Raw genomic sequence first — 56422 nt, 5'->3', positions numbered from 1 at the left:
ATGCTACGCCGTATGCTTTTGTCATGTCCTTTAGGCGGCATCGATGGGCTCTTCGGCGTTAGTCGGTAATTCAGTAGCACGTTAGAGTCGCTGTCACGTACTGGCAACCCCCGGATGAGCAAACCATGACCCGCCCCAGATTCCTGCCCGATAACTTCACCCTGACCCTGATCGGTGTGGTGCTGCTGGCCAGCTTCCTGCCGGCCAGCGGCCAGGTCGCGGTCGGCTTCGGCTGGCTGACCAACATCGCCATCGCGCTATTGTTTTTCCTGCACGGCGCCAAGCTGTCGCGCGAATCGATCATCGCCGGCGCCGGTCACTGGCGTCTGCATTTGCTGGTGTTCAGCCTGACCTTCGTCCTGTTTCCATTGCTGGGGCTGGCGCTCAAACCACTGCTCGCGCCGATGGTCGGCGACAACCTGTATTTGGGCATGCTTTATCTGTGCGCGCTGCCGGCCACGGTGCAATCGGCTATCGCGTTCACTTCGCTGGCGCGCGGCAATATTCCGGCGGCGATTTGCAGTGCGGCGGCATCGAGTCTGTTCGGGATCTTCCTCACGCCGCTGCTGGTGACCTTGCTGCTGGACGTACACGGTGACGGCGGTTCGACCCTCGATGCGATCCTGAAAATCAGCGTGCAATTACTGCTGCCATTCATTGCCGGCCAGATCGCCCGGCGCTGGATCGGCGCGTGGGTCGGTCGCAACAAGAACTGGCTGAAATTCATTGATCAGGGTTCGATTCTGCTGGTGGTGTACGGCGCGTTCAGCGAAGCAGTGAACGAGGGTATCTGGCATCAGATCCCTGTCTTGGAACTACTCGGGCTGGTGGTCGCGTGCTGCATTTTGCTGGCACTGGTGTTGCTGGCGGCGACTGTGCTGGGCAAGGCATTCGGGTTCAGTCTGGAAGACCGCATCACGATTCTGTTCTGTGGCTCGAAAAAGAGCCTGGCGACCGGTGTACCGATGGCTCAGGTATTGTTCGGCGGCGCGACCATTGGCGTGCTGATTCTGCCGCTGATGCTGTTCCATCAGATTCAATTGATGGTCTGTGCAGTGTTGGCGCAGCGTTATGCGCAACGGCACGAGTCGGTGCCCGAGTTGATGGCGCAGATCGATCCTTGATGTAGCCCCGGCTAAGCGTTGTAGCCTGGCCAGCGTGTTTGCAAACGCTCAATCAAGTAATCGATGAACGCCCGAGCCTTGGGCGTCATCGCCTCGCGATCCTGCACGCAGGCATAGATATCCAGCGGCTCGACATGGGCATAGGTTGACGCGTCGCGCTGCTCGAACAGTGCGACGAGTTGGCCGCTTTCGATATAGGGCGCCGCCACGAATTCAGCCAGCCGTGTGATGCCTGCGCCATGAATCGCCATCTGCGCGAGTGCATCGATGTCGTCACTGATTGCAGTCGCATTGATCGGAGCATCGAAGCGTTGCCCGTCGCGGACGAAACCCCAGCGTAGAAAACGCCCATCCAATGGGTAGCGGAATGCCAGGCACGCGTGCCTTTGCAAGTCTTCAGGTATCTGCGGCCGGCCTGCGCGTTGCAGGTAGGCAGGCGCCGCACAGACGATGAACGGCACCGAGGCGACCTGGCGCGCGACGATGGCGTCCTCGAGTTGCGGCTTGATCCGCAGGCTCAAATCAATGCCGTCCTGAATGTGGTTGATTTTGCGGTCGGTGGTTGAAAGCTCCAGCATCAGTTGCGGATGCTGCGCAGCGAACCCCGCAATCACCGACGCCAATACATGCCGACCGAATGCCGAAGTCGAGGCGATGCACAGGCGTCCCTGAAGTTGCGCTTGCGTGCTGCTGAGTGCGCTTTGCGCCGTTTCCAGATCGTGGGCAATGCGTCTGACTTTCTCGTAGTACAGCGTGCCGTTTTCGGTCAGCGCCATGCTGCGCGTAGTGCGTTGCAGCAACCGCGTATTGAGGTGGGTTTCGAGGCGGGTGATGGTCTGGCTGACGGCCGCAGCGCTGACGCCGAGCTGTTTCGCGGCGCCGACGATGGAGCCTGCTTCGACCACTTTGATGAAACTTTCGATTGCTCCAAGCAGATTCATTACGCTTCCGTCAGGCAGAGATTCGTAAGAGTCTGTTTATAAAGCACTCACGAACAAGCGTCTAGTTGTCGGTTTTCGAGATTGTTAAGGTGCCTGGCACTTATCAATACAAGACCATCAGGGCCTGACATGAATTCGACTGATACCTCGAAAACTGCATTCCTACTTCAACGCAAGCTTTCGTCCCGCGCGACGCCTTACGTGTTTGCGCTGTATATGGCGACGATCATGGCGTTCCTGATGTCGCTGGTGATTACCGCGGCCAACTCCGGAATCGAGGGCGATTACCTGGGTAATGCGCTGCACGCGTACAAGCTCGCCATGCCCGTGGCGTTTCTGTGCATTCTCGTGGTTCGGCCGATCGTGGTGAAGCTGGTTGCGCTGACTGTGCATCCTCATCGTTGAGGGCAGTTGCGATAGTCGGTTCACTTCCTTGGACGTCAGCGCTAGAAGGAAATCAGTCTAAAAACGCGCAGGCGAATCTCGGGGCTTTTACTAAGCTCAATGATGTAGGCGAAGACGCAGACTGATGCGCAAGCGGATAGCGAGGGCGCGTGGGGCGCGCTCCGAAGGGTACACGGTTAGAAAGATCTCCGCGCTGAGATCCAGCCCTTATGCCGTGTGAAGCAGCAGAGCCCGGATGTAAGCAAAATTGATTGATTGGTGCCTGTTGTGGGAGTCCCGATAAACCTCGTAAGCCAGAGACCAGCACTGGCCGCCTACTCAAACACCAAAGCCCGCATTTGCGGGCTTTGACGTTTTTGCAGGTTTAGATTGTCGCCAGTGCCTGGGCCAGATCGGCGCGCAGGTCTTCGACGTCTTCCACGCCCACCGACAGACGCACCAGACCATCACCGATGCCGAGCTTGGCACGGGTTTCAGGCGGAATGGTCGCGTGGGTCATGATCGCCGGATGCTCGATCAGGCTCTCCACGCCGCCGAGACTTTCGGCCAAGGCAAAGATCTGCACGTTCTCCAGGAAGCGTCGAGCACCGGCCAGATCGCTGTTCAGATCGAGGGAAATCATCCCGCCGAAACCACGCATCTGACGCTTGGCCAATGCATGCTGTGGATGCGATTCCAGCCCCGGATAGTAAACACGCTTGACCTGCGGTTGCTGCTCCAGCCAGCGCGCCAGATCCAGTGCGTTGCTGCAATGGCGCTCCATGCGCAGCGCCAGAGTTTTCACGCCGCGCAGAGTCAGGAATGCGTCGAACGGGCCGGCGATTGCACCAACGGCGTTCTGCAAGAAGCCCAGACGCTCGGCCAGTTCGGGATTGTCACCAACTACCGCGATGCCGCCGATCACGTCGGAGTGACCGTTCAAATATTTGGTGGTCGAGTGCAGCACGATGTCGAAGCCCAGTTCCAGCGGACGCTGAATCCATGGGCTGGCGAAGGTGTTGTCGGCCACGCAGATGATCCCGCGAGCACGGCAGATGCGGGCGATGGCGGCGAGGTCGGACAGGCTCAGCAAAGGGTTGGTCGGGGTTTCGACCATGACCATGCGTGTGTCGTCCTGCAGCGACGCTTCGAAAGCCGACAGGTCAGCCAGATCGACAAAGCTGAAGCGGTGCCCGGCGCTGCGCTGACGGACCTTGTCGAACAGACGGAAAGTGCCGCCATACAAGTCGTTGCCGGAAACGATGTGCGAACCGGCATCGAGCAGTTCCAGCACGGTGGAAATCGTCGCCAACCCGGAAGCGAACGCGAACGCCTGAGTGCCGCCCTCCAGATCCGCCACGCAACGCTCCAGCGCAAAACGCGTCGGGTTGTGCGAGCGGCCGTAGTCGAAACCTTTGTGCACGCCAGGGCTGTCTTGCAGATACGTCGAGTTGGCGTAGATCGGTGGCATCAGCGCGCCGGTGGTTGGGTCCGGGGTTTGTCCGGCGTGGATCACGCGGGTGGCGAAACCCTGCGCCGGGGCGTTCTTGTCGTGCTGACTCATGCGAGGGATCTCCGTAATTGGTTGAGCATGTCGACGTGGGTGATCAGGCCATGGAAGCCCGACTGGTCGGCAATGATTGCCACCAGACCGCGACTGAGCACAGCTTTGAGCTCGGCCAGCGAGGCGTCCGGGGCGAGGGTTTGCAATTTTTCGGTCATGGCGCTGGAGACGGTCTGGCTGAAACGCTCAGCGTCTTCGTGCACGCGCAGGAGGATGTCCGACTCGTCGATCACGCCGACCAATTGTTTGCCATCGACCAGCACTGGCAGTTGCGAGACATCGGCCAGGCGCATGCGCTGGAACGCGGTCAGCAGTGTGTCGTCGGGGCCGACGCTGACCACTTTGCCGTCTTCGAAACGGCGCGCGATCAGGTCGCGCAGGTCGCCGTAGCCCTTGCGTTGCAGCAGGCCTTGATCGGTCATCCACTGGTCGTTGTAGACCTTCGACAAATAACGCGTGCCGGTGTCGCAGACAAAACTCACCACGCGTTTCGGCACGGTCTGCTCGCGGCAATAACGTAGCGCAGCGGCGAACAGCGTGCCGGTCGAGGAACCACCGAGAATGCCTTCGGCGCGGAGCAATTGGCGGGCGTGATCGAAGCTCTCTTCGTCGCTAATCGAGTAGGCGTGGCGCACGCTGGACAGGTCGGCAATCGACGGAATGAAATCCTCGCCAATACCTTCTACCGCCCACGAACCGGCAGTGCCGATGTCGCCGCTGCGGCTGTATTCAGCCATCACCGAACCGACCGGGTCAGCCAGTACCATTTCCAGATCCGGCTGCACGCGCTGGAAGAAGCGGGTCAGCCCGGTCAGCGTGCCGGCAGAGCCGACGCCAACAACGATGGCGTCCAGATCGTGTTCAGTTTGCGCCCAGATTTCCGGCGCGGTGCTGCATTCGTGGGCCAGCGGGTTGGCCGGGTTGTTGAACTGATCGGCGAAAAACGCGCCGGGAATGTCCTTGGCCAAACGCGCGGCGACATCTTGGTAATACTCGGGATGACCCTTGCCGACGTCCGAGCGAGTGATGTGCACTTCGGCGCCCATCGCCTTGAGGTGCAACACCTTCTCGGTGGACATTTTGTCCGGCACAACAAGCACTACACGGTAGCCTTTGGCGCGACCGACCAAAGCCAGGCCCAGGCCGGTGTTGCCGGCGGTTGCCTCGACGATGGTGCCGCCGGGGGTCAGGCGACCATCGCGTTCAGCGGCGTCGATCATTGCCAGACCGATTCGGTCCTTGATCGAACCGCCGGGGTTTTGCGATTCGAGTTTGAGGAACAGCGTGCACAGGCCGGTATCAAACCGGGTCACGCCGACCAATGGAGTATTGCCTATCAGCCCGAGTACCGCAGGGCGTGAATCCTTCGACATCTTTTCACCTCATTGTGTGTGGTGATTTATCGCGTTCCGATCGCGGAAAAATCTCGCGAGCAACATAAGCCCGCCTGTCACCCGCCGCAACCGAAGTCGCGCCGTATATCCGGCTATTTCGTTCTAACCATAGAACTGAAAACGTCCGCGCGGCGGCGGATTTGCAATCTTTCGTCAACCTTGGCTAATATACGATACATATACATTTCATATCGAGTAACACTTGTGGGCATCGTAAAAATTTCCGAGGAGATGCACGAAAATCTGCGCATCTCCAGCAACGCGCTCAGCCGCTCGATCAACGCGCAGGCCGAGCACTGGATGCGCATCGGCATGCTCGCCGAGCTGCACCCGAATCTGGATCACCACGCGATCTGCCGTTTGCTGATTCGTGCGGAACAGGCCGGCGGGCTCGATCTGCAACAACTGTGTGCGCTGGCGGATGCTGCGCAGGAAATCTCGCTTCAGGAAGGCGCCAAGGCATGAAAAACCCGATCAAAATCAACACCCCGGCCGACATCGCGCAATCGCGCGCAGCCGGCAAACTGGCGGCCGAAGTGCTGGCGATGCTGGTGCCGCACGTCAAGGCTGGCGTGACGACCGATTATCTCGATCAACTGTGCAATGACTACATCGTCAATGTGCAGAAAGCGGTGCCGGCCAACGTCGGTTATCACGGCTTCCCGAAAACCGTCTGCGCCTCGGTCAATGAAGTGGTGTGCCACGGTATTCCCTCGGGCCGGGTGCTGAAGGACGGCGACATCGTCAACCTCGACATCGCGGTGATCAAGGACGGCTGGTTCGGCGATACCAGTCGCATGTACGTGGTCGGTCAGGCCACGCCTGAAGCGCAGCATCTGATCAAAACCACTTACGAAGCGATGTGCGCCGGCATCCGCGTGGTGCGACCGGGCGCGACCTTGGGGGACATCGGTCATGCGATCCAGAGCCTGGCCGAGAAGGAAGGTTTCAGTGTGGTGCGCGAGTATTGCGGGCACGGGATCGGCAAGGTCTATCACGACGAGCCGCAGGTGCTGCATTACGGTTTTCCGGATCAGGGTTTAAAGCTCAAAGCGGGGATGATTTTCACCATTGAGCCGATGCTCAATGCTGGCAAACGGCATGTGAAAAGTCTGGCCGATGGCTGGACGGTGGTGACCAAGGATATGTCGCTGTCGGCGCAGTGGGAGCACATGGTGGCGGTGACGGAGGATGGATTTGAAGTGTTGACGGTTTGGCCGGATGAGATTGAGGGGTATGTGGCGATCAGGTGATACCGAGTCGCCTGCTTCCCCTCACCCTAACCCTCTCCCGGGGGAGAGGGGACCGATTGGGGAATATTGGAGAGCTACGCCGACCTGAAAGCTTCGTAGTGAATCCATATTCGCCGCAGATCCTTCAGGTCGATGTCTGACGCAAGACACTTCGGTCGGCTCCCTCTACCTCCGGGAGAGGGCTGGGGTGAGGGGATCAGTGCGAGCCGGCCGCTTTGTTGAGGTCGCTTTCGGTCCATTCGGTGTACACGCACGCATCCGCCGTCGCCCACCGCACCTGCACCGGATCCCCTGCCTGCAACGGCATCCCCGCCGCAGAAAGCGCCTTGACCGTCATCGAAGTCCCCCCCGAAGTCACCACACTGCACGTCTGGCTCTCACCCAGAAACAACACCTCAACCACCTTCGCCGACACCTCATTCCAGCCCGCCGCCAACGGCTGATCGATCGCCTGCTGCACGCTCAACGCCAGCGCTTTTTCCGGCCGTACCATCAGCAACACATCCTGCTCGGTGCGCAAGCCAGCCGTGAGGCGGATCGACAACGGCTGCCCTTCAAAATCTGCCGCCGCATTGCCCTGCGCCTTGAGCTTGAGGAAGTTCGAGTTGCCCAGAAACGAGGCGACAAACGCATTCGGCGGATTCTGGTACAGGTCGTAACCGCTGCCTAGGCCAACAATCTTGCCGTGGCTGAAAATCGCGATGCGCTGGGACAGGCGCATGGCTTCTTCCTGGTCGTGGGTCACGTAAACGATGGTGATGCCCAGACGCCGATGCAGCTGGCGCAGTTCATCCTGCAAATCTTCGCGCAGCTTTTTGTCCAGCGCCCCGAGCGGTTCGTCCATCAGCAGAATGCGTGGTTCGTAGACCAACGCGCGGGCGATGGCCACCCGTTGCTGCTGGCCGCCCGACAGTTGCGAAGGGCGGCGATGGGCAAATTGCTCGAGCTGCACCAGTTTCAGCATGGCGTCGACACGCTTCTCGCGTTCAGCCGTGGCGAGTTTGCGGATCGCCAGCGGGAACGCGATGTTGTCGCGCACCGACAGATGCGGGAACAGCGAGTAACGCTGGAACACCATGCCGATGTCGCGCTTGTGCGGCGGCACATTGACCAGCGACTGGCCGTTGACCAGGATCTCGCCGCTGCTCGGCGTTTCGAAGCCGGCGAGCATCGACAGCGTGGTGCTTTTGCCTGAGCCGCTGGAGCCGAGGAAGGTCAGGAATTCGCCGTCCTTGATGTCCAGCGAGATGTCGTCCACGGCGGCAAAGTCGCCGTAGTGCTTGTTCAGATTGCGCAGGCTGACGAGGGGTTGGTCGTTCTGCTGGGATGGGTCTTTGATCACGGCACTCATGTCGTACTCCTCAGGCCTCAGGCGCTGATTTCATTGCGCCGGCGCAGGGCGGCGGCGATCACCATCACCAGCACTGACAGGGCGATCAGCAGCGTCGAAGCGACGGCGATCACGGGAGTCAAATCCTGGCGCAGGGTGGTCCACATTTTCACGGGAAGGGTTTGCAGGGTCGGGCTGGCCATCATCACGCTCAGCACCACTTCGTCCCACGAGATCAGGAAAGCGAAGAGGGCGCCGGCCACCATGCCCGGACGAATCGCCGGGAAGGTCACCTTGAACACCGCTTGCAGGCGTGACGCGCCGCAGATCACCGCTGCATCTTCGATCGACTGATCGAACAGCTTCAGCGAGTTGATGATCGAGATGATGGTGAACGGCAGCGCGACGATCACATGGCTGACGACGAAGGCGAACATGGTCCCGGTGTAGCCAAGCTTGAGGAACAGCGCGTAGACCGCCACGGCGATGATCACCAGCGGCACGATCATCGGCAGGGTGAACAGCGCGTAGAGCATTTCCCGACCGGGAAAACGTCCGCGCACCAGCGCAAACGCAGTCGGCAAACCGAGGGCCACCGCGAATATCGTGGTCAGGACTGCGACCTTGAGGCTAGCCAAAGCTGCGCTCATCCAGTCGGGATTGGAGAAGAACTGGCCGTACCATTTCAGCGTCCAGCCCGGCGGTGGAAACACCAGCCATTGCGACGAGCCGAACGAGAGCAGCACGATGAACACGATCGGCAACAGCAGGAACACGCCGATCAGGCCGGTGGTGGCGTAGAGGCCGAAGCGCATTCGGCGGCTCATGGCATTGGGAGTCAGGAGCATCTCGGCTTACCTCGCGTTGCTGGCGCCAACCGGGGATTCCGGTTGCAGCTTCAGGTAGAAGTAGAACAGCACCAAAGTGATCGCGATCAGCAACGCGGCGCCGGCACTCGCCAGGCCCCAGTTGAGGAACGATTGCACCTGCTGAATGATGAACTCCGGCAGCATCATGTTCTGCGCCCCGCCGAGCAGCGCCGGGGTGACGTAGTACCCGAGCGACATGACGAACACCATCAACCCGCCGGACGCCAGACCCGGCCGACACAACGGCAGGAACACCCGGAAGAAGTTGGTCCAGGGACTGGCGCCGCAGATCGAACCGGCCTGCAGAATCATCGGGTCGATGGCCTGCATGGTCGCCTGCAACGGCAGCACGATGAACGGAATCATGATGTAGCTCATGCCGATCACCACGCCGGTCAGGTTGTGCACCATTTCCAGCGGCTGATCGATGATGCCCATCGCCATCAAAGCCTTATTGATCACGCCCGACGCCTGCAGCAGCACCAGCCATGAATAGGTGCGGGCGAGCAGGCTGGTCCACATCGACAGCAGCACGATGTTGAGAATCCAGCGACCCCAACCGCGCGGCACCAGGGTAATTGCCCAGGCCAGCGGAAAGCCCAGCAGTAGGCTGAACAGCGTTACCAGACCCGCCACCGAAAAGGTGTTGAGCAGCACTCGCGCATACGCCGAGTTGGCGAACAGTTGTTCGTAGTTGCCAAGGCCAGGCACAGGTTCGAGCACGCCGCGCAACAGCAAGCCAATCAACGGCGCGAGAAAGAACAGGCCGAGAAACAGCAGCGCCGGCAGCAGATTACCGGCGCCGCGCCAGCGTTGTCTGAGGGACGGGGCTTGCGCCATTGCACTCGCCTTGCCTGAAGCCGGACCGGCAGCGCTCGCGGCGCTCCCGGTGGCAGTGGAGGGACGGGACGCCGTGGCCGCCATTTTCATTTGACCAGCCATTCGTTCCACCGTGTCGCGATGGCCGGACCGTTCTTGGCCCAGTACGCGAAATCAAGAGTGATCTGATCCTTAGCGTAGGCAGTCGGCAGGTTCGGGGCCAACGTCGAGTCCAGACGCGCCACGCTGTCGAGGTTGACCGGGGCGTAAGCGGTCAGGTTGGAGAAGTCGGCCTGGCCTTTGGCACTGCTGGCGTTGGCCAGAAACTTCATCGCCGCGTCCTTGTTTTTCGAACCCTTTGGAATCACCAGAATGTCGGCCATGACCAGGTTCTGTTTCCAGCTCACGCCGACCGGTGCGCCGTCTTCTTGCAATGCGTGGACGCGGCCGTTCCAGAACTGACCCATGCTCGCTTCACCGCTGGCCAGCAGTTGCTGCGACTGCGCGCCGCCACCCCACCAGACGATGTCTTTCTTGATGGTGTCGAGTTTCTTGAAGGCGCGATCCAGGTCCAGTGGGTAGAGCTTGTCAGCCGCTACACCGTCAGCGAGCAGGGCCAGTTCCAGCACGCCGGGGCTAGGCCATTTGTACAGCGCGCGTTTGCCGGGGAAGGTTTTGGTGTCGAACAGGGCGCTCCAGTCCTGCGGCTTGTTGGCGCCGAGTTTGCCCTCGTTGTAGCCGAGGACGAAGGAGAAGAAGAACGAGCCGACGCCGTGATCGCTGACGAAGCGCGGGTCGATCTTGTCGCGCTGGATGACGTTGAAATCGAGGGGTTCGAGCAGGCCTTCAGCGGCGGCACGCAGGGCGAAGTCGGCTTCGACATCGACCACGTCCCACTGCACGTTGCCGCTTTCGACCATGGCCTTGAGTTTGCCGTAGTCGGTCGGGCCGTCCTGCACGACGGTGATGCCGCTGGCTTTGCTGAACGGATCGGCCCAGGCCTGTTTCTGCGCATCCTGGGTGCTACCGCCCCAGCTGACAAAATTCACGCTCTCGGCGGCCATCGCGGCCTGGCCGGTCACGCTCAGCAGTCCCGCGAAAAAGATCGCGGTTGCAGCTTTGTTCAACACCATGTTCACGCCCTCATTGTTGTGTTTTTGAGCGGGCTTGCGTTGTTGCCCGCCTGTCGGGAGCAGTAGCCGAACGGTTTTTCAGGTCATCCGGTCTATGGAATATCATATTATGGTATTCCAAACTTTGTGCAAGGGTTTTGCCTTACCGGCTATCTGGGTTTTTCTTACAGGGGATCACCGATTTCTATGGTTTATTCGGTGAAGGGAATGCTCTCGACCACTTCCAGATCGTAGCCAGTCAATCCGGCATATTTGAGCGGCGGACCGAGGTGGCGCAGTTTGCCGACTCCCAGGTTCTGCAAGATCTGCGCACCCGTACCCACTTCAGAATAGATCCGCGATTGCGAGCGACTGAACTGCCGTGGCGGCTGCGTCAATTGCGGCACGCGCTCCAGCAACGCCTGGGAAGACTCATGATTGGCCAGCACCACAACCACGCCATGACCCTCGGCCGCGACTCGTTGCAGCGCTGCCCACAACGTCCAGTTGCTCGGCCCGCTGTAGTCAGCACCGACCAGATCTCGCAGCGGATCGATCACATGCACGCGCACCAGTGTCGGCTCCTCGCGGCGCAGTTCACCCATGACCATCGCCATGTGCACGCCGCCCTCGATGCGATCCTCGAAGGTGATCAGACGGAAAGTCCCGTGCACCGTCGGCAACTCGCGTTCGCCGATACGTTCGATGGTGTGCTCGGTGCTCAGGCGAAAGTGGATCAGGTCGGCAATGGTGCCGATCTTGATCCCGTGCTTGCGCGCGAATACTTCCAGATCCGGGCGGCGGGCCATGGTGCCGTCGTCGTTCATCACTTCGACGATCACCGAGGCCGGGGTGAAACCCGCCAGTCGCGCCAGATCGCAGCCAGCCTCGGTGTGCCCGGCGCGGGTGAGCACGCCGCCTTCCTTGGCGCGCAGCGGGAAGATGTGGCCGGGTTGCACCAGATCCTGCGCGCAGGCGTTCGGCGCGACAGCGGCAGCCACTGTGCAAGCACGATCGGCGGCAGAGATACCGGTGGTGACGCCGACGGCCGCTTCGATGGACACTGTGAACGCCGTGCTGAACACGCTGCCATTGCTCGGCACCATCTGTTCCAGACCCAGGCGTTGGCAATGATCGTCGGTCAGCGTCAGGCAGATCAGCCCGCGAGCTTCCCGGGCCATAAAGCTGATCGCCGCTGGTGTGCAACGGTCAGCGGCCAGCAACAGATCGCCCTCGTTTTCGCGGTCTTCGTCATCCACCAGCAGGACCATTTTGCCGAGGCGGTAATCTTCGATGATTTCTTCGATGCTGTTGAAGGCCATGCTCGACTCCGGTAACCATTAAATTCGTGGTATACCATAATACACATTAAGCCATGAGGTCACTATGAAGGCGTACTGGATTGCTCACGTAGATATCACCGATCCCGACCACTACAGCCAATACACCCAGCGCGCGCCCAAAGCGTTCGCTGAGTATGGCGGACGATTTCTGGCCCGAGGCGGGCGCAGCGAGGCGTTAGAGGGGAGGGCTACGCCGCAGCGCAGCGTGGTAATCGAATTCGATTCATACGAACAGGCAGTCGCGTGCTATCGCTCGGATCTGTATCAAGAAGCCAAGCGTTACCGCGAAGAGTGGGCGAGGGCAGAAATCATCATCGTCGAAGGCATGGCGCCATAAGCAAACACGGCAACGCGCTCAACGCATGAAATGAATCTTGCCGCTGTCGTCGTTGCCCATGTACATGCCATACACCCCGGCCTGGCGTTCCTCGATGTAGCGTTCGAGGATCTGCCGGATCGCCGGGTAGTAGATCTGCTCCCACGGAATGTCCTCGGGGGCGAAGAATTTGTAGTCGAGGGTTTCCGGGCCGAACTGGCCGGTGATCTCCAGCGCGAGCGCGCGGAAGATGATGTACACCTCGCTGATTTTCGGCACGCTGAAAATCGAGTACGGCGAGAGGATTTCCGCACGCACGCCGCTTTCTTCCCAGACTTCGCGCAACGCGGCTTGTTCGGTGGTCTCGCCGCTTTCCATGAAACCGGCCGGTAGCGTCCAGCTGCCCGGGCGCGGAGGGATCGCCCGTTGGCACAACAGGTATTTGCCGTCCTGCTCGATGATGCAGCCGGCGATGATCTTCGGGTTCACATAGTGGATGTAGCCGCAGCCACGGCACATCAAGCGCTCGTGCGTATCGCCCGGCGGTAACTGCTGACTTAAATCAGGGCCACCGCATTTCGGGCAAAAGCTCGGGCTGAACATGTCAGTGACCTATGCGTGGTTCTTTCAAAGGGATGGGCAGGGTGATCGGCGGCGTTTTTGCAGCAGTGCCGTCGGTTTCTTCCTGTTTGCGCTTGAGGTAGTCGAGCGCCACGGCAGCTGCCGCGCGTACGTGATCGACACAGGCCTGATGCGCCAGCAACGGATCGCCGCTCTTGATCGCTTCGACCATTTTTTCCATTTCCTGATTACTCGCGCCACGCCGGTTGGCCTGGGAAACCGAGGTCGCGCGCAGGTAGCTGATGCGCGCCTGCAACTGGCGCAACTGCGTGGCCGCAACGTGGTTGCCGGAGCCTTCAAGCAGTACGTCGTAGAAACCCTGCACCGAGTCGATCACCTGCTGCAACTCGCCATCTTTGAGCGCTTTGCGGTTTTCTTCGAGGGCTTTTTCCAGGGCTTTGATGTCCTTGGCTTTGGCGCGCAAGGTGAACAACTGCACGATCAAACCTTCGAGCACGCAGCGCAATTCGTAGATGTCGACGGCATCGGCGAGGGTGATGATCGCAACACGCGGGCCTTTGGCATCGGCGAACTCGACCAGACCTTCGGATTCGAGGTGACGCAAGGCTTCACGCACCGACGTCCGGCTCACGCCGAGGCGATCACACAGATCGCGTTCGACCAGACGATCGCCCGGCAGCAGCTGAAAATTCATGATGGCGCTGCGCAGTTTATCCAGCACGATTTCGCGCAGGGTAACGGGGTTGCGATTGACCTTGAAGCTGTCGTCGAGTGGCAGGCGTTTCATGGGGTCCGCTCTTTCTATGGCTGTCCATGCCAGACGGGCATCAAAACAGCCGAGGGTTTAACTGGAGGCCTCGGCGTCGGCTTCGGCGAAGGCTTCACGGGCCAGCCGGAAACTGTCCACGGCTGCCGGAACTCCGCAATAAATGCCGACTTGAAGCAGAATTTCGCGTATTTGCTCACGACTAAGCCCGTTACGCAAGGCGCCACGCACATGCAGCTTGAGTTCGTGCGGGCGGTTTAGCGCCGAGATCATCGCCAGGTTGATCATGCTGCGCTCCTTGAGGGACAAACCCTCACGTCCCCAGACATGGCCCCAACAGTATTCGGTGACCATTTCCTGCAACGGGCGGGTGAAGTCGTCGGCGTTGTCGATGGAGCGCTGCACGTAGGCTTCACCGAGCACCTGAGTGCGGATTTTCAGGCCTTTTACGAACTTTTCGTTACTCATATTTTTTGCCTCACTCAATCCCTGTGGGAGCTGGCTTGCCAGCGATAGCGGACTATCAGCCAACATCAATGTTGAATGTTAAGCCCTCATCGCTGGCAAGCTAGCTCCCACAGGGTTTTGCATTGTTGCGTCAGGCCAATGTTGGCAGCGGCCCGAGCTTGCCCTTGTGATAAATCATCGGCGTCACCGGTTCTGCCGGCAGGATCAGGTTCTTCACCGCGCCGACAATGATTGCGTGATCGCCACCGTCGTATTCACGCCACAACTCGCACTCGATGATCGCCGTGGCTTTGGCGAGGATCGGATTGCCCAGTTCGCTCAGGTGCCACTCGATGGCCTTGGCTTTGTCCTTGCCTTTACTGGCAAAGGCATAGGCTTCAGCCGTCTGATCGGCGGACAGCAGATGGATCGCGAAACGCTTGCTGTCGCGCAGCACCGGGTAGGTGTCGGAGGCGTAGTTGGGGCAGAACAGCACCAGCGCCGGGTCAATCGATAGCGCGCTGAAGGCGCTGGCGGTGATGCCGACGATGCCGCCATCCGGGTCGAGGGTGGTGACCACCGTGACCCCGGACGGAAACGAGCTCATGACGTCTTTGTAAATGCCGGGTTCGATCATTTTTCAGGACTCCTAGCGCATCACAAACGGATCAGGCATTGGCGCCTGGGAGAGGTTGATCCACACCGTTTTCAGTTCGGTGTAGGCCAGCACCGAGTCGATGCCGCTTTCGCGTCCATAGCCACTGTTCTTGAAGCCGCCAATCGGCGCCATCGCCGATACGGCACGATACGTGTTGACCCAAATGATCCCCGAACGCACGTCACGCGCCAGGCGATGAGCCCGCCCCAGATCGCGGGTCCAGATGCCGGCGGCGAGGCCGAACTGTGAGTCGTTGGCAATCGCCAGCGCTTCGGCTTCGTCCTTGAAGCGGATCACCGAAGCCACCGGGCCGAAGACTTCTTCCTGCATGATCTTCATCGAATTGTTGTCGCATTCGAACAGCGTCGGCTCGTAGAACCAGCCGTCGCCAAGCCCTGTCGGTCGCTTGCCACCGATGCGCAAACGCGCGCCTTCGGCAATTGCATCGGCGACCAGACCTTCGACTACCGCCAGTTGCTGAGCGGTAGCCATCGGACCCATTTCGCTGGCGTCATCCTGCGGGTTGCCGATACGAATGCGCTGGGCACGTTCGACCAGACGGCCGACGAATTCGTCATAGATTTCGTCCTGCACCAACAAGCGCGAACCGGATACACAGCTCTGACCGGACGCCGCGTAGATCCCGGCAATCGCGCCGTTGATTGCACTGTCGAGATCAGCGTCGGCAAAGATGATGTTCGGCGATTTGCCGCCGAGTTCCAGTGACAGCTTGGCGAAATTCTCGGCGCTGCTGCGCACCACATGCCGCGCCGTGGCCGCGCCGCCGGTGAAGGCGATCTTGCGTACCAGCGGATGGCGGGTGAGGGCGGCGCCGGTGCTCGGGCCGTAGCCGGTGACGACGTTGACCACGCCCGGCGGAATACCGGCTTCGAGGGCCAGCCGCGCCAGTTCCAGAATGGTCGCCGAAGCGTGCTCGGACGGCTTGATCACAATCGTGTTGCCAGCGGCGAGTGCCGGGGCGAGTTTGATTGCCGTCAGATACAGTGGGCTGTTCCACGGAATGATCGCCGCGACCACGCCCATGGCTTCGTGCACCGTGTAGGCAAACAGGTCCGGTTTATCCAGCGGCAACGTGCCGCCTTCGAGCTTGTCGGCCAGGCCCGCGGTGTAGTGGAAGAATTCCGGCAAATACCCGACCTGACCACGGGTTTCGCGAATCAGTTTGCCGTTGTCGCGGCTTTCCAGCTGCGCCAGTTGTTCCTTGTTCTCGCTGATCAGGTCACCGAGACGCCGCAGCAGTTTGCCGCGCGCGGTGGCGGTCAATCCACGCCACGCCGGGCTGTCGAATGCGGTCTGTGCCGCCTGCACGGCGTGTTCGACGTCGGCTTCATCGGCGTCGGGCAGTTCGGCCCAAGGCTCGGCGAGCGCCGGGTTGAGACTTTCGAAAGTCTTGCCGGAGAGGGCGTCGACCCATTCTCCGCCGATGCACATCTGGAAGCGTGCGAGCGTCATGCAACGATCCCCTTTATATGATTTTGTCGGGCGTATGCGCTGTCGAGAAATTCCATCAGCATCTGGTTGACCAGACGCGGCGACTCTACCGGCATCATATGCCGTTGCTCGGCCAGCACGGCAACCTTGGCGCCGGGAATGCGGGCGGCCAGTTGCTCGGCCATTTTCGGGGTGGATCCGGGGTCGAGCTCGCCGGTGGCGATCAGCGTCGGTGCCTGGATGCTGGCGAGGTCGTCGACGCGGTACATGTCCTGTGTGGCGAACAATTCGTAGGTGGTCAGATAGCCTTGCGGATCGTTGTTAGCCAGCGTCTGGCGCAGTGCGGCGATCTGTGCCGGATTAGCCGCTTGATACTCACGGCTGAACCAGCGCGACAGCGCCGCTTCGGCATTCGCGTCCGGCCCATGTTCAGCCGCCTGAGCAGTGCGCGCGATCACCCCGGCGCGTTGTTCTTCGCTGCGGTTGAACACGCTATTGAGCACCACCAGGCTTTTCAGCCGCTGCGGGAAATGCAGGGCAAATGCTCGCGCCACCAGACCGCCCATGGAAAAGCCGATCACCGAGGCTTCAGGCAATTGCAGGTGGTCGAGCAGCTCCAGCAACTGATCGGCATAGCCGAGCAGGGCAGTGCCGCTGGCCGGTCGCGGACTGGCGCCATGCCCGAGCATGTCGTAGGCGATCACCCGGTATTGCGTGGCCAGGCCAACGACCTGGCCGCCCCACATTTCTTTGTTCAGGCCCACGCCGTGGATCAACACCACGGGTTGGCCAACGCCTGTCGCCAGATAACTGGTGCCGGCCGGGGTGAGTTCAGCGTTGAGCCGAATCATGGAGCGCTCCTGCAATGCCTTCTTATTGTGATTACTGGGCTTTTTCGGCGGCCAGTTCTTCCAGATCGATGTAGCGATTGCCGATGCGCGGGTGCAGGCGACCACCGTCGGCGCAACCGAGCACCACGACGATTTCGTCGGCGCGCGGCGCGTCTTCGATCTGCATTTCCAACGTTATGTAGTGCGAGCGCAGGCCTTCGTCGTCCTTGTGCATCATCGGGATCTGAATCGAGGTGCCCGGGCCGCCGCGCTTGTTGGTGAAACTCAGGTAACTCTTGGCCTTTACCGCTTCGCGATAGTGGTTGCCGAAGCGCAAGGTGTGGATCACCGCCGAGGCGTGTTCGATCTCACCATCCGCGCCGACCACCGCGGCTTTGCCGTACGCCTCAATCTTGTCGGCGCCTCCAATGATGGCCACCAGGCGCTCGACCATCATTGCGCCGAGGTCGGAACAGTTGGCGCGGATCTGCGGTTTGAGGTCTTCGACAAAGCCGTTACCCACCCAGGGGTTTTTCATCACCACGGCCAAACCGACCATGGTCACCGGGGTGTCGGAAGCCTTGCCGCCTTCAATGAAGGTCTGGTCGACATAGCTGACGATCTTGCGAATTTCAAAACTCATGAGCTGCTCCGTTAGGGGATAAACAGTGTCTGTGCGTCTGATGGTATACCATAATACCTATCGTGCAAGTCCCCCAGCGCAAGAATCCCGCCATCAGTCGGACGAATGCCCGCGCATTCACCCGTAGCCATAAGCAGATTGGTTAACAAAAGATAACGTTGCGCCGATTGTCAGACGTTTCTAATGCCCGATAGGATGGGCCAGCTTCCGAAGGCGCTCTGGATTGCGGGTTTCAGGTCTATGCTTGAGACCAGTCAGTCACCAGGAGCAGCCTTGCGGCGCCCTTTAAGGCCCGATGGCCTAACAATAATAAATAGGGGAAGGTCTATGAGTCGTTGCCGCCCGCCGGCGTTACGCAACACCGCGTTGCTGGCCACAGCACTCACTCTGCTGGGTTTTGCCTCGCTGTCGGCACCGGTGCTGGCTGCCGAAGCGCCGGCCGACGTGGTCTATTCCACCGAATCGGTCAAAGCCGCAAAAAGCCTGATGCTCGATGTGGTTCACGCAGGCAAGCGCCTGGTGGCGGTCGGGGATCGCGGGCACATTCTCTATTCCGATGATCAGGGCAAGACCTGGACTCAGGCCAAAGTGCCGAGCCGCCAGCTGCTCACGGCAGTATTTTTTGTCGACGACAAGCACGGCTGGGCAGTCGGGCATGACGCGCAGATTCTCGCCAGCGAGGATGGCGGCCAGACCTGGAACAAACAATTCGAAGACCTCACACGCGAATCGCCGCTGCTCGACGTCTGGTTCAAGGACGTCAACAGCGGCTTTGCCGTGGGCGCCTACGGTGCGTTGATGGAAACCACCGACGGCGGCAAGAACTGGGAAGACGCCAGCGACCGCCTCGACAACGAAGACCAGTTCCACCTCAACGCCATCGCGGCGGTGAAGGATGCCGGGCTGTTCATCGTCGGCGAGTCAGGCAGCATGTTCCGCTCCGCCGACTGGGGTCAGACCTGGGAAAAACTCGAAGGCCCGTACGAGGGCTCGTTGTTTGGTGTGATCGGCACTGCGCAACCCTCGACGCTGCTGGCCTACGGTCTGCGCGGCAATCTCTATCGCTCCACCGATTTCGGCAGCAGCTGGGAGCAGGTCGAACTCAAGGCTGCGCGCGGCGCGCTGGAGTTCGGTTTGTCCGGCGCGACCTTGCTTGAAGACGGCTCGATTGTGATCGTCGGCAACGGCGGTTCAGTGATCAGCAGCAGCGACAACGGCGAGACCTTCAGCGTGTTCAACCGTCCGGACCGCATTTCGCTGTCCTCGGTCACCGCTGCCGGCAACGGCAACCTGATTCTGACCGGGCAGGGCGGCGTACGCATCACTTCGCCGAACGGCGCCGAGATTAATAATAAGAAGGCGGGGCTATGACTTCCTTGAGTAATCATAATCAGGACAAGGCGACGTTTCTCGAACGCCTGATTTTCAATAACCGCCCGGCAGTCATCGTGATCTGCCTGCTGGTGAGCATTTTCCTGTTCTGGCAGGCGACGCTGATCCGCCCGTCCACCAGTTTCGAAAAGATGATCCCGCTCAAGCATCCGTTCATTGAAAAGATGATGGAGCATCGCAACGATCTGGCGAACCTGGGCAACACCGTGCGTATTTCGGTGGAAGCCAAGGACGGGGACATCTTCTCCAAGGAATACATGGAGACGCTGCGGCAGATCAACGACGAGGTGTTCTACATCTCCGGCGTTGACCGTTCCGGCCTCAAGTCACTGTGGAGCCCGAGCGTACGCTGGACCGAAGTCACCGAGGAAGGCTTCGCCGGCGGCGAAGTGATCCCGCAGAGCTACAACGGCTCGCAGGACAGCCTCGATCTTCTGCGCAATAACGTGCTCAAGTCGGGTCAGGTCGGGCGACTGGTGGCCAACGACTTCAAGTCGAGCATCGTCGACATCCCGCTGCTGGAGTCCTACCCGGACCCGCAGGATCAGGGCAAGTTGCTGGCGCTGGACTACCGCAAGTTCTCGCATGAACTGGAAGACAAGATTCGCGACAAGTTCGAAGCGCAGAACCCCAACGTCAAGATCCACATCGTCGGTTTCGCCAAAAAAGTTGGCGATCTGATCGATGGTCTGGTGATGGTGGTGATGTTCTTCGGCATCGCCTTCGTCATCACCCTGATCCTGTTGCTGTGGTTCACCAACTGCTTGCGCAGTACGGTTGCGGTGCTGAGCACCACGCTGGTGGCGGTCGTCTGGCAACTCGGTCTGATGCACTTCTTCGGCTTCGGACTCGATCCGTACTCGATGCTGGTGCCGTTCCTGATCTTCGCCATCGGTATTTCCCACGGCGTGCAGAAGATCAACGGCATCGCGCTGCAATCCAGTGAGGCTGACAACGCGCTGACCGCTGCACGACGCACCTTCCGCCAGTTGTTCCTGCCGGGGATGATCGCGATTCTGGCGGACGCCGTCGGCTTCATTACGCTGCTGATCATCGACATCGGCGTAATTCGCGAATTGGCCATCGGCGCGTCCATCGGCGTGGCGGTGATCGTGTTCACCAACCTGATCCTGCTGCCGGTGGCGATTTCCTATGTCGGCATCAGTAAGCGCGCAATCGAAAAGAGCAAGAAGGACGCGCACCGCGAACATCCGTTCTGGCGCCTGCTGGCGAACTTCGCCAACCCGAAAGTCGCGAAGATTTCCGTGGTGCTGGCGCTGATCGCCTTCGGTGGCGGCCTCTGGTACAGCCAGAACCTGAAAATCGGCGACCTCGACCAGGGCGCGCCGGAACTGCGTCCGGACTCGCGCTACAACAAGGACAACAACTTCATCATCAGCAACTACTCGACCAGTTCCGACGTGCTGGTGGTGATGGTCAAGACCAAGTCCGAAGGCTGCTCGCGCTACGAAGCGATGGGGCCGATCGACGAACTGATGTGGAAGATGCAGAACACCGAGGGCGTGCAGTCGGCGATCTCGCTGGTGACCGTGTCCAAGCAGATGATCAAGGGTATGAACGAGGGCAACCTGAAATGGGAAACCCTGTCGCGCAACCCGGACGTGCTGAACAACTCCATCGCGCGGGCCGATGGCCTGTACAACAACAGTTGCTCGCTGGCGCCGGTGCTGGTGTTCCTCAACGATCACAAGGCCGAAACCCTTGATCGCGCGGTGCATGCGGTGCAGGAATTCGCCAAGGAGAACAACAAGGACGGCCTGGAATTCATCCTCGCCGCCGGTAACGCAGGCATCGAAGCCGCCACCAACGAAGTAATCAAGGAATCCGAACTGACCATTCTGATCCTGGTGTACATCTGTGTGGCGACCATGTGCATGATCACTTTCCGTTCATGGGCGGCGACCTTGTGCATCGTCCTGCCGCTGGTACTGACCTCGGTGCTGGGTAACGCGCTGATGGCGTTCATGGGCATCGGTGTAAAAGTCGCAACCCTGCCGGTGGTGGCGCTGGGTGTGGGGATTGGCGTGGATTACGGCATCTACATCTACAGTCGCCTGGAAAGTTTCCTGCGTGCCGGCCTGCCGTTGCAGGAAGCCTATTACCAGACCCTGAAATCCACCGGTAAAGCGGTGCTGTTTACCGGCCTGTGCCTGGCCATCGGCGTGTGCACCTGGATCTTCTCGGCGATCAAGTTCCAGGCGGACATGGGCTTGATGCTGACCTTCATGCTGCTGTGGAACATGTTCGGTGCGCTGTGGCTGCTGCCAGCACTGGCGAACTTCCTGATCAAGCCGGAGAAACTGGCGGGGCAGAAGGGTAATTCGTTGTTTGCGCATTGAGTTGAGCAAGCTGAAATGACAAAGCCGCAACCTTGAGGGGTTGCGGCTTTTTACATTTCAGAGGTTACACCGACCACTGTGGGAGCTGGCTTGCCAGCGATAGCGAACTCACAGCAGACATCAATGTTGAATGTTAAACCGTCATCGCTGGCAAGCCAGCTCCCACAGGGTTTTGTCTGGGTCAGGAGAGTTCGGTTCCGAGCACCACACTCAACGCACTCCGCGCATCATCCAGCTGCACCAACGCCGCATGCCGCGCCCCCAACGCATCCCGGTTCTCGATCGCCGTCAGAATCGCCTTATGCCGCGGCAGCGCCAGATCATGCAGATTCGGTCGCTGATTCGAATGCTTCAACGCCTCGGCAATCGCCACCGACAGCATGTTGCACAGGTTCGCCAGCAAATCATTGTGCGTGGCATCGGCAATACGGCTGTGGAAATCCAGATCCGGTTGCAGCAAAGCTTCCGGCGTCGGCGCCGCTTCCATGCGTTGGTAAGCTTCGTCGATCAACGCGATATCGGCATCGGTCGCGTGCTGGGCGGCGAGGGCGGCGGCGGCCGGTTCAATGATGCTGCGCACCGTGGTCAGCACGTTGAAGAATTCATTTTGCGGACTGCTTTGCATCAGCCAGTGCAGCACGTCCGGGTCAAGCATGTGCCATTCGCGGCGCGGTTTGACCACGGTGCCGACGCGCGGCTTGGAGTACACCAGACCCTTGGCCACCAGCACTCGGGTAGCTTCACGCAACACCGGTCGGCTGACTGCGTACTCCTCGCAGAGCAAGGCTTCGGCGGGCAGTTTGTCGCACGGCAAAAAACGTCCGGAAACGATCTGCATGCCCAGTTCCTGGACGATGCGCGAGTGCATGCTTTTGCGGTCGGAGGGTTTGCGGTAATCCATGGGGAACGGCGCGATCCTGTGCGATGGAAGTGCCGCGCATCATAGCAGGCGTGGCGGGCAATCATCAGACCTGAAATCTGCGAATACCCTGTGGCGAGGGAGCTTGCTCCCGCTGGGTCGCGAAGCGGCCCCAAACCCGATACATCTGGTCATCCAGAATTACCACATTCATCGATTTTGCGACTGCTACGCAGCCGAGCGGGAGCAAGCTCCCTCGCCACAAATGATGCACAACTCAGGGCTATGCTGGTGATCAGTGGGAGTGTCGCGGTACTTCAGACCCTCGGCAGCCGACGAGGAAATCAAAATCACAGCCCTGATCCGCCTGCAACACATGCTCGATGTACAGCTGACGATAACCCCCCACCAACAATTGCTGCGGTGGTTGCAGGTCAGCCATGCGCGCCGCCAGTTCGGCATCCGAAATATCCAGATGCAAGCGTCCATTGGCGCAGTCCAGCTCGATCCAGTCGCCTTCTTTCACCGTCGCCAAAGGCCCGCCAGCCGCTGCTTCCGGAGCCACGTGCAAAACAACAGTGCCGTACGCGGTGCCGCTCATCCGTGCATCGGAAATACGCACCATGTCAGTCACGCCTTGAGCCAACAGTTTCGCTGGCAGCCCCATGTTGCCGACTTCAGCCATGCCCGGATAACCCTTCGGCCCGCAGTTTTTCATCACCAGAATCGAGTTGGCATCGACGTCCAGTTCCGGATCGTTGATCCGCGCCTTGTACATGTCGAAATTCTCGAACACCACTGCACGGCCACGATGCTGCATCAATTCAGCGCTGGCGGCGGATGGTTTGAGCACCGCACCCAGCGGCGCCAGGTTACCGCGCAACACGCAAATCCCGCCGTCGGCACGAATCGGATTGTCGATAGTGCGGATCACTTCATCTTCGCCGTAGATCGGCGCGTCCTTGGTGTTCTCGCCGATGGACTTGCCGTTGACCGTCAGCGCATCCGGATTGGGGATCAGATTGGCTTCACCGAGGCGACGCAGCACCGCCGGCAGTCCACCGGCGTAGTAGAACTCTTCCATCAGGAAACGGCCGGACGGTTGCAGGTCGACGATGGTCGGCATGCCGCGACCCATGCGCGTCCAGTCGTCCAGATCGAGCTCGACGCCGATGCGCCCGGCAATCGCTTTCAAGTGGATCACGGCGTTGGTCGAACCACCAATTGCAGCATTGACCCGAATCGCGTTTTCGAAGGCTTCCTTGGTCAGGATCTTCGACAGTTTCAAATCTTCACGCACCATCTCGACGGCACGCATGCCGGACATGTGCGCCAACACATAACGCCGGGCATCGACAGCCGGGATCGCCGCGTTGTGCGGCAGGGAGGTGCCGAGAGCTTCGGCCATGCAGGCCATGGTCGACGCGGTGCCCATGGTGTTGCAGGTGCCCGCAGAGCGCGACATGCCGCCCTCGGCCGCGAGGAAATCGTCAATGGTGATGGTGCCAGCCTTGACCTGTTCGCTGAGCTGCCACACCACCGTGCCCGAACCAATGTCCTTGCCCTTGTGCTTGCCGTTGAGCATCGGCCCGCCGGTGACGACGATGGCCGGCACGTCGCAACTGGCCGCGCCCATCAGCAGTGCCGGAGTCGTTTTGTCGCAACCGGTGAGCAGCACCACGCCGTCAATCGGGTTGCCGCGAATCGCTTCTTCAACGTCCATGCTCGCCAGGTTGCGGGTGAGCATGGCGGTCGGGCGCAGGTTGGATTCGCCGTTGGAGAACACCGGGAATTCCACCGGGAAACCACCGGCCTCGATCACGCCGCGTTTGACGTGCTCGGCGATCTGCCGGAAATGCGCGTTGCACGGCGTCAGCTCCGACCAGGTGTTGCAGATGCCGATGATTGGTTTGCCGTGAAACTGATGGTCGGCGATGCCCTGATTCTTCATCCAGCTGCGGTACATGAAGCCGTTTTTGTCGGCCGTGCCAAACCATTGGGCGGAGCGCAGGGTGGGTTTCTTATCAGACATGATCGATTCTCTTATTGTAAGACTATTGTTTGCGAGCTTTGGCCTAACATAAGCTCAAAATCGACGGTTTGGAAGTGTTGTTGGGTAATTAGTATTACTATATAGTCGTTTTCGACGGAGGGATTGGCCCTGGTGGTTTTCCGCGAGAGGCGTCCCCCGAGGTTCTATAACAACAACAATCGGAGACCGATCTCATGAGCCAGGAACTGCGGCTTATCCGGCGTATCACGCTGAAACTGATTCCCTTCCTGATCCTGCTGTACCTGATCGCCTATGTGGATCGCTCCGCCGTCGGCTTCGCCAAACTGCACATGGGCGCCGACATCGGCATCGGTGATGCGGCTTACGGCCTCGGTGCCGGCCTGTTCTTCATTGGTTACTTTCTGCTGGAAATCCCCAGCAATCTGATGCTTGAACGCTTCGGCGCCCGGCGCTGGTTCGCACGAATCATGATCACCTGGGGCGCGATCACCATCGGCATGGCCTTCGTCCAGGGCCCACACAGTTTCTACGTAATGCGCTTTCTGCTCGGCGCGGCGGAGGCGGGATTCTTTCCCGGCGTTCTGTACTACATCACCCAATGGTTCCCGGTGCGCCATCGCGGCAAAATCCTCGGGCTGTTCATCCTCTCCCAACCCATCGCGATGATGATCACCGGCCCGGTCTCCGGCGGCTTGCTAGGCATGGACGGCATCCTCGGTCTGCATGGCTGGCAGTGGCTGTTCATCGTCATCGGCACTCCGGCGATCCTGCTCACGTGGCCGGTTCTGCGCTGGCTGCCGGACGGCCCGCAGCAGGTGAAATGGATGGATCAGGCCGAGAAGGACTGGCTCAGCGGCGAGCTGAAAAAGGATCTGCAGGAATACGGCCAGACTCGTCACGGCAACCCACTGCATGCGCTGAAAGACAAACGCGTGTTGCTGCTGGCGCTGTTCTATCTCCCGGTAACCCTGAGCATTTATGGCTTGGGTCTGTGGTTGCCAACTTTGATCAAGCAATTCGGTGGCACTGATCTGGTGACCGGTTTCGTGTCTTCGGTGCCGTACATTTTCGGCATCATCGGTTTGCTGATTATCCCGCGCAGTTCCGACCGTTTGAATGATCGCTACGGCCATCTGGCGGTGCTGTATGTGCTGGGTGCGATTGGTCTGTTTCTCAGTGCCTGGCTGTCATTGCCGGTGGCGCAACTGGCGGCATTGTGTCTGGTGGCGTTCGCACTGTTTTCCTGCACGGCGGTGTTCTGGACCCTGCCGGGACGATTCTTTGCCGGGGCCAGTGCAGCGGCCGGGATCGCGTTGATCAACTCGGTGGGCAACCTCGGTGGCTACATCGGCCCGTTCGTGATTGGCGCGCTGAAGGAGTACACCGGGAACCTTGCTTCGGGCTTGTATTTCTTGTCGGGGGTGATGGTCTTCGGGTTGATTTTGACGGGTGTGGTTTATCGCTTGCTCGAGCGTAAACACGTGCTGCCAGTCGAGCAATTTGCCGCCAGTGCCAGAGGCGCAACCCGCACCTGATCCCTGGCTCCCACAGGGTTTTGCAGTGTTTTGAAGGCTTGTTTACAGGAGAAAATCCATGCATCTGGTTCAATTCGAATTGAGTAACCGCGAGCGCCGGGTCGGTGTGGTCGAGAACGGTGTGGTGCGCGAAGTGCAGAATGCGCGCAGCGTGCGTGATCTGGCGTTGTCCGCCATCGAAGCCGGCAGCAGCCTTGAACAGCAAGTCAAAATCCACGGCCTGGGCATCAGCCACGACTACGCTGAGCTGCTGCAAGACCTGCGCATCCTGCCGCCGCTGGATCACCCGGACCCGGCGCACACGCTGGTCAGCGGCACCGGTCTGACGCACCTCGGCAGCGCTTCGGCCCGCGACAAGATGCATCAACAGGCCGGCGATGATGCGGCGCTGACCGACACCATGCGCATTTTCAAATGGGGCGTGGAGGGCGGTAAACCGGCAACGGGGCAGGCCGGCGTGCAGCCGGAGTGGTTTTACAAAGGCGACGGCAGCATCGTTGTGCGTCCCGGTCAGCCATTCCCTTTGCCACCGTTTGCCGAAGACGCCGGCGAGGAGCCGGAGATGGCCGGCCTGTATGTGATTGGCCACGACGGCAAGCCGTATCGCCTCGGTTTTGCGGTGGGTAACGAGTTCTCCGACCACATCATGGAGCGCAAGAATTACCTGTACCTTGCGCACTCGAAATTGCGCAGTTGCAGTTACGGCCCGGAACTTCGCGTCGGTGAGCTGCCTCAACATCTGGCAGGCACCAGCCGCATCCTGCGCGACGGCGAGGTGCTGTGGCAGAACGAGTTCCTCAGTGGCGAGGCGAACATGTGCCACAGCCTGGCGAACCTCGAATACCACCACTTCAAATACAGCCAGTTCCTGCGTCCCGGCGACGTGCATATTCATTTTTTCGGCACCGCGACGCTGTCGTTCGCCGATGGCATTCGTACTCAGCCCGGCGACGTGTTCGAGATCAGCCAAGCCGAATTCGGCGCGCCGCTGATCAACGGCATCGTTCCGGTTGACGCGGTTTTTCACCCGGACAGCATCGGCACCCTTTAAGGAGATCCCATGACTCAGATTCTCGGTCACAACTACATTGGCGGGCAGCGCAGCGCGGCCGGCAACGTCAAATTGCACAGCGTTGACGCCAGCACGGGCGAGCAACTGCCGCACGATTTCATTCAAGCCACCGCTGAAGAAGTCGACGCCGCCGCCAAAGCTGCCGCTGCTGCCTACCCGGCGTATCGCAGCCTGAGCGCCGAACGTCGCGCGCAGTTCCTCGATGCAATCGCCGATGAACTGGATGCGCTGGGTGATGATTTCGTCGCCGTGGTCTGTCGCGAAACCGCGCTGCCAGCGGGGCGCATTCAAGGCGAGCGCGGTCGCACCAGCGGCCAGATGCGCCTGTTCGCCAAAGTCCTGCGTCGCGGGGATTTCTACGGTGCGCGGATCGATCTGCCATTGCCGGATCGTCAACCGCTGCCACGTCCGGATCTGCGCCAGTACCGCATCGGCCTCGGCCCGGTCGCCGTGTTCGGCGCGAGCAACTTTCCATTGGCGTTTTCTACTGCCGGTGGCGATACCGCTTCGGCGCTGGCCGCCGGTTGCCCGGTGGTGTTCAAGGCTCATAGCGGCCACATGGCCACCGCCGAATTGGTCGCCGATGCGCTGATCCGCGCGGCGGAAAAAACCGGCATGCCGGCGGGTGTTTTCAACATGATCTACGGCGGCGGTGTCGGCGAGTGGCTGGTCAAGCACCCGGCGATTCAGGCCGTGGGCTTCACCGGTTCGCTCAAGGGCGGTCGGGCGCTGTGCGACATGGCCGCAGCACGCCCGCAACCGATTCCGGTGTTTGCCGAGATGTCGAGCATCAACCCGGTGATTGTGCTGCCGCAAGCGCTGGCTCAGCGTTCAGAACCTGTGGCCCGCGACCTCACCGCATCGGTGGTGCAGGGGTGCGGTCAGTTCTGCACCAATCCGGGTCTGGTGATCGGTATTCGCTCGCCGCAGTTCACGGCGTTTGTGCAGCAAGTCGCTGGGTTGATCGGCGATCAACCGGCGCAAACCATGCTCAATGCCGGCACGCTCGGCAGTTATGGCAACGGACTGCAAAAACTCTTGGCTCATTCAGGGATCGAGCATCTGGCCGGCAATCCGCAGCAAGGCAATCAGGCCCAGCCGCAATTGTTCAAGGCTGACGCAAGCCTGCTGATCAATGGCGATGAAGTGCTGCAGGAAGAAGTGTTCGGCCCGACCACTGTGATCGTCGAAGTGGCGGATCAGGCGCAACTCAGCGCTGCGTTGCACGGTCTGCACGGGCAACTGACGGCAACCATCATTGGCGAGCCGGCGGATTTCGAACAGTTCGCCGAACTGACGCCGTTGCTGGAACAGAAGGTCGGGCGGATTTTGCTCAATGGTTATCCGACTGGTGTCGAGGTGTGCGATTCGATGGTGCACGGCGGGCCGTATCCGGCGACCTCCGATGCCCGTGGCACTTCGGTGGGTACGCTGGCGATTGACCGCTTCCTGCGCCCGGTGTGCTTCCAGAACTATCCGGACAGCCTGCTGCCGGAAGCACTGAAAAACGCCAACCCGCTGCGCATCCAGCGCCTGGTCGACGGCAAGCCATCGCGCGACGCGATCTAAGCTCTTAACGCATCACCTGTGGGAGCTGGCAAGCCAGCTCCCACAGGGGATCGACTCCGACAATAAGCTATCATTGCCCCTTTCCCCCCTAGAAAGACTGTTTGCCATGACTGCCCAAACCCTTCTCGACGTCCTCGAACACTGCGACATGGTTGAAATCGATGGCCTGCACGCCTTCGAATTTTCCCTCGACGAAGACGACAACCTGCATATCGAATGCATTGATGGCCGAGCGGCCAAGCACTGGGAGTTCACCCCCGCGCAAGTCAGCGCAGCCACGTTCGATACGGATTTGCAGAGCTGGCTGATTGTCGGCGATTCCGGCGAGCACCGTCTGGTTTGCTCGCAAGCCTTCGGCGGCAGCAACGATGACGAGGAAGAATCGAATGAAGATGCGTAATTTCTGGCCACTGCTGATGGCCGGCAGCGTCGGCGCGATGGGGCTGTCCACGGCCTCGGCCGAGAGCTTCCAGTTGCTGGTCGGTTCGTACACCGCCGGCAGCAGCCAAGGCATTTACCGGATGAATTTCGACAGCGCCACCGGCCAGATCGACGCCAAGCCGCTGCAAGTAGTCGAAAACGAAAACCCGTCGTGGCTGACGATCTCCAAAGATCAGCGTCACCTGTTCGTGGTCAACGAAAACGGCCCGGGCCAGAAAGATCCGGTCGGCCGCGTCAGCAGCTATGCCATCGATTCCAAGACCCATGCGCTGAGCCTGATCAGTCAGGTGCAGAGCCTGGGCAACGAGCCAACTCATTCGAGCCTCAGCGGTGATGCCAGCCACTTGTTCGTCAGCAACTATTCGGTGGTTGAAGATCCGGGTGGCACCCTCGCGGTATTGCCGGTTGGAACTGACGGCAAGCTGAAGCCGGTGGTGCAGATGAGCGCCCACCCGGCCAGTCGCGTCAATCCTGAGCGTCAGGCATCGAACCACGTGCATTCGACGGTTTCCTCGCCGGACGGGCGCTACGTGTTCTCCAATGATCTGGGCGCGGACAAGGTGTTCATCTACCAGTTCGACCCAAAGGCCAATCCAGAGCTGCCGCTGACTCCGGCGAAAGCTGCTTCGGTGCAACTGCCACCGGGCAGCGGGCCGCGTCATCTGCTGTTCAGCGCCGACGGCAAACATGCCTGGCTGAGCATGGAAATGAGCGCGCAGGTCGCCGTGTTTGATTACCAGGACGGCGTGCTGACCCAGACGCAAATGATCGATCTGGCAGCCGGCCAGCCGACTTCGGACAAAGCTGCCGCGGCGCTGCATGCGTCTGCTGACGGCAAATTCCTCTATGTCAGCAACCGTGGCACCGCCAATCAATTGCTGGTGTTCGCCATTGACCCTGCGACCGGCCAGCTCAAAGAACTGCAGCGACGCTCGGTGGAAGGTGATCACCCGCGCGAATTCAGCCTCGATCCGAGCGGCAAGTTCTTGCTGATTGCCAACCAGAAAAGCAACGCAATCATCGTGGTCGAGCGCGACGCCAAGACTGGATTGCTCGGCAAAACCGTGCAGAAGCTGCCGATGGACGCGCCGAGCGACCTGAAGTTTCTAGTGCGTCAATAAGCCGCAGGCCCCGGATCGCGGGGCCTGCGTCTTTGTATTAATCGCGCTGATAACAGCTAATGCTACAAAAGATTTCAAACGAGTAACTCTCGAGCGTTAAGTTGGCTTCACCGCCCAACGGGGCAAGCAAGCCAACCGAACACGAGGGTTACCGCCATGAACTTCAATCTTTTCTCCGTGATTGCCGCATCAGCCATCTCCGCCACTGTTGCGTTGCCAGCCAGCGCCAGCGCTGAAATCAGCGACAAAAAATCCCACGCCCAGAGCTACACCCAGAAATATCTGCAGCAGAGCGCGAACTTCTACGCGGCGCTGGACCATAAAATCCAACACTGAAATGCTCTCGCAGAACTCCTGATCCCCTGTAGGAGCTGCCGAAGGCTGCGATCTTTTGATCTTGTTTTTTTAAAAGCAAAATCAAAAGATCGCAGCCTTCGGCAGCTCCTACACGTGTGTGCAATGTTCAGCGATAGATATTACTTAGGGCCGAAATAGAGCAGCTTAATGATCAATCAGGCTGATGCTTACTATGGAAAACGCTGAGTGGTTCGGCGGTATTTTTTGATCGATTCTGTGGACCTCGAAACATGTCCACGGAGCACAGATCATGGCCCATGCAATCATCACTTCCGCCAAACGCGGCGCCTACCTGGCCATCGGTCTGTACCTGGTCATGGTGCTGTTCGTCAGCTTCGCATCGCAGTCGCAACACAGCTTTGACGCGCCTATCGAGGTCGCGCATCCCGGCATCCAGTTCGAACACCGTGCGCAAAATGCAGCGGTCGACGGTGCTGAATTCGCAGGAGTCGCCGGGGCATGAAAGGCTACAGATTATGGGTCATCGCCGGACTGGCGTTCATGACCAATGGTGCATCGCTGTTGGGCATCGGCCAAGGCTCGGTAGGCTCACTGGCCCGGGCGATAGAAACCAATCACAGCATCGCGCATAACATCGAACGGGCTAACACGCTGGGTCTGCTCGCCGGCAATCCACCGAGCAAAACGCCGGCCAATTTCCTCGGCCCGTTCGAAGTGGATTGCTCGGCACTCGGCATGTGCGCCGTCCTCGCCTGAATCACTTTTTCATGATGGATGTGAAGAGGTCCGATTCGAGAAAACGTTCAAGCCAAGCCTGCAGGCGGACGTACGGCGTCTGCGCAAACCACTCGCGATCTACATGGGCAAACTGGCGCACGAACGGCAGCAACGCAATATCGGCCAGGCACGCATGGTCAGCCAGGAAATAATCGCGACCCTTCAGCAGCTCCTCCAACTTGGCCAGAAACAACTCCCCCTCGCCGCGATAAACCTCCATCGGCTGCTCGGGATAACGCTCGGCATACTTGTAGCGATTCAAATGCACCTTGAACACCTGATCATTACCCTCGATCAGCTTGTCCATCCACAGCGCCCCGAACGAATCATCCTTGAGCAACCAGTCATCCGGATCGTTCCGCGCCAGCGCCCAGCGCATGATCTCCAGGCTTTCATCAATCACCTGTCCGCCAGCATCCAGCACCGGCACCGTGCCCTTGGGCGAGATTGCCAGCATCTCGGCCGGTTTGGCCTTAAGGCTGACCTCGACAATGTTCACGGTCACGCCCGAAAAACGCAGCGCCATCCGCGCGCGCATCGCGTACGGGCAGCGGCGGAACGAATACAGCGTATTCATTTCACCTCCAGCGTGCTCAACCCATTGCCCTGACGCTGTACCTGAATCTGCACCGGGATCCGCTCGTGCATTTCCTGTACGTGGGAAATCACCGCGACCTTGCGCCCCTGCGCCTGCAAACCATCGAGCGCATCCATCGCCAGTTGCAGCGATTCCGGATCGAGACTGCCGAAGCCTTCGTCGATAAACAGCGATTCGATCTTCAGTGTGCTCGACGCCATTGAGGCCAGACCCAGCGCCAGTGCCAGCGACACGAGGAAGGTTTCGCCACCGGACAGCGAGTGCACCGAACGCAATTCATCACCCATTTCGGTGTCGAGCACCAGCAGGCCGAGCATGCTGCCACCGCGTTTCAGGCGATAGCGTTTGACCAGTTGGCGCAGTTGCACGTTGGCGTGATGCACCAGCAGATCGAGGTTGTAGGCCTGGGCGATCTTGCGGAAAGTGTCGCCGGTGGCCGAACCGATCAAGGCATTGAGACGTGCCCAGCGCTGATACTCGGCATAGGCGTCGGCGATCTGTTGGGCCAGCGCCTGATTGGCGTTTTGCCGACGCTGATCCTCGGCCTGCTCGGCGCGCAGCTCGGAGCATTGCTGTTCGCTGATGACGCACTGGTTCTGCAGATCATTGAGCGCTGCCGACAGTTGCTCGGCCTCAAGGTTGCCGTTGTGTTGTGCCTGATGCGCGAGCAACTGGCGTTCGCGCTCCTGCACCAGAACCCTGGCCTGTTCGATGGCTTTTTCATTGTTCTGCAAGCGCTGACGCAGCTCGCTGACCTGCGCGTCATCGACCTGCAGCAGTTCTTCGAGGCCGCCGTCATCCAGCTCCGGATGACCGGCCCGCCATTGCGCGATCTTGCTGGCGAGTTCGCCGTGTTCGCTTTCCAGTGCGAGCAAACGTTCCTGCTGCGCCTCAAGCTCGGCAGCTATTTTCACCCGTTGAGTGCTTACGCTCTGTAGCTCTTGAACCGTGCCGGCCTCGGTAGTGCGTGCGGTTTCCACAGCCTGTTCAAGCTGTTGTTGCCAGTGTTCAGCGCTGCGGTGTTCGCCGAGCAACTGGGCGAGTTTCTGCTGGCTGACCTGTTGCTGTTCGTTGAGTGCCTGGAACTGCTGTTCAGCAGTTTGCAGCTGTTGCACGCGGGACTGCTGGCGGTCTTGCTCTTTTTCCAGCGTCTGCTGACGCTGTTGTTGCTCGGCCAGTTCTTCTCTCTGCTGATCGAGTTGTGCCAGACGCTCGGCAATCTCGCGGTCGAGTTGCATGAAGGTCGCCGCCGGTTCGACGCGCAACGCTTCCAGAGTATCGGCCGGCAGCAGGCTGGCAAATGCGCTGAGCTCTTCGTCCAGACGCTGACGATCATTACTCAATTGCTGCTGCTGATTGCTCAGGTGTTGCGCCGCTTGCTGGTGCGCAGTTTCGGCCTCGCGCAGCTGTTGCGTCAGGCGCGCGGCGTCCTGTTGCAGGGTGAGCAGGGCGCTCTGGCGCTGCTCGTCCTGGCTGATGCTCTGGTTCAACTGGCTGTTTTGCTGGGTCAGCCAGGCGTCACGTTTTTGCGCATCCTGATTGAACAGAGATGCAGCCAACGGATGCGCTTCAAGACTCGGCGTCAGTGCTTGCTGCTGGTTCGCCAGTTGTTCCTGCTGCTGCAACAGTTCCTTTTGCCGGGCGATTACGCCGCCGACTTCGGCACGCAGTTCGGTGAGCTTTTCCTTGAGCTGATCCACCGCGTTCTGCGCGTTGGCCTGTTCGTTTTCATCATGGCGGCCAAGACTTTGCAGCAGCGCTTCGGGCTGATGGTACGGATGCTCATGACTGCCACACACCGGGCACGGCTGATCATCCTGCAACTGCGCGCGCAACTCTTCGACACTGGCACTGCGCGCCACACGCTGACGCTCCAGCAGTTCGCGGGTGACGTTGAGAGTCTGCTCGGCGATGGTCAGCTCGGCTTTGGACTTGACCCCGTCCTGAGTCAGGCGCTCGCGTTCTTCCTGTGCCGCGAGTTGCCGCTGTTGCAGCTCGGCGCTGCGCTGGTCCAACTCCTGCTGAGTGGCCCACAGCCGCGACAGGTCTTCGATGGCGCGTAGCTGTTTGCGGTTGTCCTGCAACAATCCGCCGAGCATGCCGATCTGTTCGGCGACAGCGTTCGGCTCGGCGCCGGCTTCCTTGAACAGGACTTCCAGTTGCTGCTTCTGCGTGGCGAATTCTTCGGCGCTGCGCGTGGCGGTTGCTTCTAGCGTCGCCAGTTCACCCTGGCCTTTGTTCAAGCGATTACCGATCAGCATCAACTGCTGCAAACGGTCGCGATAAGCGTTCCACGCATCGCTCAGTGGTGCCAGATGCAGACTCTGCTCAAGCTCGACGGCGATGCGCTGCAAGCGCTCGCCGACTTCCACCTGCTTGTGTTGCATTGCTTGAATCGCACTTTGGCCTTGGGTGCAGGCCTGTTGCGCATTCTGTTGGGCTTCGCCACTTTGTGCGGCGTCTTTGATCAGACGGGCGAGGGTGCTTTGCTCGTCGAACGCCTGGCGCACCAGCGGGGCACTTTCGGCTTGCTGTTTTTGCGCTTCGCTGAGGGCGACTTGAGCGGCGGCGAGGTTCAGATCGAGCTGCGTCTGACGCTCGCTCAACTCAGCGTGTTGCTGGGTATGCGTGGCAATCTGCGCAGCCAGTGGCGTCAGCAGCGCGTCGATTTGCGCTTTGCGCGCAAACTGATGCCGTTGCGGCGCGAGTTGTTCGAGGCGCGTCAGTTTCAGGCGTTCGCCGACCAGGCTGTCATGCTCCAGTTCAGCGCTGTGCAGTTGCTCGGCGGCAGCCTGTTGCGCGTCCTGTAGCAGGCGCAAATCCTTCAGCCAGGTGTGTTGCTGCTCAAGCTGCTTGAGCTGCGCCTGCTGCACTTTGAGTTGCTGCTGAGCGGCGTTGAAGCGCTCGTCGAGTTCGGCGCGGGCTTCGGCGGTCAGCGGCGTGACGCCAGTGGCCTGATCCTGCAACAGCTTGTGCGCTTCGCGGGCCTCTTTGGCCTTGTCGAACGCGCGACGGCCGAGGCGAGTGTAAAGCGCGGTGTCGGTGAGTTTTTCCAGCAGTTCGCTGCGGTCGTTGTCGTCAGCCTTGAGGAAGGCGCTGAACTCGCTTTGCGCGAGCAAAACGGCACGGGTGAACTGTTCGAAATTCAGCCCCAGCGCCGCTTCGAGTTGCGCCTTGTACTCGCCTTTCTGACTGGCCAGCAGTTGATCCTGATCGATGTCACGCAGGCTTTGCCGACTGGCTTGCAACTTGCCACCGGCCTTCTCGCGCGCGCGATTGGCCTCCCAGCGCGCCCGGTAACGCCGACCATTTACACCAACAAAATCGACTTCCGCATAGCCTTCACCGGTGCCGCGCCGCAGTAGGGTGCGCGGGTCGCCAGTGGCGATTTCACCGTCGGCGTCCGGCACTTTGGCGTCACGGCTGGTGTTATTCAGGCGCGGCACCGTGCCGAACAGCGCCAGACACAGCGCATCGAGCAAGGTACTTTTACCGGCGCCAGTCGGGCCGGTGATTGCAAACAGGCCGGCACTGGCCAGCGGTTCGGCGGTGAAATCGATGTCGAACGGGCCGGCCAGCGAGGCGAGGTTCTTCAAACGAATCGCGAGAATCTTCATGGTTGCTCGTCCTCCATTTGCACGTCTTGCAGCAGTTCGGCGAAGTCCTTGAGCGTCTGTTCATCGACCTCGCTGCCGTAGTTGTCGAGCCAGGCGCGGCTGAACAATTCCTGCGGCGAGAGCTGGTCAAGTTCGATCAACGCGCTGCCGTCCTCCGCACCGTCCGGGCCACCGCTACCGGCGTATTCGGCGGCAATGCGCACCAGACGCACGGCTTTGCCTTGCAATGCACCTTCGATTTGGTGGCGCAGATCCGGCTGCGGCTCGTCGAGCGTCACGCGCACTTCCAGCCATGGTTGACGCTGGGTTTCAGCGAGAAGGTCGATGTTCGGCAGATCGGCCAGTTGCAGCAGAATTTCTGCCAGCGGCATCGGGCCGATGCGTTGCAGATTGACCGCGCGCGGGATCAGTTTCGGTTCGACGCTGATCAGGGTTTCGCCGTCGAGCAATACTTCGAGAATCTGATGCTGATAGCCAATCTCGGAGAACGACAGCGGAATCGGCGAGCCGCTGTAGCGAATGCGCTCCTCGCCGTTAACCTTCTGCGGCTTGTGCAAGTGGCCGAGGGCAACGTAGCTGATGCTCGGCCCGAACAGGCTGGCGGGTAGCGCCTCGGCGTTACCAATGATCAGGCTGCGCTCGGAGTCTTCGGAAACCGAACCGCCGGCCATGTGCGCATGGCTGATCGCAATCAGCGCCTGACCCGGTTTGCGCTTGGCATTGGCGGCTTCGATCAGCCATTCATGGACTTGACCGATGCCTCGCAAATAGTTATCCCCCAGATGTGCGCCGGTGACTTCGGCAGGCCGCAGGAACGGCAGCGCCAGACACCACGCGGCGATCTCGCCTTGCGCATTCGGCAGCGGCAACAGCAGGCGTTCGGCATCCAGTTGCCCGTCATCCAGCCACAACACCCGACCCAGCGCATGCGTGCGCAAACGCCGCATCAGCGGTGCAGGCAATTCAATGCGCGAGCCGGAATCGTGATTGCCGGCGATCATCACGATGGTCAGCAATGGTTGCTGCTCGTGGGCACTGACGATGAAGTTGTACAGCGCTTCCTGAGCTTTAACCGGCGGATTGACCGTGTCGAAGATGTCGCCGGCAATCAACAGCACATCCGGCTGCGCCAGTTTCAGTTGGCCCAGCAGCCATTCGAGAAAGCACGCATGCTCGAAATCGCGCTCCTGGCCGTGCAGGTTTTGCCCAAGGTGCCAGTCGGAGGTGTGAAACAGACGCAAGGCGGACTCCGTAACAGAAAGAGGTGATAGCCGCAGATGGAGAGGGCGGCGAAAGAGGAGGGAGTTTACTGGCAATCGGGTCAGGTTGCCCGAAGGGGATGAAAATCAACAGATCGTCCGATCGCGGCCCGAGCCTGCGGAAGCTTCAGGGGAAATGCATTGCAAATTGTCGGAGCTGCCACAGGCTGCGATCTTTTGAGCTTACTTCGGATAAAGCGGCGGCAACCCGCTGTCACCCACCGGATCCTGCACCCGCTCCGCCGCCGGGATCGCCCGAATCGCCCGCCATAAATCCTCACCTTGCCAATGCTGGCCGGTTTCGCTGTAGAGCGCACCGTTGAGGCCATCCAGCGCATCCGACAGCGGCACAAACCGCGCCGCCATATCCGCCAGCGTTTCCGGCTGCTGCCGCGCCCAGGCATCCAGCGCCTGCCGCGTTGCGTGCGGGTCGTTGGCCTGACTGGCACGCTTGATGTCGTCCATCAATGTGCGGGGGCTCGGGCCGGTTTGCGCGGCACGCAGGATCGCCGGTTGCCAGCGCGCGCGCCACCACAGGCCGAAGCCGAGCAGGGTGGTGCAGGCCAGAATCATGGTGCTGAGTTTCCACCACCACAGCGCTTCACTGTCGGCGCCGCCGGCCATTTGCTGGTTACCGGCCGGGGTGTCGACTTGCAGGCTCGGATTGTTCAGCACTTGCAGGGTGCGCGCCGGCAGGCTGCTGTGTTCCAGATGATCTTCGAAGGTGTTCCACCAGACCACGTCCACCGTCGGCAGCTCGATGGCGCCGCTGCGACTCGGTACCAGCGCTTCGCGCTCCTCGCGACTGCCGATCAGGCCTCGTTCGCTGTTCTGATTGGTCAGCACCGGTTGATCTGGATAGCGGCGCAAACCGTTGGCCTCGGTCGCGGGCAGCGGCGGCAATTGTGAGCTGGCCTGGCCTTCGACCCGGAGTGTCAAGCTGCGGGTCAGGGAGTCGCCGACTTGCGTGTGCTCCGGTTCCGGGCTCCAGCTCTCGCTCAACGTCAGGCTGCGCGCCGGTAGCCACGGCGCGTCACTCGGATACGTCATCGGCTTGGGTTTGACCGTCAGCGGAATCTCCACCGAGCTGATGCGCATCAGCTTGCCCGGTTTCGGCCCTTGCGCCGCCGTAGCGTCCTGCGACGGCTGGGCGTCGACCAGTGTGGCGCTGAAGGTTTGCGGCGCGATAGTCAGCAGGCCGCTGTGTTGCGGGTAGATCGCGTAGCGCATTTCGATCACGCCGTGGCGCACACCATTGATGTCTTTTTCGTAAGTACGCATCTCGCCCAGCTGTTCGATGCGCGCATCGGCGATCTGCAACGGGGTCAGGCTGCTGTCGTCATACAGCGACACCGAATGGTAGATGCGCAGGGTCAGAATCACCTGGGCCTGCACATACACGCTGGACTGATCGAGACTGGCCTCGATAAACACCGGGTCCTGCGAATTGTTGTCTTCGCGGGTGTCGCTCTCGACCACTTGCACGGTGATCGGCTGACTCTGCGTGTCACCCAGTTGCAGCGCTGGAATCACCACGCTGCCGTTCTGCTTGGGCAGCAGGGTGATGATCCAGCGCGTGGTCGCACGGTTGGCGCCATTGAGCGTGTTGAGTTGGTTGACCTGACGGGTGCCACGCACTTCGAACTGTGCCTCCAGCGGTGCCAGATCCGGTTTGCCGAACTGCGTGACATCGTTGGATTCGAGGGTCAGCTCGACCGTCTCGCCGGAGTTCAGGCGACTGCGATCCACACTGGCTGTCAGCTCGGCCGCGTGGGCAGATGCTGTGCAGATCAGCAGTGGCAGCAAGAGGGCGGTGAAGCGGGTCATCGAGTGTTTTCCTGATCCTGATGTTGTTGCTGTTCGTACCAGAACTTGCGTCGCAGCAGTTCGCCCGGATCGTCCGGGATCTTGCCCAGCCATTGTTCCAATGCCTGGCGTTGCTCGCCGGCGAGGTTGTCCTCGCTCGGGTGCAGCGTCGGCGGGGTGCTTTGTTGTTCGCCTGGCTCGCTTTCCGGCAACTGGTTGGCGCCCGGCAGTGGCGGAGCAGTTGGCGGCGGTTCGGCGGCCGAATCGCTTGGTTGAACCTCGCCTGAGGTTTCATTTGTACCTGCCGGCGGTGGAGTGTTTGCCGGCGGTGTGTCACCACCCGGAGCGTTTTGCTGATCGGTCTTGTTGTCCGGTTCAGCCGGCGGTGGAACATTTTTCAGCTTGAGCAGATTTTCCACCAGCGCCTTGTTGGTCAGCGCCGGGCGCAGATCTGGCTGGCGCTCCAGTGCCTGTTCGTAGGCATCCAGTGCCGCGTCCAGCTCGCCACTTTTGGCCAGCGCATTGCCTCGATTGTAGTGGGCGTGCGCGTCGTTGCCTTCGGCAAAGCGCTGAGCGGCGCCACTGTAGTCGCCGGCTTCGTACAGCGCCACCCCTTGCCACTGCGGATCTTCGAAATGTTGCGCGGCCTCGGCGGGGCGCTTCTGTTTGAGCAGGTGCAGACCCTGTTGGTCGGGGCGCAGCCACAGGTCTTCGAAGTCGAACGCATAACTCGGTTGCGGCAGGCAGAACAGCAGCGGCAGGCAGAACAACCAGCCACGCCGACCGGCGCAAGCCGCCAGCAACAGCAGCGGCAATAGCAGCCAGTAACCCTGATCAGCCCAAGTGTCGAGACGCAGGGTCTGGCCATCGTTGCGCAGGCTGCGCGGACCGTCGAGCAGGCCAAGTTCGCCCAGATCGGATTCATCGAGACGAGCAATGCGATACTCGCCGCCCACTGAATTTACAAAGCTGTTGAGCGCGGCGCTGTCGAGTTGCGGTACGCGGATTGCGCCTTGTTCATCCTTGAGGAAACTGCCGTCCTCCTGCGCAATCGGCGCTCCTTCCGCGGTGCCGACTCCGAGCATCAGCAATTGCGCCGATTGCCCGCTCAGCGCCTGACGAATGCCTTGGCGTTCCTGTTCCGACAGCGACGAGCCGATCAGCAGAATCCGCCCTTGGCCGAGTGCGCCTTGTTCGAGCAACGCCAAAGCTTTGCTCACAGCCAAATCAGCGCGATGGCCGCTTTCCGGCATCAGCGAAGGCTTCAATGCGTCGAGCAGATTACGACTGGTCGCCAGATCATCCGACAGCGGCACCAGCGTATGCGCGCTGCCGGCGTAAACGACAATCGCGGTCTGCGCATCGCTGCGCACTTGCAGCAGATCGAACAGTTTGCGCCGCGCCTGTTCCAGACGCGTCGGCGGCGAATCGGTGGCGAGCATTTCCGGGGTCAGTTCCAGCACTACCACCAGAGGATCGGCAGGCTTCTGGCTGATCTGCTCGACGCGCTCCCAGCTCGGCCCGAGCAACGCCAAAACTGTCAGCAGCCAAGCCACGCCAAGCGCAACCCACGGTAGTTTGCTGTCGCGACCGCTACCACCACTGAGCAAAGTGGCGTGAAATGCTGGCGGCAAGATCATCTGCCAGCGCCCGGCGCGTTTCTGCCGATGCCACAGCAACCAGATCATCCAGCCCAGCAGTGGCAAAAGCAGCAACCACCAAGGGCGAAACCAGTGCGGCCAGAGTGCGATCATCGGCGCCTCCGCAGACGCAAGCGCTTGAGGCGGTCGCGCCAGTCAGGCAGAGGGCTTTGCAGATAGAGTTGCTTGGTCAACAGGCGTTGCAGCGGGTTGTCCGGCCACAATTCGCGTGCGACCAGCAGCATGCTCAACCACAGCGCCAGTGCCAGCGGCCAGTGATACAGCGCCTGGGCCGGGCGGGCCTGGGTCGGTTGCTGAGTCACCGGTTCCAGTTGATCGAGAGTGTCCTTGATCGCTTGCAGCTCCTTGGCGTCGCGGGCGCGGAAGTAGCGACCGCCAGTGGCCTCGGCGATGGCTTTGAGAGCCGGTTCGTCGAGATCCAGCGTCGGGTTGGCGCCGAGCAGGGCGGTAGCGCCGCTTTCTGCCGGATCGGCGCCTATGCCGATCGGATAGATCTTCACGCTTTCGTTAGCCGCCAGACGCGCAGCGGTCAGTGGATCGATTTCGCCGCCATTGTTGGCGCCGTCGGTGACCAGAATCAGCACCCGGCTCTGCGCCGGACGCAGGCGCAAACGCTTCAGTGCCAAGCCGATGGCATCGCCAATCGCGGTGTTCTTGCCGGCAATACCAATGCGCGCTTCGTCGAGCCAGACCCGCACCGTGCGCCGGTCAAAGGTCAGCGGCGCTTGCAGATACGCCTGGCTGCCGAACAGGATCAATCCAACCCGATCACCCTCGCGACTTTCGAGGAAATCGCCGAGCAGATGCTGCACCAGCGTCAGGCGGCTGACGTCTTCGTCCTTCCACTGCATGTCGGGGAAATCCATCGAACCGGACACGTCCACTGCCACCAGCAAATCACGCCCGCTAGCCGAAATCGGCAGCGGCTCGCCGAGCCATTGCGGGCGCGCGGCTGATATCAGCAAAAACAGCCAGAGCAGCATGAACGGTGCTTGTTGGCGCCACGCGGGCAGATTGGCCCGGGCGCGGCGGCGGGCGAGGCCTTCGAGGTCGGCGAGGAAGCTGACTTTCAGCGCCGGTTCGCCGCTGTCGGCCACCGGCAGCACGAGGCGCATCACCCACGGCAATGGCAGCAGCAGAAACATCCACGGCCAGGCAAATTCAAACATGCTTGCGAATCCAGGTATCGACCGCTTGAGTCAGACCGGCGATGGCCTTGTCATCGAGTTTGCACTCGGGTTTGTACGCGCCTTCGACCAGCACCATCCAGCGCGTCAGACCAGCGGCGGGGCAGCGATTGTCGAGGAATGCCAGCCATTTGCGGCCGTTGAGAGTGTGACTCTGGCTATACGGATAGTGATTGCGGCATAGGCGTTTGAGCAGACCATTGAGCTGCTGCAACCAAGCGCCGGCCGGGGCGCCGTCGTAGGGCTTGGGCATTTGTGCGAGTTCGGCGAGTGCGGCGACACGCACCGGGTCCAGCGGTATTTCCGCGCGAACGATCGGGCGCTTCTTGATCGGGATGAAACGACGCAGGCGCCACAGCGCCAAACCGATTATCGGCACCAGCAAAAGCAGCAGCCACCAGCCCGGCGCCGGAGGCCAAAAGGCAATCGGTGGCGGCGAGATCAGCGGTTGCAGCTTTTCGAGGTCGTTCATCGACCTTTCCCCGGTCGCTGCGGATTGAGGAACTCGCGCAGTTGCTCGACCATTTCGCTCTGGGTGCTCAGGGGCATCAGCAGCACCCGCAGTTTCTGCGCGAGCAATTCCCAGCGGGCGATGCGTGCTTCGGCTTGCGCGCGGTAGGTCTGGCGCAGTTCAAAGTTGAGGGTGTCGAGCTCGAGTTGCGCGCCGCGCTCGGCGAATCGCAGCAGACCAGCAGCAGGCAAAGCGTGATCGAGTGGATCGGACAATGGCAAGAGCAGCAGGTCGCAATGACGCGACAACAGGCTCAGTTGCTGCTCGGCACTCTCGGACAGCGCGCGCTCATCACAAATCACAATCGCCAGACTGCCCGGGCGCAGCACTTCGCGCGCACGCCTCAGCGCCACGCCAAAGGCATCGCGATCCGGCTCGCGCTCGGTGTGCAGCGATTGATTGACCTTGACCAAGCGGTTGAGCAGTTGCAGCAGGCTCTGTTTGCTGCGCCGAGGTTTGATTTCGTAGTGCTCGTTATCGCCGAATACCAGCCCGCCGACCCGGTCGTTATGACCCAGCGCAGCCCAGCCGATCAGCGCCGCCGCCTGCGCCGCGAGTACCGATTTGAACATCAGCCCGGAGCCGAAAAACAGCCGCCGGCTCTGTTCGACCATGATGAAAATCGGTCGCTCGCGTTCCTCATGGAACAGCTTGGTGTGCGGCTCTTGAGTACGCGCAGTCACGCGCCAGTCGATGGTGCGCACGTCGTCGCCGGCCTGATACACGCGCACTTGATCGAAGTCGACGCCACGCCCACGGAATTTCGAGTGATGCAGGCCGATCAGCGGGCTGCGCTGGCTCGGCGTGGAAAACAGCTGTACTTCGCGCACCCGGTGGCGCATTTCGATCAGGTCGGCGAGAGTTGCGCGTACGCCGGGTTCGGAAGGCAGGGAGGCGTTCATCGGGGTCAAGCGACGGCTACGACGTCGAGAATCCGCTGCACGACGCGATCCTGGTCGATGCCGGCGGCCTCGGCTTCAAACGACAGAATGATGCGATGGCGCAACACATCGAACAGCACCGCTTGAATGTCTTCCGGGCTGACAAAGTCGCGCCCGGCCAGCCAAGCGTGAGCACGGGCGCAGCGGTCAAGGGCAATCGAACCGCGCGGGCTGGCGCCGTAGGCAATCCACTCGGCCATTTCCGGGTCGAACTTGGCCGGGTTGCGCGTGGCCATGACCAGTTGCACCAGGTATTCCTCCACGGCGTCGGCCATGTAAAGACCGAGGATTTCCTTGCGCGCGGCGAAGATCGCCTGCTGGCTGACCCGACGTTCAGGTTTGGTCTCGCCGTTCAGCGCTTCGCCACGCGCCTGTTGCAGGATGCGCCGTTCGACGGCGGCGTCGGGGAAACCGATCTTGACGTGCATCAGGAAGCGGTCGAGCTGGGCTTCTGGCAGCGGATAGGTGCCTTCCTGCTCGATTGGGTTCTGCGTGGCCATCACCAGAAACAGCGGCGAAAGCTCGTAGGTGCTGCGTCCCACACTGACCTGACGCTCGGCCATGGCCTCGAGCAATGCCGACTGAACCTTGGCCGGGGCACGGTTGATTTCGTCCGCCAGCACCAGGTTGTGGAAGATCGGGCCTTGCTGGAACACGAAGCTGCCGGTTTCCGGGCGATAGATCTCGGTGCCGGTGATGTCTGCCGGCAGCAGGTCGGGCGTGAACTGGATGCGATGGAACTGGGCTTCGATGCCCTCGGCGAGTTCTTTGATCGCTTTGGTCTTGGCCAGCCCCGGCGCGCCCTCGACCAGCATGTGGCCGTCGGCGAGCAGGGCGATGAGCAAACGCTCGATGAGTTTTTCCTGGCCGAGGATCTGCGTTGAAAGAAAGGTTCGCAGCGCGAGCAGCGCTTCACGATGTTCCATCGATGACTGTTCCTGGAAAAGGTCGCCCCGGCTGTTCGAACAACCCCGGGGCTGGGGGCGTTACTTTAATCCATCGCGGGGGGTGGCGACTAACGGCATTTTGCGCAAAGTGCGGGAAATGACTGGGGGAAATGTTGGAATTTTGTAGGCGGGGGAGTGTTGAGGTAGCAGTTATGGCCTCATCGCTGGCAAGCCAGCTCCCACAGGTTCTGGGATATACACAAAATCTGTGTTCACCACGGACACTGTGGGAGCTGGCTTGCCAGCGATTGGACCGGTGCAGACACCCTCAAATCTGGCTAATGAAAGTGCCAGTCCCATCCAGAATATTCTTCAAGGTCAGCTCTACTTCGGCCAGATCCACCATGTTCGCGTCATAAGTGATTTCCAGCACGTCATCACCGTTGAGCACATCGGCATCGGCGGCAGCGATTTCAATCTTCAGCAGCGTCGGGGTCAGCGTGACTTTCACACCATCCAGCGTCGACGGCTCGCCATCCAGTGTGATCTCCAGCTCTTCCTCGTCCGGGTAGCGGCTCATCAGAAACATTTCGCCCTTGTCGCTGTGGCAGCAGAGCATGGCCATGTTGTCTTCTTCGTCGTCGCACGGGTTGACGATCAAAAGGGCTGTGGTCATTTGCATGGGGGAATTCCTGCCTCGGTGGGCGTATTGGTCGCAATAAAGCCCAATTCTGCCAGCCCTCGGGAATTTCTGCTCGGACAAGTGTCTGAGCAGGGGCGTGACCGTCGTGAGGGTGTCGGGTCATTTCATGTGCGGATGTTTCGAAAAAACTCACCCAAACCGCCTGAATCCGGCGCTGACTGCTAGTGTTGTGCGATGCATCGCGCGTTGTTTGCGTGCCCGTGAACGAATATGTCGCAGCACCGCAAGCAGACACATTGTCGCAGTCGTTAAGCTGCGCAACGGATGAGCACCTGCAAAGGCATTGTCGCTGGCCCGCCAACGGCGCCCGACAGTCGCTTTTGCAGATGCCCATTCACGGAGGTGAATGTGACCTGAGTGTCTCGTCCAGCTTCACCCACCTGTCATCCTGTTTCCTCTGCCCGAGATTCAGGAACAGGCTGACGGATCGCCCCGAAAGGGGTTTTGCACGCGACGCTTCCATCAATAACAAGCCCAAGCGGAGTACCACAGATGGCGTTCTTCACCGCAGCCAGCAAAGCCGACTTCCAGCACCAACTGCAAGCGGCACTGGCGCAGCACATCAGTGAACAGGCACTGCCACAAGTGGCGCTGTTCGCTGAACAATTCTTCGGCATCATTTCCCTGGACGAGCTGACACAACGTCGCCTCTCCGACCTCGCTGGCTGTACTCTTTCTGCGTGGCGCCTGCTTGAGCGCTTCGATCACGCGCAACCGCAAGTGCGCGTCTACAACCCTGATTACGAACGCCACGGCTGGCAGTCGACCCACACCGCGGTCGAAGTGCTGCACCACGACCTGCCATTTCTGGTCGACTCGGTACGCACCGAGCTGAACCGCCGCGGCTACAGCATCCACACCTTGCAGACCACCGTGCTCAGCGTACGCCGTGGCAGCAAGGGCGAGTTGCTGGAAGTGCTGCCGAAGGGCACTCAGGGCGACGGCATTCTGCAAGAGTCGTTGATGTACCTGGAAATCGACCGCTGCGCCAATGCGGCCGAGCTGAACGTGCTGTCCAAGGAGCTGGAACAGGTACTCGGTGAAGTCCGCGTTGCGGTGGCCGATTTCGAGCCGATGAAGGCCAAGGTGCAGGAAATCCTCACCAAGCTCGATAACAGCCAGTTCGCCGTCGATAGCGACGAAAAAACTGAAATCAAGAGTTTCCTGGAATGGCTGGTGGGTAACCACTTCACCTTCCTCGGCTACGAAGAGTTCACCGTTACCGATGAAGCCGATGGCGGCCATATTCAGTACGATCAGAACTCGTTCCTCGGCCTGACCAAACTGCTGCGCAACGGCCTGACCTACGAAGACCTGCGCATCGAAGACTACGCCGTCAACTACCTGCGCGAACCGACCCTGCTGTCGTTCGCCAAGGCTGCGCACCCGAGCCGTGTCCACCGTCCGGCTTACCCTGACTACGTGTCGATCCGTGAAATCGACGCCGACGGCAAGGTCATCAAAGAACACCGTTTCATGGGCCTGTACACCTCGTCGGTGTATGGCGAGAGCGTGCGGGTCATCCCGTTCATCCGCCGCAAGGTCGAAGAAATCGAACGCCGTTCCGGCTTCCAGTCCAAGGCTCACCTGGGCAAGGAACTGGCGCAGGTACTTGAAGTACTGCCGCGTGACGACCTGTTCCAGACCCCGGTCGACGAACTGTTCAGCACCGTGATGTCGATCGTGCAGATCCAGGAACGCAACAAGATTCGCGTGTTCCTGCGCAAAGACCCGTACGGTCGCTTCTGCTACTGCCTGGCCTACGTGCCGCGCGACATTTATTCCACCGAAGTTCGCCAGAAAATCCAGCAAGTGCTGATGGAGCGCCTGAAGGCTTCCGATTGCGAATTCTGGACCTTCTTCTCCGAGTCCGTATTGGCGCGCGTGCAGCTGATTCTGCGGGTCGATCCGAAGAATCGTCTGGACATCGATCCGCTGCAACTGGAAAAAGAAGTCGTGCAAGCCTGCCGCAGCTGGCAGGACGACTACGCCGCACTGACCGTGGAAAACTTCGGCGAAGCCAGCGGCACCAACGTGCTGGCTGACTTCCCGAAAGGCTTCCCGGCCGGCTACCGCGAGCGCTTCGCTGCGCATTCGGCCGTGGTCGACATGCAGCACTTGCTGAGCCTGAACGACAAGAACCAGTTGGTGATGAGCTTCTATCAGCCACTGGGTCAGGTCTCCGGTCAGCGCGAGCTGCACTGCAAGCTGTATCACGCCGACACGCCGCTGGCGCTGTCCGACGTGTTGCCGATCCTGGAAAACCTCGGTCTGCGCGTGCTGGGTGAATTCCCGTACCGTCTGCGCCACAACAATGGCCGCGAGTTCTGGATTCACGACTTCGCGTTCACGGCTGCCGAAGGTCTGGAGTTGGACATCCAGCAACTCAACGACACCTTGCAAGATGCGTTTGTGCACATCGTGCGTGGCGATGCCGAGAACGATGCGTTCAACCGTCTGGTGCTGACTGCCGGCCTGCCTTGGCGCGACGTGGCGTTGCTGCGTGCTTACGCGCGTTACATGAAGCAGATTCGTCTGGGCTTCGATCTGGGCTACATCGCCAGCACCCTGAACAACCACACCGACATCGCTCGCGAACTGACCCGGTTGTTCAAGACCCGCTTCTATCTGGCGCGCAAGCTGTCCGGTGATGATCTGGACGACAAGCAACAGCGTCTGGAACAGGCGATCGTGACCGCACTGGACGACGTTCAGGTGCTCAACGAAGACCGCATCCTGCGTCGCTACCTTGACCTGATCAAGGCGACCCTGCGCACCAACTTCTACCAGACTGACGCCAACGGCCAGAACAAGTCGTACTTCAGCTTCAAGTTCAACCCGCACTTGATTCCTGAGCTGCCGAAGCCTGTACCGAAGTTCGAAATCTTCGTTTACTCGCCACGCGTTGAAGGCGTGCACCTGCGCTTCGGCAACGTTGCTCGTGGTGGTCTGCGCTGGTCCGACCGTGAAGAAGACTTCCGTACTGAAGTCCTCGGTCTGGTGAAAGCTCAGCAAGTGAAGAACTCGGTCATCGTGCCGGTGGGTGCGAAGGGCGGTTTCCTGCCGCGTCGTCTGCCACTGGGCGGCAGCCGTGACGAGATCGCGGCCGAGGGCATCGCCTGCTACCGCATCTTCATTTCGGGCCTGTTGGACATTACCGACAACCTGAAAGACGGCACACTGGTGCCGCCGGCCAACGTCGTGCGTCATGACGACGATGACCCGTACCTGGTGGTTGCAGCGGACAAGGGCACTGCGACCTTCTCCGACATCGCCAACGGCATCGCCATCGACTACGGCTTCTGGCTGGGCGATGCGTTCGCCTCCGGTGGTTCGGCTGGTTACGACCACAAGAAAATGGGCATCACCGCCAAGGGCGCGTGGGTTGGCGTACAACGTCACTTCCGCGAGCGCGGCATCAACGTTCAGGAAGACAGCATCACGGTAGTGGGCGTCGGCGACATGGCCGGTGACGTGTTCGGTAACGGTCTGTTGATGTCCGACAAGCTGAAACTGGTCGCGGCTTTCAACCACCTGCACATCTTCATCGATCCAAACCCGGAAGCTGCCAACAGCTTCGCCGAGCGTCAGCGTCTGTTCGATCTGCCGCGTTCGGCGTGGTCGGATTACGACACCAGCATCATGTCCGAAGGTGGCGGCATCTTCTCGCGCAGCGCGAAAAGCATCGCGATCTCGCCGCAGATGAAAGAGCGCTTCGACATTCAGGCTGACAAGCTGACCCCGACCGAACTGCTGAATGCCTTGCTCAAGGCGCCGGTGGATCTGTTGTGGAACGGCGGTATCGGCACCTACGTCAAGGCCAGCAGCGAAAGCCACGCCGATGTCGGCGACAAGGCCAACGATGCACTGCGCGTGAACGGCAACGAACTGCGCTGCAAAGTAGTGGGCGAGGGCGGTAACCTCGGCATGACCCAGCTGGGTCGTGTGGAATTCGGTCTGAATGGCGGCGGTTCCAACACCGACTTCATCGACAACGCCGGTGGCGTGGATTGCTCCGACCACGAAGTGAACATCAAGATCCTGCTCAACGAAGTCGTGCAGGCCGGCGACATGACCGACAAGCAACGCAACCAGTTGCTGGCGAGCATGACCGACGAAGTCGGTGGTCTGGTGCTGGGCAACAACTATAAGCAGACTCAAGCGCTGTCACTGGCGGCCCGTCGCGCATTACCGCGGATCGCTGAATACAAGCGTCTGATGAACGATCTGGAAGGCCGCGGCAAACTGGACCGCGCCATCGAGTTCCTGCCGAACGAAGAAGCGCTCAACGAACGCATCGCCGAAGGCCATGGCCTGACCCGTGCCGAGTTGTCGGTGCTGATTTCGTACAGCAAGATCGACCTCAAAGAGCAGCTGTTGAGCTCGCAGGTTCCGGACGATGACTACCTGACCCGCGACATGGAAACGGCGTTCCCGCCGACTCTGGTCAGCAAGTTCTCTGAAGCCATGCGTCGTCACCGCCTGAAGCGCGAGATCGTCAGCACCCAGATCGCCAACGATCTGGTCAACCACATGGGCATCACCTTCGTGCAGCGACTCAAAGAGTCGACCGGCATGAGCCCGGCGAACGTGGCTGGCGCTTACGTGATTGTGCGTGACATCTTCCATCTCCCGCACTGGTTCCGTCAGATCGAAGCCCTGGATTACCAGGTTTCCGCTGACGTGCAACTGGAGCTGATGGACGAGCTGATGCGTCTGGGTCGTCGCGCTACACGCTGGTTCCTGCGTGCCCGCCGCAACGAGCAGAACGCTGCCCGTGACGTCGCGCATTTCGGTCCGCAACTGAAAGACCTGGGCCTCAAGCTCGACGAACTGCTCAACGGCGAAATCCGCGAAACCTGGCAGGCGCGTTATCAGGCGTACGTCGAAGCCGGCGTGCCGGAGTTGCTGGCCCGCATGGTGGCTGGCACCACGCACCTGTACACCCTGCTGCCGATCATCGAAGCGTCGGATGTCACCGGCCAGAACCCGGCAGACGTGGCCAAGGCCTACTTCGCCGTGGGCAGTGCGCTGGACATCACCTGGTACCTGCAACAGATCAGCGCTCTGCCGGTTGAAAACAACTGGCAGGCACTGGCCCGTGAAGCGTTCCGCGATGACGTCGACTGGCAGCAACGTGCGATCACCATCTCCGTCCTGCAACAAGGCGACGGCACACTGGACGTGGAAACCCGTCTGGCACAGTGGATGGCACTGCACGAGGGCATGATCGCCCGCTGGCGCGCCATGCTGGTGGAAATCCGTGCGGCGAGCGGTACGGATTACGCCATGTACGCGGTGGCCAACCGTGAACTGCTGGACCTGGCTTTGAGCGGGCAAGCGGTGGTGCCTGTCACTGCTGCTGCGGAGCTTGAAACTGCTTAAGCAAGCCGTGAAATGAAAAACCCCTGTATCGAAAGATGCAGGGGTTTTTTTATGTCGGCTCGTCTCGCGTTGGGGATATCGCGATCAGTTTTTCAGCGGAATCAGCACCTGTTCATCGGGCGAGAGCACCATGAATACCAGCAACTTGGCAGGCTTGCTCTTGCTGGCGTTTTTCGACACCAGATGCTCGGAACCGGCCGGTTCGTACCAGAACTGGCCTTTCTTGTAGGTGATGGCCTGTTCGCCTTTGACCTGGGAAATCACTTCGCCCTCCAGCACATAAGCCATGGCGGTGCCTTCGTGTTTGTGCGCGATGGATGACTGGCCGGGCTTGTAGTCGACTTCGATCATCATGGCTTTTTTGCCGGGGACGTTTTTCAGCGGTTGGTCTTGCAGGATCGAGACCTTTTCCGAGGCCTCGTGGGCCATGGCGGAAAAGGAAATGCTGAGGGCGAGTGCGGCGGCGAAGCAGTGCAGGGCTTTCATGGCGGATTACCTGTGAAGTGGGGGAGTCGGTAATCACAGTAGTCCGCGTGCCGGGGTATTCAAACGGCCAATATTCGGGAAGATCGGGTGACCAATTGCGGGCATTAAGATCAAAAGATCGCAGCCTTCGGCAGCTCCTACACAGATCAATGTAGGAGCTGCCGAAGGCTGCGATCTTTTGACCTTGTTTTTAAACGATTGGAAAAGAGTTGAAATCCACACTATTGGCCAAGCGGCTATCAATCAGGTCGATAAACCCCTGCGCTTCCGGGCGATTGAAATGCGCCTGCATCGCCGCTTCCGACTGCCAATGCGCGCTGACCGTCCAGCGGTGGCTGTCCTCGGGGCAGCGGTCGACCATGTAGGAATCGCATCCCGGCGTCTGGCGCAGGGTGTCGACGATGCGCTGCAACTGCTTGCCAAGCTCTTCGGAACGGCCGGCCGCAGCCTGCACCTGCACGGTGTTGATCACTTCGTTGGACATTGCTCACACTCCTGAATCAGGCCGGACGAATCCTGCTCATTGAGGGATAACGCCTGTGCAGAATAGGCCTGCGCCCCTCGATCACCAATAACCAATCGGCGGTTTATCGGCTACACCAATCTATCAGGCGACTTGTTGCAGAATGTCGCGCAGACGATCCAGCGCGATGTCGATGTCGAGCGTCTCGATGGCGCCGAAGCCGAAGTACAACCCGCTGCGAGCCGGTTGCTGATGATAGAACGTGTCGATGGAATACAGCCCGACCTCGACCTTTTTCGCCAGCTCGATCACCAGCGGCAAGTCAATCGGCACCCGGCAATACACCGCCATGTGAAACCCGGCGCTGGCCGGAACCGCTTCCAGCCATGGCGCCAGATCGCTGGCCATGCGCACCAGAATCCGCTCGCGGCGCTGGGCGTAGATGGTGTGGCAGCGACGGATATGCTTGAGCAGGCAACCCTCGGCGATGAACTTGGCCAGCGCCCATTGCGGCAGAGTCGAGGCGTGCAGATCGGTCAGTTGCTTGGCGCGAATCACCGCTTCGAGGATCGCCGGCGGCAGGATCGCGTAACCCAGACGCAGCTCTGGCAGCAGGGTTTTCGAGAAGGTACCGACGTAGGCGACGATGCCGCGCTGATCGAGATTGTGCAGTGAATCAGTCGGGCGGCCCTCGTAGCGAAACTCGCTGTCGTAGTCGTCCTCGATGATGATTGCGCCCAGCTCATGCGCGCGCTCCAGCAACGCCTCGCGTCGCGCCTGACTCATCGGCATGCCTAACGGAAACTGATGCGACGGCGTTACATAAATCAGCCGCGTGCCATCGGGAATATGCTCGACCTGCATGCCCTCGGCATCGACCGGCACACCGACCACCGTCGCCCCATGCGTGCCGAATAGCAGGCGTGCCGGCGGATAACCGGGATCTTCCATCGCCACCAGACTGCCGGGGCGCAACAGCACGCGGCTGATCAGGTCCAGCGCCTGCTGCGCACCGTTGCACACCACGATGTCTTCTTCCTGGCAGTTCACCCCGCGAGAAAACGCGATGTGCCGCGCGATTGCATTGCGTAGCGCTGGCAAGCCTTCGGCAAAACTGTAGAAGCCCTTTGACGCCGCTATCTGTCGCAGCGCGTGAGAGACGCAACGGCGCCAGTCATCGTGGGGGAACTGGCCCTTGCTGGTGGCGCCGCCGATGAAGTCGTAACGCAGCGAACCCTCAAGCGTCGGGTGGCGCAGGAACACCGGCAGATTGCGCCAGCTCTCGATCACCTCGGCTGCGGCCAGTTCCGAATGACTTTGCTTGCGCTGAACGGTCGCGGGCCGCGCGTTGACGTAGGTGCCTTTGCCGATCACGCCGGTGAGGAAGTTCTCGTAGGTCAGCTGCGCGTAGGTGTCGGAAATGGTCTTGCGCGAGATCCCCAGTTGCTCGGCGAGCAAGCGGCTCGGCGGCAGTTGGGTGCCAGCCGCCAAGCGCCCGGATTCAATGGCACCGCGCAGTTGTTGATACAACTGACCGGCAAGGTCCTTGCGGCCGTTGATCACGACGTGAAGTTCCATATCGACGGGGCGCTCCGGGCAATTGAGGTGCCGGCCAGATTACTCTGGTTTGCACTGCAGGCTGAAGTTGCGTAGTGCAAATCCCGCAAATTGGACACGTCCCCTGTGGGAGCTGGCTTGCCAGCGATGAGGACTTTGGATCCAGCATTAATGTCAGCAGATATGCCGCCATCGCTGGCAAGCCAGCTCCCACAGGTTTTGTGTTTGGCTTGTAGGCAGTGGTGTGGCGGTTTTGCGTGAAATTGGGGCTGTGATGCGGGCGGGGTAGCGCTTAGGTTATAGGCATATTTCCGTCATGAGAGCCGCATCATGTCCCCGCGCCTGGATTACTACAGCGCTTCGCCCAAAGCGATGAAAGCGATGATTGCCATGGAGGCCCTGACCAGCAACCTGAGCATCGAGCAGCCGCTGCTGCACCTGATCAAGATCCGCGCTTCGCAGCTCAATGGCTGCGCGTTCTGCACCGACATGCACTCGGTCGACGCGCGCCGCGCGGGGGAGAGTGATCGGCGTTTGTATTCGCTGGTGGTGTGGCGCGACAGCGATTTTTTCAATCCGCGCGAACGTGCTGCGCTGACGTGGGCCGAGGCGGTGACCCTGCTTTCTCAAAGCCACGTGCCTGACGACGTTTACCAGTTGGCGCGCGAGCAATTCAACGAGGCGGAAATGGTCGATCTGACGATTGCCGTGACCACCATCAACAGCTGGAATCGCCTGGCGGTAAGCTTCCGCCAAACCCCCAGCGAGTAATCATTTGCCGATCAACAACGGCGAATTCCCCGGATTGACTGGTGGGCGCTGCGGTTTCACCGAGGTGCCAAAGGTATTGCCCATACGCGTACTGGTCGCCGCTGGCGTCGCCAAACCAACCTGATTCGGCGCGCGTTTGTTCACCGGCACATTCAGCGCCTCTTGATTCTTCTGCGCCGCCGCCGCGCCTTCTGGATTGTTGCCCATCTGCTGGCTCAGACAATCGTAATTCGGCGCCTTATAGCCGCCGACCGTGACTTCCACGCAACCCAACGGTTGCTCGGCGTGCGCGACATTGAGCGCGGATATCAGCAGCCCGCCAAGGGCGATTTTCCACAGTGCATGCATGTTGGCCTCCTGGCCGGCCCGGACGGGCCGCTCTGCCTCTGAGTCTAGTGCAAGCGTGCTGACAACCCCGTGATGGTTTTTTTGCAGTGACCGTCACACCAGATTCATAAACAGCCCTCAGGATGACGGTTTTCAGGGGTATCCCAGCCGTGCAGCGAGGCAGTGCCAGGGACGGTTTTGTGCGTTCAGCGCTTTTGCGCCGGGTCTGCCTGGGGCTGCTGCTTGGCCTGCTGTCTGGCAAGTGTCTGGCCGAAGCGCTGCCGGCGGCGATGCGTGTGACGCTGCACATTCCCGCTCAGGATCTGGCGCCAGCGCTGGACCAGTTCAGTCGTGCCACTGGCATGGCGGTGCTGGTCGACAGCCAGTTGAGTCGCGGTCGTCGTTCGCTGGCAGTGGACGGCGAGTTCACCGCCGCTCAGGCGTTGCGCCAGTTGCTCGGTGGCAGCGGATTGATGGCGCGCTATGCCCGCGACGATGCGTTCACTTTGCAAGTGGCGCAGGTCGAGGACGTAGCGCAGCCGATGGAAAAACCGGTGCCGGGCAGCGCGGCAGTCAATCGCAGTTACGCGACCGCAGTGCAAGCGGCCATCGAGCGCAATCTGTGCCGTTCGCCGCTGACCCGGCCCGGGAGTTTTCGCGCGGTGTTGCAGTTGTGGATCGGCCGCGATGGCATGGTGCAACACAGTCGCCTGCTCACCTCGACCGGTGATGTGCGCCGCGATGCCGCGCTGGTAGACAGTTTTCACACGCTGAAAATCGACCGACCGACACCCGGCGCACTGCGCCAGCCGGTCACCTTGCTGTTGTTACCCGAATCCTCAGGAAAACGCATGGAATGCACACAACGGGAAGGAGCCTCTGAAGCATGAAAGACCCCGAACACCGTTCGATGGTCGAGCTGTTCCTGGCGTCCTACGAGGACTTTCGGGTGCGCCTGCGCAGGCGACTGGGTTCGGAGGATCTGGCCAACGACGTGCTGCACGAAACCTGGCTGCGGGTCGACCGCATGGAGACGCCACCGAACATCGCCAGCCCTAACGCCTACCTCTATCGCATGGCCCTGAACATCGCCGCCGATCGACGTCAGGCCGACGCGCGTTTTCTGACCGGCACTGAAGTCGAAGAACTGCTGCAAATCAGCGACGAAGCGCTGGACCCGGCGCGCGTGGTCGGTGGGCAAAAGGAAATTCAGTCGCTGCTTGACGCATTGTACGAACTGCCTGCGCGCCGTCGCCGGATCTTCATCGCCGCGCGACTGGAAGAAGCGCCGCACCTGGAAATTTCCCAGCGTTTCGGCATCTCCACGCGCATGGTCGAGAAGGAAATCAAAGCCGCGCTGGGGCATTGCGCAGCGAAACTGGAAAGAAAAGTGTTTCAGCGGTTCGGTCGCGGGGCCGGAAAACCGTCATCACCATGAGTCCCGATCAATTCGCTGAGTATCCGTGCGTTTGAACATCTTCCGTCTGACACCTGCCGAGCCAACGGCCGCCGAGCGTCTGCAAAGCGAAGCCCGCGACTGGCTGATTCTGCTGACCTCAGGCCGCGCCACAGTCGCCGACGCCCGCGCCCTGCGCCAGTGGTGCGCGCAAAGCGCTGAGCATGCGCGTGCCTTCGAAGAGTGCAAAGCCCTGTGGCACCTGCTGCAACCAGCGGCCGAGGCTGTGCAGGCGCCGCGTGGTTATGGTCGACGGGCATTTCTCGGCGGGGCGATCGCAGCATCGGCAGCGTTTTTTCTGGTGCGTGGCACGGTTCCTGGCGGGTTCTCCGGGCTGGGGGCGGATTACATCACCGAGGTTGGCCAGCAGCGACGCGTCGATCTGGCGGATGGTTTGAGCCTGGAATTGAACACTCAGACGCGCATCAATCAACGTGCCACGGACGAGGGTGTACAGGGTTTTGAATTGCTCAGCGGGGAAGTTGAAGTTCAAACCGCGCGGCTGCCTTTGGCGATGCAGGCCGGCGGCGGATGGTTGCGCGCCAGTCAGGCGCGCTTCAACTTGCGCAACATTGATCAGCAAGTGTGCGTGACTTGTCTTGATGGGGCGCTGGACATCGATGTTGAAGGCCGACGCCTGCGCTTGGAACCGGGGCAGCAACTGACCTATGACGCACAACAGGTTGGCGCGGTACAAAGCGTCGACACGGCGGCAGTAATGAACTGGCGGCAGAAAGTGCTGGTGTTCAACGGCGCGACCTTGAGTCAGATGATTGATGAGATCAACCGCTATCGGCCGGGGATGTTGCTGCTGCTCAATCGTCAGCTTGGTGAACGGCGGGTGCAGGCGCGTTTCAGTCTTGATCAACTGGCGGGTGTGGCGCTGTTGATTCGCGATGCTTATGGCGTGAAATGTACTGAGTTGCCGGGTGGTGTCGTTGTTTTGAGCTAGTGGGGTTGACTGTGTATATATCCGTTGCTGCGGTAATGGCTGCTTAGGGTTCCGCCCTTACGGCGGGTCACTTTTTCCAGACGCCGAAAAAGTAACCAAAAAGGCTTGCTCCAACGTACGGCCCGCTCGCTTGGGCTCGGGGTTCCTTCGCTCCGGGATCCATCCGGGGGGCATCGCCTCCGGTTTGCTTCGCTGCACCTCCTCTCGATGCATTTGGCTTCGCCAAACGGTCGCTGCGCTCCCACCCCCGGATGAATCCCTCCACTCAGCCTTCCGACGTCGCCCGTGCATCAAGATCAAAAGCTGCAGCCGAGCTAACGCTCATCCTGTTGAGTGGTGGGGAGCAGAGGCGGGGCGCGGTGGGCGTTGCTTTGGCGTTTGCGTTTCTGGTGCGAGTTTGCTCGAGAAAGCAGGCAGCCAGCCGACCGATACCTACCAGCTGTACTCAATCCCTGTGGGAGATTCTATGGTTGAGGGGAAGCCCTCAACCGACTTTCGGTTGGTATTCGTCCTCCCCCTTCAACAGTGCAAATACCACTCGGGCAAGCTTGCGGGCCAGGATCACCAGGG

Annotated in this window: 52 protein-coding genes (1 of these 52 cut by a window edge); 20 read left to right on the top strand and 32 right to left on the bottom strand. The window is 60.5% G+C overall.

All coding sequences use genetic code 11. From position 1 onward, the window contains the following. A protein-coding gene (locus tag ACP7BN_RS11755; protein ID WP_426204228.1) for an AraC family transcriptional regulator crosses the window boundary here: on the bottom strand, positions 1–41 show its 5' end (the start). The gene continues 748 nt to the left of window position 1, outside the view; only the first 41 of its 789 coding nucleotides appear in the window; it begins with the start codon at positions 39–41; its stop codon lies beyond the left edge, outside the window. Positions 42–125: 84 nt separating this feature from the next. Between ACP7BN_RS11755 and ACP7BN_RS11750 the strand changes: the two genes are divergently transcribed. Next, positions 126–1124 carry a bile acid:sodium symporter family protein gene (locus ACP7BN_RS11750; RefSeq protein WP_426204227.1) on the top strand — a complete coding sequence of 333 codons (999 nt, stop codon included), beginning with the start codon at positions 126–128 and terminating at the stop codon, positions 1122–1124. A gap of 11 nt (positions 1125–1135) precedes the next feature. Here ACP7BN_RS11750 and ACP7BN_RS11745 read toward each other — a convergent pair whose 3' ends face one another. Further along, positions 1136–2065 (bottom strand): LysR family transcriptional regulator, encoded by a 930-nt coding sequence (locus tag ACP7BN_RS11745; protein WP_426204225.1) that lies wholly within the window; start codon positions 2063–2065, stop codon positions 1136–1138. A gap of 129 nt (positions 2066–2194) precedes the next feature. Between ACP7BN_RS11745 and ACP7BN_RS11740 the strand changes: the two genes are divergently transcribed. Then, positions 2195–2470: a DUF2798 domain-containing protein gene (locus tag ACP7BN_RS11740; protein WP_420649697.1), complete on the top strand. Its 276-nt coding sequence runs from the start codon at positions 2195–2197 to the stop codon at positions 2468–2470. A 364-nt stretch (positions 2471–2834) separates the two neighbouring features. Here ACP7BN_RS11740 and ACP7BN_RS11735 read toward each other — a convergent pair whose 3' ends face one another. Both ACP7BN_RS11735 and ACP7BN_RS11730 read right to left on the bottom strand, forming a co-directional pair. Then, entirely contained in the window at positions 2835–4013 is a 1179-nt protein-coding gene (locus ACP7BN_RS11735; RefSeq protein WP_426204223.1) for a trans-sulfuration enzyme family protein, read from the bottom strand. Next, positions 4010–5386 carry a pyridoxal-phosphate dependent enzyme gene (locus ACP7BN_RS11730; protein ID WP_426204221.1) on the bottom strand — a complete coding sequence of 459 codons (1377 nt, stop codon included), beginning with the start codon at positions 5384–5386 and terminating at the stop codon, positions 4010–4012. The genes ACP7BN_RS11735 and ACP7BN_RS11730 overlap by 4 nt, the downstream gene beginning before the upstream one ends. Positions 5387–5611: 225 nt before the next feature. Between ACP7BN_RS11730 and ACP7BN_RS11725 the strand changes: the two genes are divergently transcribed. Both ACP7BN_RS11725 and map read left to right on the top strand, forming a co-directional pair. Then, positions 5612–5872, top strand: coding sequence for a ParD-like family protein (locus ACP7BN_RS11725; protein WP_420649700.1), 261 nt, complete (start codon positions 5612–5614; stop codon positions 5870–5872). Beyond that, positions 5869–6660 (top strand): type I methionyl aminopeptidase, encoded by a 792-nt coding sequence (gene map / locus ACP7BN_RS11720; protein WP_426204219.1) that lies wholly within the window; start codon positions 5869–5871, stop codon positions 6658–6660. The genes ACP7BN_RS11725 and map overlap by 4 nt, the downstream gene beginning before the upstream one ends. A 196-nt stretch (positions 6661–6856) precedes the next feature. Here the strand turns inward: map and ACP7BN_RS11715 are convergent, their stop codons facing one another. The 5 genes from ACP7BN_RS11715 to ribBA form a co-directional block, all read right to left on the bottom strand. Next, positions 6857–8011 (bottom strand): ABC transporter ATP-binding protein, encoded by a 1155-nt coding sequence (locus tag ACP7BN_RS11715; RefSeq protein WP_426204217.1) that lies wholly within the window; start codon positions 8009–8011, stop codon positions 6857–6859. A gap of 17 nt (positions 8012–8028) precedes the next feature. Continuing rightward, the gene (locus tag ACP7BN_RS11710; RefSeq protein WP_426204214.1) at positions 8029–8838 is read right to left on the bottom strand and encodes an ABC transporter permease; all 810 of its coding nucleotides are present in this window, start codon (positions 8836–8838) and stop codon (positions 8029–8031) included. 6 nt (positions 8839–8844) lie between these two features. Further along, complete coding sequence (locus tag ACP7BN_RS11705) at positions 8845–9789, bottom strand: ABC transporter permease (protein WP_426204513.1); 945 nt, start codon at positions 9787–9789, stop codon at positions 8845–8847. Then, positions 9786–10811 carry an ABC transporter substrate-binding protein gene (locus tag ACP7BN_RS11700; RefSeq protein WP_426204213.1) on the bottom strand — a complete coding sequence of 342 codons (1026 nt, stop codon included), beginning with the start codon at positions 10809–10811 and terminating at the stop codon, positions 9786–9788. Before ACP7BN_RS11700 ends, ACP7BN_RS11705 begins: the two co-directional genes overlap by 4 nt. Before the next feature lie 191 nt (positions 10812–11002). Continuing rightward, positions 11003–12112, bottom strand: coding sequence for a bifunctional 3,4-dihydroxy-2-butanone-4-phosphate synthase/GTP cyclohydrolase II (gene ribBA / locus ACP7BN_RS11695; protein ID WP_426204212.1), 1110 nt, complete (start codon positions 12110–12112; stop codon positions 11003–11005). A 64-nt stretch (positions 12113–12176) separates the two neighbouring features. On the opposite strand from ribBA, the gene ACP7BN_RS11690 reads away from it, so the two are divergent. Then, on the top strand, positions 12177–12470 hold the full coding sequence (locus ACP7BN_RS11690; protein ID WP_426204210.1) for a DUF1330 domain-containing protein: 294 nt from the start codon (positions 12177–12179) through the stop codon (positions 12468–12470). 18 nt (positions 12471–12488) lie between these two features. Here ACP7BN_RS11690 and ACP7BN_RS11685 read toward each other — a convergent pair whose 3' ends face one another. The 7 genes from ACP7BN_RS11685 to ACP7BN_RS11655 all read right to left on the bottom strand — a co-directional run bounded on the left by ACP7BN_RS11685 (position 12489) and on the right by ACP7BN_RS11655 (position 17827). Continuing rightward, complete coding sequence (locus ACP7BN_RS11685; RefSeq protein ID WP_426204208.1) at positions 12489–13052, bottom strand: NUDIX hydrolase; 564 nt, start codon at positions 13050–13052, stop codon at positions 12489–12491. Position 13053: 1 nt separating this feature from the next. Beyond that, on the bottom strand, positions 13054–13818 hold the full coding sequence (locus tag ACP7BN_RS11680) for a GntR family transcriptional regulator (protein WP_426204206.1): 765 nt from the start codon (positions 13816–13818) through the stop codon (positions 13054–13056). Positions 13819–13875: 57 nt separating this feature from the next. Continuing rightward, entirely contained in the window at positions 13876–14265 is a 390-nt protein-coding gene (locus ACP7BN_RS11675; RefSeq protein ID WP_426204204.1) for a carboxymuconolactone decarboxylase family protein, read from the bottom strand. Between the two features lie 130 nt (positions 14266–14395). After that, on the bottom strand, positions 14396–14881 hold the full coding sequence (locus tag ACP7BN_RS11670; protein WP_420649710.1) for a flavin reductase family protein: 486 nt from the start codon (positions 14879–14881) through the stop codon (positions 14396–14398). 12 nt (positions 14882–14893) lie between these two features. Continuing rightward, positions 14894–16375 carry an aldehyde dehydrogenase gene (locus ACP7BN_RS11665; RefSeq protein ID WP_426204202.1) on the bottom strand — a complete coding sequence of 494 codons (1482 nt, stop codon included), beginning with the start codon at positions 16373–16375 and terminating at the stop codon, positions 14894–14896. Then, a complete protein-coding gene (locus ACP7BN_RS11660) occupies positions 16372–17205 on the bottom strand; it encodes an alpha/beta fold hydrolase (RefSeq protein WP_426204200.1) in 834 nt (277 codons plus the stop codon). The genes ACP7BN_RS11665 and ACP7BN_RS11660 overlap by 4 nt, the downstream gene beginning before the upstream one ends. 31 nt (positions 17206–17236) lie before the next feature. Then, entirely contained in the window at positions 17237–17827 is a 591-nt protein-coding gene (locus ACP7BN_RS11655; protein ID WP_426204198.1) for an amino acid synthesis family protein, read from the bottom strand. 327 nt (positions 17828–18154) lie between these two features. Here ACP7BN_RS11655 and ACP7BN_RS11650 point away from each other — a divergent pair, with 327 nt between their 5' ends. Next, positions 18155–19198 (top strand): WD40/YVTN/BNR-like repeat-containing protein, encoded by a 1044-nt coding sequence (locus ACP7BN_RS11650; protein ID WP_426204196.1) that lies wholly within the window; start codon positions 18155–18157, stop codon positions 19196–19198. Then, a complete protein-coding gene (locus tag ACP7BN_RS11645) occupies positions 19195–21579 on the top strand; it encodes an efflux RND transporter permease subunit (protein ID WP_420649715.1) in 2385 nt (794 codons plus the stop codon). The genes ACP7BN_RS11650 and ACP7BN_RS11645 overlap by 4 nt, the downstream gene beginning before the upstream one ends. A 181-nt stretch (positions 21580–21760) precedes the next feature. On the opposite strand, the gene ACP7BN_RS11640 is transcribed toward ACP7BN_RS11645, so the two are convergent. Together ACP7BN_RS11640 and ACP7BN_RS11635 are read right to left on the bottom strand one after the other, a co-directional pair. Next, positions 21761–22480, bottom strand: coding sequence for a FadR/GntR family transcriptional regulator (locus ACP7BN_RS11640; protein ID WP_420649716.1), 720 nt, complete (start codon positions 22478–22480; stop codon positions 21761–21763). Between the two features lie 253 nt (positions 22481–22733). Next, positions 22734–24470 (bottom strand): IlvD/Edd family dehydratase, encoded by a 1737-nt coding sequence (locus ACP7BN_RS11635; RefSeq protein WP_426204194.1) that lies wholly within the window; start codon positions 24468–24470, stop codon positions 22734–22736. A 194-nt stretch (positions 24471–24664) separates the two neighbouring features. Between ACP7BN_RS11635 and ACP7BN_RS11630 the strand changes: the two genes are divergently transcribed. The 8 genes from ACP7BN_RS11630 (at position 24665) to ACP7BN_RS11595 (ending at position 31264) form a co-directional block, all read left to right on the top strand. Beyond that, a complete protein-coding gene (locus ACP7BN_RS11630; RefSeq protein ID WP_426204192.1) occupies positions 24665–25987 on the top strand; it encodes an MFS transporter in 1323 nt (440 codons plus the stop codon). A 58-nt stretch (positions 25988–26045) separates the two neighbouring features. After that, on the top strand, positions 26046–27038 hold the full coding sequence (gene araD1 / locus ACP7BN_RS11625) for an AraD1 family protein (protein ID WP_426204190.1): 993 nt from the start codon (positions 26046–26048) through the stop codon (positions 27036–27038). A 9-nt stretch (positions 27039–27047) separates the two neighbouring features. Further along, on the top strand, positions 27048–28628 hold the full coding sequence (locus tag ACP7BN_RS11620; protein WP_426204189.1) for an aldehyde dehydrogenase (NADP(+)): 1581 nt from the start codon (positions 27048–27050) through the stop codon (positions 28626–28628). 106 nt (positions 28629–28734) lie between these two features. Beyond that, positions 28735–29028, top strand: coding sequence for a DUF5629 family protein (locus ACP7BN_RS11615; protein ID WP_426204188.1), 294 nt, complete (start codon positions 28735–28737; stop codon positions 29026–29028). After that, positions 29015–30190, top strand: a complete 1176-nt coding sequence (locus ACP7BN_RS11610; protein WP_426204187.1) for a lactonase family protein — start codon at positions 29015–29017, stop codon at positions 30188–30190. The genes ACP7BN_RS11615 and ACP7BN_RS11610 overlap by 14 nt, the downstream gene beginning before the upstream one ends. Before the next feature lie 156 nt (positions 30191–30346). Continuing rightward, positions 30347–30526 (top strand): hypothetical protein, encoded by a 180-nt coding sequence (locus ACP7BN_RS11605; RefSeq protein WP_426204186.1) that lies wholly within the window; start codon positions 30347–30349, stop codon positions 30524–30526. 271 nt (positions 30527–30797) lie between these two features. Continuing rightward, entirely contained in the window at positions 30798–31010 is a 213-nt protein-coding gene (locus ACP7BN_RS11600) for a hypothetical protein (protein ID WP_426204185.1), read from the top strand. Continuing rightward, a complete protein-coding gene (locus tag ACP7BN_RS11595) occupies positions 31007–31264 on the top strand; it encodes a hypothetical protein (protein WP_426204184.1) in 258 nt (85 codons plus the stop codon). Before ACP7BN_RS11600 ends, ACP7BN_RS11595 begins: the two co-directional genes overlap by 4 nt. Before the next feature lies 1 nt (position 31265). Here the strand turns inward: ACP7BN_RS11595 and ACP7BN_RS11590 are convergent, their stop codons facing one another. The 10 genes from ACP7BN_RS11590 to ACP7BN_RS11545 form a co-directional block, all read right to left on the bottom strand. Then, on the bottom strand, positions 31266–31862 hold the full coding sequence (locus ACP7BN_RS11590) for a glutathione S-transferase (RefSeq protein WP_426204183.1): 597 nt from the start codon (positions 31860–31862) through the stop codon (positions 31266–31268). After that, positions 31859–35500, bottom strand: coding sequence for an AAA family ATPase (locus ACP7BN_RS11585; protein ID WP_426204182.1), 3642 nt, complete (start codon positions 35498–35500; stop codon positions 31859–31861). The genes ACP7BN_RS11590 and ACP7BN_RS11585 overlap by 4 nt, the downstream gene beginning before the upstream one ends. Then, positions 35497–36741, bottom strand: a complete 1245-nt coding sequence (locus ACP7BN_RS11580) for an exonuclease SbcCD subunit D C-terminal domain-containing protein (RefSeq protein ID WP_426204181.1) — start codon at positions 36739–36741, stop codon at positions 35497–35499. Before ACP7BN_RS11580 ends, ACP7BN_RS11585 begins: the two co-directional genes overlap by 4 nt. Before the next feature lie 201 nt (positions 36742–36942). Beyond that, positions 36943–38586 (bottom strand): BatD family protein, encoded by a 1644-nt coding sequence (locus ACP7BN_RS11575; RefSeq protein ID WP_426204180.1) that lies wholly within the window; start codon positions 38584–38586, stop codon positions 36943–36945. Beyond that, positions 38583–40319: a tetratricopeptide repeat protein gene (locus ACP7BN_RS11570; RefSeq protein ID WP_426204178.1), complete on the bottom strand. Its 1737-nt coding sequence runs from the start codon at positions 40317–40319 to the stop codon at positions 38583–38585. The genes ACP7BN_RS11575 and ACP7BN_RS11570 overlap by 4 nt, the downstream gene beginning before the upstream one ends. Beyond that, positions 40316–41395: a vWA domain-containing protein gene (locus ACP7BN_RS11565; protein WP_426204176.1), complete on the bottom strand. Its 1080-nt coding sequence runs from the start codon at positions 41393–41395 to the stop codon at positions 40316–40318. Before ACP7BN_RS11565 ends, ACP7BN_RS11570 begins: the two co-directional genes overlap by 4 nt. Then, entirely contained in the window at positions 41388–41885 is a 498-nt protein-coding gene (locus ACP7BN_RS11560; RefSeq protein WP_426204174.1) for a DUF4381 domain-containing protein, read from the bottom strand. Before ACP7BN_RS11560 ends, ACP7BN_RS11565 begins: the two co-directional genes overlap by 8 nt. Next, positions 41882–42826 (bottom strand): DUF58 domain-containing protein, encoded by a 945-nt coding sequence (locus ACP7BN_RS11555; protein ID WP_426204173.1) that lies wholly within the window; start codon positions 42824–42826, stop codon positions 41882–41884. Before ACP7BN_RS11555 ends, ACP7BN_RS11560 begins: the two co-directional genes overlap by 4 nt. 5 nt (positions 42827–42831) lie before the next feature. Next, a complete protein-coding gene (locus ACP7BN_RS11550) occupies positions 42832–43791 on the bottom strand; it encodes an AAA family ATPase (protein WP_007913915.1) in 960 nt (319 codons plus the stop codon). Positions 43792–44080: 289 nt separating this feature from the next. After that, positions 44081–44434, bottom strand: coding sequence for a hypothetical protein (locus tag ACP7BN_RS11545; RefSeq protein ID WP_426204172.1), 354 nt, complete (start codon positions 44432–44434; stop codon positions 44081–44083). Between the two features lie 513 nt (positions 44435–44947). On the opposite strand from ACP7BN_RS11545, the gene ACP7BN_RS11540 reads away from it, so the two are divergent. Then, positions 44948–49840, top strand: coding sequence for an NAD-glutamate dehydrogenase (locus ACP7BN_RS11540; RefSeq protein WP_426204171.1), 4893 nt, complete (start codon positions 44948–44950; stop codon positions 49838–49840). Between the two features lie 84 nt (positions 49841–49924). Here ACP7BN_RS11540 and ACP7BN_RS11535 read toward each other — a convergent pair whose 3' ends face one another. From ACP7BN_RS11535 to ACP7BN_RS11525, 3 genes are all read right to left on the bottom strand, one after another. Next, positions 49925–50326 carry a cupin domain-containing protein gene (locus ACP7BN_RS11535; protein WP_426204170.1) on the bottom strand — a complete coding sequence of 134 codons (402 nt, stop codon included), beginning with the start codon at positions 50324–50326 and terminating at the stop codon, positions 49925–49927. 190 nt (positions 50327–50516) lie between these two features. Continuing rightward, the gene (locus tag ACP7BN_RS11530; RefSeq protein ID WP_420649742.1) at positions 50517–50810 is read right to left on the bottom strand and encodes a putative quinol monooxygenase; all 294 of its coding nucleotides are present in this window, start codon (positions 50808–50810) and stop codon (positions 50517–50519) included. 123 nt (positions 50811–50933) lie between these two features. After that, entirely contained in the window at positions 50934–52367 is a 1434-nt protein-coding gene (locus ACP7BN_RS11525) for a PLP-dependent aminotransferase family protein (protein ID WP_426204168.1), read from the bottom strand. A 309-nt stretch (positions 52368–52676) separates the two neighbouring features. Here ACP7BN_RS11525 and ACP7BN_RS11520 point away from each other — a divergent pair, with 309 nt between their 5' ends. After that, a complete protein-coding gene (locus tag ACP7BN_RS11520; protein WP_426204166.1) occupies positions 52677–53117 on the top strand; it encodes a carboxymuconolactone decarboxylase family protein in 441 nt (146 codons plus the stop codon). Here the strand turns inward: ACP7BN_RS11520 and ACP7BN_RS11515 are convergent, their stop codons facing one another. Further along, complete coding sequence (locus tag ACP7BN_RS11515; protein WP_426204165.1) at positions 53118–53465, bottom strand: hypothetical protein; 348 nt, start codon at positions 53463–53465, stop codon at positions 53118–53120. Positions 53466–53614: 149 nt separating this feature from the next. Here ACP7BN_RS11515 and ACP7BN_RS11510 point away from each other — a divergent pair, with 149 nt between their 5' ends. From ACP7BN_RS11510 to ACP7BN_RS11500, 3 genes are read left to right on the top strand one after another with little or no spacing between them, the layout of a single operon-like run. Next, a complete protein-coding gene (locus ACP7BN_RS11510) occupies positions 53615–54334 on the top strand; it encodes an STN domain-containing protein (protein ID WP_426204164.1) in 720 nt (239 codons plus the stop codon). Then, positions 54331–54882, top strand: coding sequence for an RNA polymerase sigma factor (locus ACP7BN_RS11505; protein ID WP_420649747.1), 552 nt, complete (start codon positions 54331–54333; stop codon positions 54880–54882). The genes ACP7BN_RS11510 and ACP7BN_RS11505 overlap by 4 nt, the downstream gene beginning before the upstream one ends. 31 nt (positions 54883–54913) lie before the next feature. Continuing rightward, positions 54914–55852 carry a FecR family protein gene (locus ACP7BN_RS11500; protein ID WP_426204511.1) on the top strand — a complete coding sequence of 313 codons (939 nt, stop codon included), beginning with the start codon at positions 54914–54916 and terminating at the stop codon, positions 55850–55852. Positions 55853–56422 lie beyond the last annotated feature (570 nt).

Origin of the sequence: Pseudomonas sp. TWP3-1 (assembly GCF_049896625.1) — a bacterium.
In the GTDB taxonomy this organism is placed as follows: Bacteria; Pseudomonadota; Gammaproteobacteria; order Pseudomonadales; family Pseudomonadaceae; genus Aquipseudomonas.
This window is presented reverse-complemented; position numbering and strand designations above follow the sequence as displayed.

Coding starts and splice junctions, on each gene's coding strand:
- ACP7BN_RS11735 (WP_426204223.1), bottom strand. CDS start 4,013: ATGAGTCAGCACGACAAGAACGCCCCGGCGCAGGGTTTCGCCACCCGC.
- ACP7BN_RS11710 (WP_426204214.1), bottom strand. CDS start 8,838: ATGCTCCTGACTCCCAATGCCATGAGCCGCCGAATGCGCTTCGGCCTC.
- ACP7BN_RS11515 (WP_426204165.1), bottom strand. CDS start 53,465: ATGCATGCACTGTGGAAAATCGCCCTTGGCGGGCTGCTGATATCCGCG.
- ACP7BN_RS11540 (WP_426204171.1), top strand. CDS start 44,948: ATGGCGTTCTTCACCGCAGCCAGCAAAGCCGACTTCCAGCACCAACTG.
- ACP7BN_RS11525 (WP_426204168.1), bottom strand. CDS start 52,367: ATGGAACTTCACGTCGTGATCAACGGCCGCAAGGACCTTGCCGGTCAG.
- ACP7BN_RS11740 (WP_420649697.1), top strand. CDS start 2,195: ATGAATTCGACTGATACCTCGAAAACTGCATTCCTACTTCAACGCAAG.
- ACP7BN_RS11600 (WP_426204185.1), top strand. CDS start 30,798: ATGGCCCATGCAATCATCACTTCCGCCAAACGCGGCGCCTACCTGGCC.
- ACP7BN_RS11750 (WP_426204227.1), top strand. CDS start 126: ATGACCCGCCCCAGATTCCTGCCCGATAACTTCACCCTGACCCTGATC.
- ACP7BN_RS11635 (WP_426204194.1), bottom strand. CDS start 24,470: ATGTCTGATAAGAAACCCACCCTGCGCTCCGCCCAATGGTTTGGCACG.
- ACP7BN_RS11550 (WP_007913915.1), bottom strand. CDS start 43,791: ATGGAACATCGTGAAGCGCTGCTCGCGCTGCGAACCTTTCTTTCAACG.
- ACP7BN_RS11645 (WP_420649715.1), top strand. CDS start 19,195: ATGACTTCCTTGAGTAATCATAATCAGGACAAGGCGACGTTTCTCGAA.
- ACP7BN_RS11530 (WP_420649742.1), bottom strand. CDS start 50,810: ATGTCCAACGAAGTGATCAACACCGTGCAGGTGCAGGCTGCGGCCGGC.
- ACP7BN_RS11630 (WP_426204192.1), top strand. CDS start 24,665: ATGAGCCAGGAACTGCGGCTTATCCGGCGTATCACGCTGAAACTGATT.
- ACP7BN_RS11620 (WP_426204189.1), top strand. CDS start 27,048: ATGACTCAGATTCTCGGTCACAACTACATTGGCGGGCAGCGCAGCGCG.
- ACP7BN_RS11560 (WP_426204174.1), bottom strand. CDS start 41,885: ATGAACGACCTCGAAAAGCTGCAACCGCTGATCTCGCCGCCACCGATT.
- ACP7BN_RS11650 (WP_426204196.1), top strand. CDS start 18,155: ATGAGTCGTTGCCGCCCGCCGGCGTTACGCAACACCGCGTTGCTGGCC.
- ACP7BN_RS11565 (WP_426204176.1), bottom strand. CDS start 41,395: ATGTTTGAATTTGCCTGGCCGTGGATGTTTCTGCTGCTGCCATTGCCG.
- ACP7BN_RS11595 (WP_426204184.1), top strand. CDS start 31,007: ATGAAAGGCTACAGATTATGGGTCATCGCCGGACTGGCGTTCATGACC.
- ACP7BN_RS11665 (WP_426204202.1), bottom strand. CDS start 16,375: ATGACGCTCGCACGCTTCCAGATGTGCATCGGCGGAGAATGGGTCGAC.
- ACP7BN_RS11605 (WP_426204186.1), top strand. CDS start 30,347: ATGAACTTCAATCTTTTCTCCGTGATTGCCGCATCAGCCATCTCCGCC.
- ACP7BN_RS11670 (WP_420649710.1), bottom strand. CDS start 14,881: ATGATCGAACCCGGCATTTACAAAGACGTCATGAGCTCGTTTCCGTCC.
- ACP7BN_RS11715 (WP_426204217.1), bottom strand. CDS start 8,011: ATGAGTGCCGTGATCAAAGACCCATCCCAGCAGAACGACCAACCCCTC.
- ACP7BN_RS11730 (WP_426204221.1), bottom strand. CDS start 5,386: ATGTCGAAGGATTCACGCCCTGCGGTACTCGGGCTGATAGGCAATACT.
- ACP7BN_RS11520 (WP_426204166.1), top strand. CDS start 52,677: ATGTCCCCGCGCCTGGATTACTACAGCGCTTCGCCCAAAGCGATGAAA.
- ACP7BN_RS11745 (WP_426204225.1), bottom strand. CDS start 2,065: ATGAATCTGCTTGGAGCAATCGAAAGTTTCATCAAAGTGGTCGAAGCA.
- ACP7BN_RS11705 (WP_426204513.1), bottom strand. CDS start 9,789: ATGAAAATGGCGGCCACGGCGTCCCGTCCCTCCACTGCCACCGGGAGC.
- ACP7BN_RS11690 (WP_426204210.1), top strand. CDS start 12,177: ATGAAGGCGTACTGGATTGCTCACGTAGATATCACCGATCCCGACCAC.
- ACP7BN_RS11575 (WP_426204180.1), bottom strand. CDS start 38,586: ATGACCCGCTTCACCGCCCTCTTGCTGCCACTGCTGATCTGCACAGCA.
- ACP7BN_RS11685 (WP_426204208.1), bottom strand. CDS start 13,052: ATGTTCAGCCCGAGCTTTTGCCCGAAATGCGGTGGCCCTGATTTAAGT.
- ACP7BN_RS11700 (WP_426204213.1), bottom strand. CDS start 10,811: ATGGTGTTGAACAAAGCTGCAACCGCGATCTTTTTCGCGGGACTGCTG.
- ACP7BN_RS11615 (WP_426204188.1), top strand. CDS start 28,735: ATGACTGCCCAAACCCTTCTCGACGTCCTCGAACACTGCGACATGGTT.
- ACP7BN_RS11660 (WP_426204200.1), bottom strand. CDS start 17,205: ATGATTCGGCTCAACGCTGAACTCACCCCGGCCGGCACCAGTTATCTG.
- araD1 (WP_426204190.1), top strand. CDS start 26,046: ATGCATCTGGTTCAATTCGAATTGAGTAACCGCGAGCGCCGGGTCGGT.
- ACP7BN_RS11655 (WP_426204198.1), bottom strand. CDS start 17,827: ATGAGTTTTGAAATTCGCAAGATCGTCAGCTATGTCGACCAGACCTTC.
- ACP7BN_RS11590 (WP_426204183.1), bottom strand. CDS start 31,862: ATGAATACGCTGTATTCGTTCCGCCGCTGCCCGTACGCGATGCGCGCG.
- ACP7BN_RS11505 (WP_420649747.1), top strand. CDS start 54,331: ATGAAAGACCCCGAACACCGTTCGATGGTCGAGCTGTTCCTGGCGTCC.
- ACP7BN_RS11680 (WP_426204206.1), bottom strand. CDS start 13,818: ATGAAACGCCTGCCACTCGACGACAGCTTCAAGGTCAATCGCAACCCC.
- ACP7BN_RS11675 (WP_426204204.1), bottom strand. CDS start 14,265: ATGAGTAACGAAAAGTTCGTAAAAGGCCTGAAAATCCGCACTCAGGTG.
- ribBA (WP_426204212.1), bottom strand. CDS start 12,112: ATGGCCTTCAACAGCATCGAAGAAATCATCGAAGATTACCGCCTCGGC.
- map (WP_426204219.1), top strand. CDS start 5,869: ATGAAAAACCCGATCAAAATCAACACCCCGGCCGACATCGCGCAATCG.
- ACP7BN_RS11535 (WP_426204170.1), bottom strand. CDS start 50,326: ATGAAAGCCCTGCACTGCTTCGCCGCCGCACTCGCCCTCAGCATTTCC.
- ACP7BN_RS11545 (WP_426204172.1), bottom strand. CDS start 44,434: ATGCAAATGACCACAGCCCTTTTGATCGTCAACCCGTGCGACGACGAA.
- ACP7BN_RS11555 (WP_426204173.1), bottom strand. CDS start 42,826: ATGAACGCCTCCCTGCCTTCCGAACCCGGCGTACGCGCAACTCTCGCC.
- ACP7BN_RS11570 (WP_426204178.1), bottom strand. CDS start 40,319: ATGATCGCACTCTGGCCGCACTGGTTTCGCCCTTGGTGGTTGCTGCTT.
- ACP7BN_RS11610 (WP_426204187.1), top strand. CDS start 29,015: ATGAAGATGCGTAATTTCTGGCCACTGCTGATGGCCGGCAGCGTCGGC.
- ACP7BN_RS11585 (WP_426204182.1), bottom strand. CDS start 35,500: ATGAAGATTCTCGCGATTCGTTTGAAGAACCTCGCCTCGCTGGCCGGC.
- ACP7BN_RS11640 (WP_420649716.1), bottom strand. CDS start 22,480: ATGGATTACCGCAAACCCTCCGACCGCAAAAGCATGCACTCGCGCATC.